Origin of the sequence: Sphingopyxis sp. Root154 (genome assembly GCF_001427105.1) — a bacterium.
Lineage (GTDB): Bacteria > Pseudomonadota > Alphaproteobacteria > Sphingomonadales > Sphingomonadaceae > Sphingopyxis.
The window spans coordinates 685312-741354 of sequence record NZ_LMGI01000001.1 but is presented as its reverse complement, the minus strand read 5'-3'; the positions used below and the strand labels follow the sequence as shown (position 1 = coordinate 741354).

The window sequence follows — 56043 nt, the reverse complement described above, 5'->3', positions numbered from 1 at the left end:
GCCGCGGCGCGCTGGGGCGACCGTGATGCGCTCGTTTCGATCGGGCAGGGGATAAGCTGGAATTTCGCCGAACTGCTCGAACGCTCCGACGCCTTCGCCGCCGGGCTGCTCGCGCTCGGGCTCAATCCCGGCGACCGGATCGGCATATGGGCGCCCAATTGCGTCGAATGGACGCTGACTCAGTTCGCCGCCGCGCGCGCCGGGCTGATCCTCGTCACGATCAACCCCGCCTATCGGCTGTCCGAGGTGGAATATACGATCAACAAGGTCGGGCTGTCGGCACTGGTCGCGGCTACCAGCTTCAAAACGAGCGACTATCCGGGGATGATCGAAGAACTCGCGCCCGAAGTTGCCGCGAGCACGCCGGGCGAGCTTCGCGCCGCGCGCCTGCCGACGCTGCGCTCGCTGATCCTGATCGGTGCGGACGCGCGTGCGGGCTGGCTGCGCTTCGACGATGCGGCGGGGCTGGCGACCGAAGCCGACCGCCAGCGCCTCGCCGCGATCGGGCCGACGCTCGACCCCAACGACGCGATCAACATCCAGTTCACCAGCGGCACCACCGGCCTGCCCAAGGGCGCGACGCTCAGCCATCGCAACATCCTCAACAACGGCTATTTCGTCGGCCGCACGCAGGGGCTGGGGGAGGGCGACCGCATCTGTATTCCCGTGCCGCTCTATCATTGCTTCGGCATGGTGATGGGTAATCTGGCCAGCATCACCCACGGCGCGGCGATGATCTATCCGTCCGAAGGTTTCGATCCCGAAGCCGTGCTGCGCGCGGTAGAGGCCGAACGCTGCACGTCGCTCTATGGCGTGCCGACGATGTTCATCGCGGCGCTCGCGCATCCCGATTTCGACAAATTCGACGTCTCGTCGCTGCGCACCGGCTGCATGGCGGGCGCGATCTGTCCCGAACCGTTAATGCGGCAGGTGGTCGAGCGGCTGAACATGCGCGACGTGACGATCGCCTATGGGATGACCGAAACCAGCCCGGTGAGCTTCCAGACCGCGCCCGACGACCCCTTCGAACGCCGCGTCGGCTCGATCGGCCGGGTGCAGCCGCACCTCGAATGCAAGATCGTCGATGCGGGCGGCAACATCGTCCCCTCGGGCGAGCCCGGCGAGCTGTGTACGCGCGGCTATTCGGTGATGATCGGTTATTGGGACGAACCCGAGCGCACCGCGGATTCGATCGACGCCGACGGCTGGATGCATTCGGGCGACCTCGCGACGGTCGACGTCGAAGGCTATGGCAATATCGTCGGGCGCCTGAAGGACATGGTGATCCGCGGCGGCGAGAATATCTATCCGCGCGAGGTCGAGGATTATCTCTATCGCCACCCCGCGGTCGAGGATGTCGCGGTGGTCGGCATTCCGGACGAGCGCATGGGCGAAGAGCTGTGCGCGTGGGTGCGCTTGAAGCCCGGCGCGGAGGCGAGCGCCGACGATATACGCGAGTTCTGCCGCGGCCAGATCGCCCACTATAAAGTCCCGCGCTACGTGCGTATCGTCGGTGAATTCCCCACCACGGTGACGGGAAAAGTCCAGAAATATCTGATCAGAGAGGCGATGGTCGCCGATCTCGGAAAGGAAGACAGATCATGAAAACTGCCATGTTTGTTGCGGCGCTGATGGCCGCCGCCCCCGCCTTTGCCCAGGGCACCGACGCGCCGGCACCTGCTCCCGCCGCGCCCGCACCGGCGCCGGCCGCACCCGCGGCCGACACCAAGTTCAACCTCGACACGCCGCTGCAGGACATCGTCGCCGACGAAAAGGGCAAGGCGGTGATCGAAAAGCATTTCCCCGGCATGATCGCGCTGCCCGAATATGAAATGTTCAAGGCGATCAGCCTGACGCAGCTCCAGCCCTATTCGAACGGCAAGATCACCGACGAGATGCTGGCCGCGACCGCCAAGGATCTGGCGGAGATCAAGTGATGAAGAGCCGGACAGCCTATCTGGCGGCAACATTGCTGTCTTCCACGGTGGCGCTGTCCGGCGCACAGGCGCAGGATATGATCTACAAGGACAAATCGGCACCTCTCGAGGCGCGCGTCGACGACCTGATGGGACGGCTGACGCTCGACGAGAAGATCCTGCTGCTCGCGGGTGAATCGTCGATGACGCTGAACCCGATCGAACGGCTCGGCATCCCCCCGATCCGCATGACCGACGGGCCGACCGGCGTGCGCTCACCCGAGGGCAAGCCCGCGACGGTCTTCCCCGTCGGCGTCGCGATGGCGGCGACGTGGAATCCCGACCTGACCGCAAAGGTCGGCGCGGCGATCGGCAAGGAGACGCTCGCGCACGGCGCCGACGTGCTGCTCGCGCCGACGGTCAACATCGTGCGCACCCCGCGCTGGGGGCGCAATTTCGAAACCTATTCGGAAGACCCGTATCTCGCGGGCCAGATCGGGCTCGGCTATGTGAAGGGCGCGCAGAGCGCGGGCATCGGCGTATCACTCAAGCATTTCGCCGCGAACAATCAGGAAACGAACCGGTTCATCGTCGACTCGGTGGTCGATCCGCGGACGCTGCGCGAAATCTACCTCCCGGCGTTCGAGACGGTGATCAAAGAGGCCGATCCCTGGTCGGTGATGGCGTCGTACAACAAGATCAACGGCACGCATGCGGCAGAGAACCGCTGGCTGCTAACCGACCTGCTCAAGACCGAGTGGGGCTATAAAGGCTTTGTCGTGTCCGACTGGGGCGCGGTCCATTCGACCGCGACGACGGTCAACGCCGGCATGGACCTCGAAATGCCGGGGCCGCCGAACCATTTCGGGCCGAAGCTCAAGAAGGCGGTCGAGGAAGGCAAGGTCACGGCCGCGCAGATCGACGACAATGCGCGCCGCATGGTGCGGCTGATCGTCCGCAGCGGCGCGATCGAACGCGGCGTCGCGCGCCCGGTCGCGGAACAGATGCCCCGCAACGCTGCCCTCGCGCAGAGCGCCGCCGAAGAAGCGATAGTCCTGCTCAAGAACAGCGGCGTCCTGCCGCTCCCGTCGTCGATCAAGTCGCTCGCGGTTATTGGCCCGAACGCCGACGTCGTGCGCATCCAGGGCGGCGGCAGCTCGGCCGTCGTGCCTTTCGAGACAAGCACCCCGCTTGCTGCGCTCAAGGCCGCGCTGCCTGGCGTGAAGATCGACTACGCCCGCGGCGTCGACAATGAAGAGACGCCGCCGGGCGCCAATTCCAAGCTGTTCAGCCCTGGCGCCGACCGCAGCGTCACCGGTCTCGCGGCGACCTATTACGCCAATGCCGACATGAGCGGCGAACCGGTGAAGCGCGAAACCGCGAGGAGCTTCCTCAAGCGGATCAGCGGCAATATCGCCGGGCCGCAAGTGACGGGCTATGCGGCGTTTCGCTGGGAAGGGCTGTTCTGGCCCGACAAGAGCGGCACCTATGAATTCAGCACGCGCGGCACCGGCAACGCGACGATCACGCTCGACGGCAAGACCGTGCTGTCGAAGGCCAGTGCGTCGAAGCCCGACATTCGCGACGTGCTCGGCTTCCCGATCCCGCGGCGGACGGTTTCGGTCCAACTCGAAGCCGGCCGCAGCTACCCGATCCGCATCGACTATGTGAACGGGCAGACGCCATATGAGTATCTGAGCTTCGGCATCCGCGAACCGCTGCCGTCGTTCGACGAGGCGGTAGCCGCCGCGCGCGGCGCCGATGCCGCGCTGGTTTTCGTCGGCTCCTCCTCGACCACCGAGGGCGAGGGTTACGACCGCACGTCGCTCGACCTGCCGGGCGAGCAGAACAAGCTCGTCGAAGCGATTATCGCCGCCAATCCGAAAACCACGGTCGTCGTCAACGCGGGCGCCGCGATGACGATGCCCTGGTCTGACAAGGCGCCGGCGATCGTCGACATGTGGTTGCCGGGCGAGGGCGGCGCGACGGCGCTCGCCAATGTCCTGACCGGCAAGGTCAATCCGTCGGGCAAGCTGCCCGTCACCTTCCCGGCGCGCACCGAGGACGACACGATCAATCTCAAGGGTGCCAAGACGCCCTATTCCGAAGGATTGCTCGTCGGTTACCGCGGTTATGTCGCGAAGGGCGTGAAGCCGCTCTTCGCCTTCGGTCACGGGCTCAGCTACACCAGTTTCGCCTATTCAGCGCTGTCGGCGCCCGCGCGCGTCAAGGGCGGCGAAGCGGTGTCGGCGAAACTCACGCTGCGCAACATCGGCAAGCGCGCGGGCAAGGAAGTGGTGCAGATTTATGTCGCGCCGCTCGCACCCGCGGCGGGTGATCCGCCAATCGCGCTGCGTGGTTTTGCCAAGGTCGACCTCGCGCCGGGCGCGCGCCAGACGGTCAGCGTGACGCTCGACCCCCGCGCCTTTTCGCAATTCGACGCCGCACGCGGTCAGTGGCGCGTTGTCCCGGGCCGCTACCGGATCATGGCCGGATCGTCCTCGGCCGATATCCGCCAGCAACGCGAGATCGACGTGACGGCCGATTGAGGAGATTTCCGCAGCCGGGTCATGCGGAGATCTCCCTGATTGTCAGTCCTCGACGTACAGATATTGGGTCTGCTGGCCGTCGTTGATGTTTAGTGTGCGCTTGCCATCCTTCGTGCCGACCAGCGCATCGACGCCGATATTGCCCGGGCCGACCGAGATGATCGACATGCTGCCGTCGGCATTCTTGCGGGTGGCGATCGGCCCCTCGACGAAACCGGCCTTGATCCATTTCTGGCCGTTCTTCTCGCTGACCGTGATCTGACCGACCGACGGGTCACGATAATGGCCGGCAAGGTTGCCGAGCACCGCGGGGTCACCCGGATAGGTCAGCCGCTCGCGCTTCGCCGTTGCCTGCGCCTTGATCCGCGCGGCCGCAGCGGTGATGTCGCGCGCGGCTTCAGGCTGGCCGTCGTAAAGTATTTCGAGCAGGCGGCGGAGCGTCGGCGCCAGCATCGATGCGCCCGGATCGCTGTTGACCAGGATCACGAGGCCAACGCCGGACTCGGGAAGCGCAAACCAGGTGCTGTGATAGCCGACCAGCGTACCGCCATGCGTGACGACCTGCACGCCCGAGGCGTCGCGCTGGAACAGGCCCATGCCGTACCAGCTGTCGGGTCCGACCTGCACGCCCTTTTCGCGGCGCGCGAGGAGGTTGGTTTCGCTCACCACGCGCTTGCCGTCGAGCATGCCCTTGCCGAGCTCGAGCTGGACGTAGCGGACCATGTCGGCGGTGGTGGAAAAGGCCGCGCCCGCGGGACGATAGGGATAGGGCGACCAGTTGAAGTCGTTCGACATCAACGTCACCTTGCCGTCGATGTCGAGGCCGTGCGGCGCCGCCCAGTTCCCCGCCATGCCCTCGGCATAATCGAAGGTGCTGTCCTTCATGCCGAGCGGCTTGAAGACTTTCTCTTCCATCGCGCGGTCGTAGGCAGCGCCGAACTCCATCTTCGGATAGAGGATATGCCCGCCGACATAGCCGGCCGCCGAGGCCAGCTGGTTGTTATACTGGAACAGGTCGCCGAACTTGCTGGTCGGCATCGTCGCGGCAAGCTGCTTGAAGGTGTCGGCGGCGGGCTGCCCCTTGTCGGCGAGGATGAAGCCGAAATCCTTGCGCGGCAGGCCGGTGCAGGCGCAGATCAGATGCTTGACGAGCACCGACTTGGTGACCTCGTCATTGCCAAGGCGGAATTCGGGATAGAGGTCGACGACCTTCTCGTCCCAGCGCAGCTTGCCCTCGTCGGCGATCGTCGAGAGGAGCAGCGTGGTCATCCCCTTGGTGTTCGATGCGATCATGAACTTGGTGTGCTCGTCGACCTTTTCGGGCGAGCCGAGCGCGCGGACGCCGAAACCGCCCTGCCACAGCACCTTGCCATCGTCGATCAGCGCAAAGCCGACGCCGGGAACCTCAAGTTCCTGACGGCTTTGCTCGATGAAGTCGGTGAGCAACTTGATGCGTTCGGGCGTGAGTTCGTGCGCGGTCTTGCCGGCGAAGCTTTCCTTCTGGAAGCCCGCCGGGCGGAGGCCCTGTGCAACCACCGACATCGCGGCGGAGCGTTTCGCGGCGGTGCCCGCCGCACCATCGACGATCAGCACGGTCCAGGCGGTGCCCTTGCGCAGCGCAGACGCGGAGCGCGCGGCGCGCTCGGTCGGCAGCGTTTCATAGGCGAAGCTTACCCGCTCGTCCCAGCCGTCGGCCGGGGGCGCGGCGGTGCTGTTGCGCTGCGTCGGCACGGCGCCCGGGCGGACGACCGCCCACGCCTTGGCGGCGGCGTCGGCGGCATCGGCGGCGGCGCCGATTTCGGCGACGACGATACGCAGATCACCCTCGGGCGAGGTGAAGACGAGCGCGGGGCCTTGCGTCGATGCGGTCCAGTCCTTGGGCTGGACATATTGCACGCCGCTGGCGAGCTTGCCGGGCGTATCGGCCGCGACGGTCTGTGCAAGGGCGGCGACGGGCGCGCAGGAGAGCGCGAGTGCGATCAACAGCTTCATGATGGCTTCTCCTCAGGGCTGGACGAAATGATAGAGAACATGCGGTTGCGACGTGAAGGACAGGCGCCAGCGCCCCTCGGCGCCGTGGAACAGCAATTGCTCATAGGGGCCGCCGGCGCGGGCGCCGGTGGCCTGTTCGAAGCGCATCGGACCGACGCGTTCCCAATAGGTGGTTTTGCCTTCGTTGGTGACGGTGACGGCGTTCGGGCCGGCCGCGGCGATCTTCAGGTCGCGTTCGGGATTGGGGGTGCGCGCATAGTCGCGGCGGTTGCCGCGATAGGCGCCGAGCGGCAGCACTTCGCCCGCCGGTGCGGCGACGCGCGGGGCGGGGGCGACTGGGAACAGCCGGCCGATCAGAGCCTCGGTGAGTTCGGTGCGGCCGCTATAGCTGCCCTCGCCGCCGGTCTCGGAGACGAAGAAGCCCAGCCCGGCCTCGGGCGCGAGGATCATATTCGAGTGGAAATCGCCGGTGTTGCCGCCATGCCCCACCATGCGCGGGCCTTTCTCGCGGACGACGAAAAAGCCGTGCGCCATGCCGGGCAGGCCGGGGGCGTTTGCGACCGAGTTGGTCATCAGCAATTTGACCGACGCGGGTTTCAGGATGCGCGCCTTGCCGAGCGCGCCGCCGTTCATCATCGCCGTCATGAAGCGCGCCATGTCGGGTCCGCTGCTCGTGCCCGATCCGGCGGGCATTACCGGGCTGAACAGCTCGAACGGGTCGGCGACGAGCCGCCCGTCCTTGACCTGATAGCCCGACGCCATGCGCGGCGCGAGCGCAGCGGGCAAAGGTTCACGAAAGGTCGTGGCGCTCATTCCCAGCGGCGCGAAGATATGTTTCTCGACATAGTCGGGAAACGCCTCGCCCGACACGCGCTCGACGATATAGCCCGCGAGGACCGAGCCATAGTTGGAATAGGAGGTCTCGGTTCCCGACGACCAATGGCGAACCGGAATATGCGTCTTCATCCATTCGACATAGGGCGTGATCTTGTCGGGCGTCGGCGCGGTCAGCCCGCCGACGTCGCTCATCCCCGGCGTGTGTGACAAAAGATCGCGCACGCGGATCGGCTTGCCCTCGAACTCGGGGATTTTGAAATCGAGATATGTGTTCACATCGGCGTCGAGGTCCACGCGGCCCGCTTCGACCTGTTGCAGCAGCGCGCTCCAGGTGAACATCTTCGACACCGATCCCGGCCGGAACAAGGTCTGCTGTCCGTCGACCGCGATGCCCTTGTCGATATCGGCAAAGCCGTAGCCGCGCGAGAACAGTATCTTGTCGCGATAGACGACGGTGACGATGGCCCCCGCGACCTCGCGCGTCGCGATCTGCTGCGCCATCACGCCGTCGACGAAATCGGCAAGTCCATCGATCCGGTCCTGCGGGATGCTATAGCTGGTTTCGGCCTGCGCTATGGCGTTGGAGGGCAGGGCGATCGAGCCGAGCAGCGCGGCGGCGAATGCGGTGCGGCGCAGGGCTGGAAAACGGGTCATGCAAGATCTCCGAAGGTCAGTGGGTTCATGCGAGGCAGCTGTCGACGAGCGCGTCGAATGCGGGCCCGCCGCGGATCGGATCGGCGACCGGCAAACCGAGCCGCACGCTCTCACGCGCCATCAGCGCGGTCGCGGCCGCCTCATCGAGCGCCGAGGTGTTGAAGGCAAAGCCGCCGCAGCGGATCGCGGGATTGGTCCGGCGGCCGAGCAGCGTCGTGAGTTCGACGATCTCCTCGATGCTGGTCAGCATGTAGCCGGCGGTGCCGAGCATCTCGGTGCGGCCGGGTTCGTGGCACACGACGAACACATCGGGCTGGCTGCCGTGGAGCAGCCCCAACGACACCGCGGCATAGGAGGGATGGGTCAACGCGCCCTGACCCTCGATCACGTCCCAATGGCCTGCGGGGGCGGCGGGCGAGAGCAGTTCGGCGGCGCCGGCCTCGAAGTCGGAGACAACAGCGTCCATCGCGATGCCGCCGCCCGCGATCATGATGCCGGTCTGGCCGCTCGCGCGGAAATCGCTGTCGATGCCGCGCCGTTCGAAGGCGCGAGCCAGCGCCAGCGCGGTATATTTCTTGCCGAGCGCGCAGTCGGTGCCGACCGTCAGCAGCCGCTTGCCGCTGCGCTTGCGCCCGGTGCCGACCGGAATCTGCGGCGGCGGCACGCGCACGTCGATCAGCTGGCGGCCGAGCCGGTGCGCGGCTTCGGCGAGTTCAGGGATGTCGACGAGGCGCATGTGCATGCCGGCGATCAGGTCGAGCCCCGCCTCCAGCGCCTCGATCAGCGACGCGCGCCAGTTTGCGGGGATCACGCCGCCGAGGTTCGCGACGCCGATCACCAGCGCCCGCGCACCGCGCGCATGCGCTTCGGCGGCGGTGAGCGCGTCCAGCCCCGTGGTGACCGTGGCGCCGGGCAGCCGCAACTCGCCGACGCATTTTTCGGGCGCCCAGTCCTTCAGCCCGAACGCGGTCTTTGCGAAACCCGGGATCTTCGTGTCGCCGAGGAACAGCACATAGGGCTGCGGCAGCACCAGTGCTCCGGCGAGGCGATCGGTCAGCGCGTTCATCAACCGCCCCAGGTCGCGGTCAGCAGCCGCTGGAAATTGCCGCCGAGCACCGCCAGGATGTTCGCATCGGAATATTTGCGGCGCAGCAATTCTTCGGTCAGGTCGAACATCTTGAGCGGATGATCAAAACCGTCGACGTCGATCTTCTCGCGAAAGGCGTAGCTGTCCTTATAGGCGCCGCGCAGCATCTTGTTCATCTCGAGCGAAGTGTCGTCATAGCCATAGAGGTCGGAATCGGTGCCGACGCCGACATGGTCGATCCCGACGAGCTTCACGACATGGTCGATATGGTCGACATAGTTCGCGATCGTCGTCGGATCGGTCTTGCTCACGAAATTGCGCACCCCGGTGATGCCCATCACGCCGCCCTTGGCGGCGAGCGCCTTGATCGCCTCGTCGGTCTTGACGCGCGGATGGTCGATCAGCGCGCGGCAATTGCTGTGCGTGATCGCGATCGGCTTCGGCGAAATCTCGATTGCATCCAGTGTGGTGCGGTCGCCGCTGTGCGAGACGTCGACGAGCATGCCAACCTCGTTCATCGCCTTGATGATCTCGACCCCGAAATCGCTAACGCCGCCGTCGACGCGCTCGGTCGACCCCGATCCGATGCGGTTCTGCGAATTATAGGTCAGCTGCGCGCAGCGCTGGCCGATTTCGTAGAAGGTTTTGACGTCGGCCGGGCGGTTGAAATGGTCGGCGTTCTGCAGGCCCATGATCACCGCCACCTTGCCGTCCTTCTTGGCGCGCAGGATGTCGGCGAACTTGTCGACCCCGGTGAAGACATGGCTGTTGCGCGCGACGAAATTGCCCCAGATCGCGAAGAAGCTGAGCGCCTGCTCCTTCGCCGTCGGTCCGCCGATGCCGACCGCATGATGAATGGCGTTGATGCCGCTGGCGCGGAAGTCCGCGGTTTCCTTTTCGCTCAGCGCCTTGGTGTAATAGCTGGGGTCGAAGTCGATCTTGATCGGGGCGAGCATGTCGACGACGACCGCGTGCTGGACCAGCTCGATCGCGCGATTCGAATAGGCGCGGTTCGTGAAGGGGCTGATCTGGATATTGGCGCGCGCAATATAAGGCGCGGCGAGGGGAGCCGCGAGCGCCGCGCCTGCGGCGCAAATCGCCTGCCGTCGAGAAAATAGCATCATCGTCCCCGTTCATTTTGATTTTCTAATCAGGACGATATTATCCTGATAGGGCTTCGTCAATCCATCACTTTCGAATTCGGAAAAACGCCTTCACGTGCATCGCGCCGGCGGCAGTTCGTTGCGCTGCGAGCCTACGCGCGACATCGGCGACATCCCGGCTTCGGAGTCGATTCGGCCTCGAGTTCCTACGGACCTCAACCTGAATGTCTTGTCAATTATGGGTCTAATTTCTCATGAAAGAAATATATTGTCCTAAATAGGACATTATGGCAGCTTCCATGTGGGGAACCAAAAAAAGCCGCCGTCGAGCGGCCCATCAAAAAGGGCGGATGAGATGCATAAAGATAATGACAAGCTCGGTTATCGGCTCGCGCGCGGCAGCAGCATTGCGGCCTTGGTGGCCGGATTATGGCTCGCGGTGCCGGCCGCGGCGCAGACCGTCGCCGAGACCGAGGCCACGGCCGTTGAGGAAATCCTCGTCACGGGATCGCGCATCGCGCGCGCCGGTTTCGATCAGCCCACGCCCACGACGGTGATCGGCGAGGATGAACTGCGCCTCGGCGCGCGTCCGAACATCCAGCAGGTGCTGAACGACCTTCCGCAAATCCGCCCCACGACGACGCCGAGCGTGTCGAACGGCAACACCTCGACCGGCACCGCGCCCGTCGACATGCGCGGCCTGGGTGTCAACCGCACGCTGGTGCTGCTCGACGGCCGCCGCTTCGTTGGCGAGAACAACCTGAACTTCATCCCGGCGAATCTGGTCGAGCGCGTCGAGGTCGTGACCGGCGGCGCCTCCGCGGCCTGGGGCTCGGGCGCGGTCGCGGGCGTCGTCAACATCCTGCTCGACAAGGATTATGACGGCCTGTCGGTCGGCGGCAATGTTGGCGTTTCGTCGCGTGGTGACGGCTTCCGCTATGGCTTCGATGCGAAATTCGGCACCGGCTTCGCCGACGGGCGCGGCCATTTCATCATCGGCGGCGAATATGTCAAAGACGCCGGCGTGATCCAGCGGAGCACGCGCCCGCAGCTCAACAGTCCCGATTTCATCCCCTCGGGCACGGGGTCGGAACTGGTTCGCGACGTGAACTTCGGCAATGTCACGCTGGGCGGCCTCATCACCAGCGGCGTACTCGCGGGACAGACGTTCAACGCCGATGGCACGCTGCGCGCTTTCGGCCGCGGCACGAGCGTCGGCGCGGGTGCGTTCCCGCTCCGGATGGTCGGCGGCGAGGACGGCATCAATCTGTATGACACGATTCCCGTTTCATCGCCCTTCGAGCGGCTGAGCACCTATGCCCGGCTGAGCTACGAGGTCGGTGACGCGACCTTCTGGGTCGACGGCAGCTATGCGCGTTCGCTATCGAACGCGCCCTTCTTTGGCGACTATACGATCGGCGGCGCGCTCGGCCTGCCGTACCTTACGATCCAGGCGAACAACCCCTATCTGTCGACTGCGGTCCGCGATCGGCTTGCCGCCGCTGGCGAGACAAGCTTCACCTTCGGCCGCTATTTCAACGACATCCTGCAACTGCAGTTCCGCGGCGAGCGAGTCAGCAAGGAAGGCGCGATCGGCGTCGACGGCACGTTCGGCAACGGTTTCCGCTACAAAGCCTGGTACAGTCATGGCGAAGTCGACAGCGAACAGTCGATGGGCAACTCGCGGCTGGTCAGGCAGTTCAACAATGCGATCAATGCGGTGTCGAGTGGCGGGCAAATCGTTTGCGGCATCAATGCCGACGCAGACCCGACCAATAACGATCCCGCGTGCCGGCCGCTCAATCCTTTTGGCGCATTGAATGCGTCGCCCGAGGCGCGCGCCTACGTCACGGGCGCGCAGCAATCGTTCGAAACCAGAAAGCTCGATTCCGCGGGCGCCGAAATTCAGGGCGATCTCTTCTCCTTGTGGGCCGGCCCGGTGACCCTCGCGATCGGTGCCGAGGCGCGCTGGGAGGAACAGGTTTCCTCGCGAGATGACTTCACGATCGCGAACGCCAGCAACTATGGCATCCTTGTCTTTTCGACCCCCACCTCGGGCGGGTTCAACGTCAAGGAAGCGTTCGGCGAAGTCCTGTTCCCGCTGCTCAAACTCGAAAATGCCGTGGAGATCGACCTGAGCGGCGCCGCGCGCTATTCGGATTACAGCACCAGCGGCGGCATCTGGACGTGGAAGGCCGGCGGCACCGCGCGGCTGTTTGGCGACCTGCTGCTGCGTGCAACGCGATCGCGCGACATCCGCTCGCCGGGCATCGGCGAATTGTTCGCGCTCCGCGCGATCAACATCGGATCGCTCAACGATCAGGACAGGGCCGGGCGAGCTGCGGCCAACCCCGCATATAACCCGCAACCGTCGACCGTGACGACATTCACCGGCGGCAACCCCAATCTGGTGCCGGAAGTGAGCTACACGACGGCAATCGGCGCAACATATTCGCCATCCTTCCTGCGCGGCTTCAGCGCCTCGGTCGATTATTACAAGATCAAGATCGACGGTGCGATCACGGCGCTGAACGGATCGAACCTGACGCTCTTATGTTCCCGCGGGGTCACCTCCGCCTGCGATAGCATCACGCGCGATGCGACGGGGACGGTTACCCAGGTGGCCGCAACCCAGCAGAATATCGCAAGCTTCGAGACGAGCGGACTCGACATGGAGGCGTCCTATGTCGTCAACCTGTCGAACGTCAGTGCGGGCCTGCCGGGCAGCCTGCGCATCCGCGCGCTGGCGACCTATGTCGACAAGCTGGTGTTCGATACCGGCGTTACCCGCGTCGAGACAGCCGGCGACGTCGGCGATTCGGTGCAGCGCGCGACGCCCAAATGGCGCGGGACGCTCAGCGCGACCTATGAGGATGACAATGTCGGGTTCGACATCCGCGCGCGGTATATCGATGGCGGCAATTTCGACCGGACGCGCACGACGCTGATCAACAACAGGATCGCCTCGCGGACCTACGTCGACCTCGGCGCGCGGTTCAAGATCGACGATCGCTTCATGCTGTTCGGCAACGTTAACAATGTGTTCGACCGCGATCCCCCGCTCATCACCGTCAACAGCACGCTGTACGACGTCGTCGGCCGCTACTTCACCGTCGGCGCGAAGGTCGATTTCTAGTCGGATCCTTTCTCAAGGCAGTGCGAAGCAAGGTCAAACAGTCCCGGCCTTGCTTCGACTGCCTTGAGGACGGGCCGAAGCGTTCGTTTCTGCGTCAGGGGCGAGCGGCGCTGACGATGATTTCCACGCGATAGTCGGGCGTTGCCAGGCGAACTTCGCCAGTCGCCCGCGTCGGCGCATTGGTGCCGCCAATCCATTCTTCCCAAACGACGTTCATGGCAGCGAAATCGGCCATATCGGCCAACCAGATCATTGCCGTGAGCAGGTGCGACCGGTCGGTGCCGGCCTCGGCGAGCAATTCGTCGATCGATGCAAGAATGGCACGCGTCTGTGCGGTCGCGTCCTCGCCCGGTGCGCCCACCTGGCCGGCAAGATAAACGATGCCGCCGTGGATCACGGCCTGGCTCATGCGCGGGCCCGAATGCAGGCGTTCTATGCTCATAAATATATCTCCTTCGGTTGGGGGTCAGGTAAAATGAAATCATGGCTGTGAGGCGGCCGTCGGACCGGCGGCGCCCTAAGGCGCTCCTGGAACCACTGAATATGTTGATGGTGCCGGCTACAGGATTCGAACCCGTGGCCCCCTGATTACAAATCAGGTGCTCTACCAACTGAGCTAAGCCGGCACGGCTGACCGCCCCTTAGCATTTTTCGGCCAGATGGAAACATCCCACGTCGGGAAAATGCGGCGAGCGAGAAATTTTCAGATGATGCCAAAGGTCCAGCCCTCGGTTCGCGCGAGGCGGCGCGTCAGCGGCGACGGCGACCAGGGGGCGGCGTCGCCGGCGATCGCGCGCAGCCAGGCTGCGGTCAGCAGCGCATCGCTCGCATGATCGCTGACGGCACCCATCAAACGGCACGGCGGCGAACCCAGCGCGGCGAGCGCCGCGTCGAGTGCCGCGCCGTCGCGGATCTTGCTGCGCCCCGGGGGCAACCCGGCCGCGCGCGCGGCGAGGCTGGTGTAGATTTCGACCAGCATCGGCCCCGCCGCGGGCACCGGATCGCCGGGCCACAATGGGATGCGTTTCGAGAGCCGATGGAGCAGGCGCATGCCCGACAGGCTGGCCTTGCCGACCTGCGCCGCACCGACGAGATTGAAATTGCTGACGCTCGCCGCCTGTTTTGTCGCCCGCTGGTGCCGCTCGACGACGCGCAGCCGTCCCGCACCGGCTTCGAACAGGTCGCCGGCCTCGCCGCGGTGCCGGAAATGCCGCCGCGCTTCGGGATGCGCCAGGAAACCGCCCGCTTCATAATGCGGATCGCCGCCCGCCAGATGTTCGACGAGCGCCCACAGCGCACGCATGTCGGCCGGGCTCTCCGCCCAGCCGGGGAAATAGGCGCTATGGTCGGCAAAGGCGAAGGCGGCCGAAAAGTCGAAACCGATCAGCATATTCTCGCCCGCCGCGGCGACGCCCTCCAGCCAATCGAGGATTTCGGCCCGCGACCAGATATGGCCCGGCCGCACCAGCGCGGGCGCCGCGCTGCCGCATGCGACCGCCAGGGCGATCCCGCGCTGGCGCGGTCCGCGGGCGCCCGACCAGTCGAGCGCGGCAAAATGGGTGAAAGGACGCATCGCCGCGCCTTAGCGCATCCATGTCATCTTGCACAAAGCCTCGCTGCGCCCCACATGCACGTCATGCTGATCGAAACCGAATCGACGCCCAATCCCGCGACGCTCAAATTCCTGCCCGGCCGGGCGGTGATGGAGGCGGGAACCCGCGACTTTGCCGGCCCCGAAGAGGCCGAGGCGTCGCCGCTCGCGAGCGCGCTCTTCTCGCTCGGCGACGTGACGGGGGTCTTCTTTGGCCGCGATTTCGTGTCGGTGACGATCGCGCCGGGCGCCGAATGGGCCGACGCGAAGCCCGACGTGCTTGGTATCGTCATGGACCATTTCCTCGCCGACGTGCCGCTGTTCAACGCCGCGAGCGCGGGTTTTTCGGTTCCGGCCGAGGATGAGGGCTTCGCCGACGATCCCGCCGACGCTGACATCATCGAGCAGATCAAGGAACTCATCGAAACGCGCGTCCGCCCGGCGGTCGCCAACGACGGCGGCGACATCGTCTATCGCGGTTTCGACAAGGGCAACGTCTATCTCAAGATGCAGGGCGCGTGCGCGGGATGCCCATCCTCGACCGCGACGCTGAAGAATGGCATCGAGTCCCTCTTGAAACATTATGTGCCTGAGGTAACGGCAGTCCACGCCGTCTGACCAAAAATCATTTCAGGAGATAACCCATGAGCGAGCCGCTTTCCGACAGCGCTCTCGACCAGCTGTTTCGTACCGCGCGCACCTATAACGGCTATCTCGACAAGCCCGTTTCGGAAGCGCAGCTGCACGCGATCTGGGATCTGGTTAAATTCGGCCCGACCAGCGCCAACAGCCTGCCGGCGCGGATCGTCTGGTGCGTGACCGACGAGGCGAAGGCGAAGCTCGCCGCGCACGCTATACCGGGGAACGAGGAAAAGATTCTGAAGGCGCCGGTCACCGCGATCATCGCGAGCGACAATGAATTTTACGAAAATCTGCCTGAATTCTTCCCGCATACCGACGCGCGCAGCTGGTTCGCGGGTAACGAGGCGCTGGCGCAGACGACCGCTTTCCGTAATGCCACCCTCCAGGGCGCCTATTTCATCCTCGCCGCGCGTGCGCTGGGGCTTGATACCGGACCGATGTCGGGGTTCAACAACGCGGCTGTCGACGAAGCCTTCTTCGCCGACCAGCCGAATGTGAAGAGCAATTTCATCTCGACGCTCGGCTATGGCGATGCGGCAACGATCTTCGATCGCAGCCCGCGCCCCGATTTCGCCCGCTTCAACCGCATCGCCTGACCGGGCGCTCGATCCCCCATGCGGTATCTGGTCATCGATTCGGCGAGCGAAGCCTGTTCGGTGGCGCTGCTGGAGGCCGGGGCGGTCGTCGACCATCGTCATGAGGTGATCGGCCGCGGCCATGCCGAACGGCTGGTTCCGCTGATCGCCGAACTCGCGGACGGCGGCCGCGCCGACGTCGTCGTCGCGGGATGCGGCCCGGGCAGCTTTGCCGGAGTCCGGATCGGCGTTGCGGCGGCGCGCGCGCTGGCGCTTGGCTGGCAGGTGCCCGTGCATGGCTTTTCGACGCTCGCGCTGGTTGCGGCCGGCTGCGCCGATGACATCGCGGCGGCCGGCGGCGCGCTGGTGGTGATGGAGGGCGGCCACGGCCAATGGTTCGTCCAGCCGTTCGCGGCGGACCTGTCGCCGCGCGGCGAAATTCGCTCGCTCGTGCCCGATGACGCCGTCCTGATCGGCGACGAACTGGTCGTCGGCAATCGCGCCGAGCCCTTTGTCGCGCGCCGCGGTACCGGGCGCGCGCTGGCGGCGCTGCCCGATGCGCGCGCCTTCCTGCGGCTGCCGCCCGCCTTGCTGATCGATCGACCCAGCCCGATTTACGGCCGCGCACCCGATGCCAAGCCGATGGCGCCGGCATGACGGGCGCCATCCGCCTCGCCGCCGCCCGCGTCGGCGATCTCGCCGCTGTGATGCGTGTGATGGAGGCCGCGTTCGAGCCCGCCTATGGTGAAGCGTGGAGCGGCGCGCAGCTTTTGACCTTGTTCGCGCTGCCCTCGGCGCGCGTGTGCCTCGCGTGGGACGGCGATCACGCTTGCGGTTTCTCGGCGGCGCGCATCGCCGGGCCCGAAAGCGAATTATTATTGCTCGCGGTCGACCCGCAGTTTCGCGGCCGCGGTATCGGCGCATTACTGATCGACGACTGGCGGGCATGGGCCGCCGAACAGGGTGCCGAAGATTATTTTCTTGAAATGCGCGCCGATAATGACGCGGTTCATCTCTATGAGAGCGCAGGTTTTGCAGAGTGCGGCCGACGGCCGGCCTATTATCGAGGCAATGACGGGGTGGTGCGCGACGCAATTACGATGCGCCGATCGGCGCGAGGACAGAAGCCGGACTGATCGGTCATTGCGGAATTCCATCCAAAGTGGCAGTATTCTGACTGGCGGAAGAACAAATCCAATATTCGCCGACCTTTCTTCTGGGTAATAAGAATCAAGGAATAGTCTCATGTCCGACCAAGCCGATACCAACGAGATGCTCGTTACGCTTACCGCTGACATCGTCGCCGCGCACGTCAGCAACAACAGCGTCGCCATTTCGGATCTCTCCATTTTGATAAATAATGTACACGCCGCGCTGTCGGGTCTTGGGACCGAGCCGGTCGTCGAGGAAAAGCTGGTGCCGGCGGTGTCGATCCGCACATCGGTCAAGCCCGACTACATCACCTGTCTCGAAGACGGCAAAAAGCTCAAGATGCTGCGCCGCCACCTGATGACGCATTATGGCATGACCCCCGACGACTATCGCGCCAAATGGGGCCTGCCCGCCGACTATCCGATGGTCGCGCCGAACTATGCCGAAAAGCGCCGCGCGCTGGCCAAGGAAATCGGCCTCGGCACCAAGGGCCGCGGCGGCGGGCGCAAGCGCAAACCGAAAGCCTGACACTTTGCGATAAATCGCTCCAGCCGGAGCAGGGAAGGGCGGCGTCACAGGGGGCCGCCCTTGTCCTATCCGCAGGGCGTGCCTATACAGTTTGTAACAAAGACAAACACGGCTGCATCCGCAGGAAAGGCAAGCATGTCCGGCAATATCGATCTCGAGGCCCTGTGCCACGAAAAGGGGCTCCGCATCACCGAGCAGCGCCGCATCATCGCGCGCGTCATTTCGGATTCGGAGGATCATCCCGACGTCGAGACGCTGTATGAGCGCGCGTCAAAGGTCGACAGCGGCATTTCGATCGCTACCGTCTACCGCACCGTCCGTCTGTTCGAAGAGGCGGGCATCCTCGACCGCCATGATTTCGGCGACGGCCGCTCGCGCTACGAAGCCGCGCCCGAGGCGCATCACGATCATCTGATCGACGTCGAAACGGGCAAGGTGATCGAATTCGTCGATCCCGAGCTCGAGGCGTTGCAAAAGGTGATCGCCGAACGACTGGGCTTCCGCCTCGTCGACCATCGCATGGAGCTTTATGGTGTCGCCATCGATCGCAAGCGCGACTGATCGCGCCTCGATCACCTGGCGGACGATCTCCCGTCTCGCCTTGATGGTGCTGGCGCTGCTTTTCCTGATCGTCCCGCACCTCCTCTACCGCGCCGCCCGTCGTCCATCGCCGATGGTGATGGCTTTTCTCAACGCCGTCGGCTGGATCGCCGGGCTGCGCATCCGCACGACTGGCACGCGGCTCAGGCGCAACGTCCTCTTCGTGTCGAACCATGTCAGCTGGCTCGACATTCTCGCGCTCGGCGGCGCCGCGCGCTCGGCGTTCGTGTCGAAGGCGGAAATCGGGTCCGCACCGCTCGTCGGCTGGCTCGCCGACCAGAACCACACGATTTATGTCCAGCGCGAGGCGCGGCGCGAAATCCACAACCAGGCGAACGAGCTGCGGGGCGCGCTCGCCCGCGGCCGCCCGGTGACACTTTTCCCCGAAGGCACGACCGGGCCGGGCGATGGCCTGCTGCCGTTCCGTGCCTCACTGTTCCAGGCGGTGATCCCGACGCCGCCGAACCTGCGCGTGCAGCCGGTGTTTCTCGATTATGGGTCCGAGGCGAACGATATCGCCTGGCTCGATCCCGAATCAGGGTTGGACAATTTCAAGCGGCTGCTCGCGCGCAAGCGCCCGGTCCATCTGACGATCCACTATCTCGACCCGCTTCCCGACATCGTCGAGGCCGACCGCAAGCTGCTCGCAGAGGCGGCGCGCGCGACGATTGCGGCGGAAATCGCACGGTCTTCCGCCAGCGCGCCGCATCGCCTATAGGGCGCCGATGAAATCCGACTCTCCCCCAAGTCCTCAAAAGACATTCCACGTCAAATCCTTCGGCTGCCAGATGAACGTCTATGACGGCGAGCGCATGGCCGAGATGCTGGGCGCAGAAGGCTATGTCGCCGCCGCCGACGGCGCCGACGCCGACCTCGTCGTGCTCAACACCTGTCACATCCGCGAAAAGGCGGCCGAAAAAGTCTATTCGGACATCGGCCGGCTGAAGCGCGCCGACGGCAGCCGCCCGACGATCGCGGTCGCCGGCTGCGTCGCACAGGCCGAGGGCGCCGAGATCGCGCGCCGCGCTCCGACCGTCGATGTCGTCGTCGGCCCGCAGGCCTATCACCGCCTGCCCGACCTGATCGCGCGCGCCGCGCGCGGCGAGAAGGCGGTGGATCTCGACATGCCGCTCGAAAGCAAATTCGGTGCGTTGCCCAAGCGTGCGGGCGGCCAGCGCCCGACCGCCTTCCTGACCGTGCAGGAAGGCTGCGACAAATTCTGCACTTACTGCGTCGTGCCCTATACCCGCGGCGCCGAGATCAGCCGGCCGTTCGCCGACCTGATCGCCGAAGCGCGCGCGCTCGTCGCGGGCGGGGTGCGCGAAATCACCTTGCTCGGCCAGAACGTCAACGCATGGGACGGCGAGGACGACAAGGGGCGGACGATCGGCCTCGACGGCCTGATCCGCGAGCTCGCGCGCGAGGACGGGCTGGAGCGCATCCGTTATACGACCAGCCATCCCAACGACATGACCGACGGGCTGATCGCCGCGCATGGCGAGATCGACAAGCTGATGCCCTTTCTGCATTTGCCGGTGCAGGCGGGCAGCGACCGCATCCTCGCCGCGATGAACCGCAGCCACTCGGTCGAAAGCTATCTGAAAATCATCGAACGCGTGCGCGCCGTGCGTCCCGATATCGCGATCTCGGGCGACTTCATCGTCGGCTTCCCCGGCGAGACCGACGCCGATTTCGAGGCGACGCTCGATATCGTCCGTGCGACTAATTATGCGATGGCGTACAGCTTCAAATATTCGCGCCGCCCCGGCACCCCCGCCGCGACGATGGACGACCAGATCGATGAAGCCGTCCTCAACGACCGTCTCCAGCGGCTGCAAGCGCTGCTCAACGAACAGCAGCAGGGGTTCAACGAGGCTACCGTCGGCCGCACAACGCGCCTGCTCCTCGAACGCAAGGGCAAGCTCGACGGCCAGCTGATCGGCAAGTCGCCCTGGCTCCAGTCGGTGCATGTTATCGCGCCGGGGCTGAAGATCGGCGATATGATCGATGTTCGCATCACCTCGGCCGGTGCCAACAGCGTTGGCGCCGAGGCATTGCTGGAAGAGGTCGCTTAGTGCGACGGACGGAAGCTGTCTCCCCGAAGACACACTCCGTCGCCTTCCGTCCTATTCGCAGTCCGCAAGTCATGGACTCCCGTCTTGGCGGGGCTACAGTCATGTCGTCGATCGAAGGAGCCTTGCCCATATGTCCAAACGCCCGCTGACCGCCTCCACCCCCGCCGAACCCGGCGACCGCGTCCGACTGACGGCGGAATTTGAGCGAACGCAGCTTTTGGGCATTCTCTTCGGTGAGTTCGATCGCAACCTTGTTGCGATCGAAAACCGCCTTGGTGTCTATATCTCGGCGCGCGGCAACCGTGTGCAGATCGAGGGCGAGGCCGAGGCCGCGGCGCGCGCGCGCGATGTGCTCACCGAACTCTATAACCGCATCGAACAGGGGCAGGAGGTCGATACCGGCCTCGTCGACGGCGTGATCGCGATGTCGGCGCAGCCCACGCTCGCGGGCATCATCCGCCACGACAAGGACGAAGCGCCGCCGATCATGATCCGCACGCGCAAAAAAACGATCGTCCCGCGCGCGCCGTCGCAGGTCCCTTATATGCAGGCGCTCGCGCGCGACGACGTGATTTTCGCGCTCGGCCCGGCGGGCACGGGCAAGACCTATCTCGCGGTCGCCCAGGCTGTGGCGCAGCTCATCACCGGCAGCGTCCAGCGCCTGATCCTGTCGCGCCCCGCGGTCGAGGCGGGTGAAAAGCTTGGCTTCCTTCCCGGCGACATGAAGGAAAAGGTCGATCCCTATCTCCGCCCGCTCTACGACGCGCTCCACGACTGTCTGCCCGCCGAGCAGGTCGAGCGCCGGATCGCGAGCGGTGAGATCGAGATCGCGCCGCTCGCCTTCATGCGCGGGCGGACGCTCGCCGACGCCTTCATCATCCTCGACGAGGCGCAGAACACGACGATCCCACAGATGAAGATGTTCCTCACCCGCTTCGGCATGAACAGCCGCATGGTGGTCTGCGGCGACCCCAAGCAGGTCGACTTGCCGATCCCCGCAACCTCGGGCCTCGCCGACGCGGTCGGCCGGCTCGAAGGGCTGGAAGGCATCAACGTCAGCTACTTCACCAGCGCCGACGTCGTCCGCCACCCGATCGTCGGGCGCATCGTCGATGCCTATGAAGGGCCGGGGGCTTAAGTCCCAAAGATCCTCCCTGTGGCGAAGTCATGGGGAGGGGGACCGCTCATCGTAGTTGAGTGGTGGAGGTGCAGCGACGTCGCGTCATCGCTCCTTCGTCAGCGCTTCGCGCTGCCACCTTCCCATCGCTGGGCGACAGGAAGGATCATGTCCCTACTCTTTGTCGTCATCCGGCCTTCGCCGGGATGACGACATATATTGGCGGTTTTTCCTATTCGCTTCGCCGAGTGATTTTTTCGAGAACGATTCTCAATAGCATATTGACCCCCTGAATTTCCCCGCCTAGATGACCGCTATTGCGAGTCAATCGCAATCATTTAGGGGAAGAAAATTGAACATCCGAAATTTGCCGTCCGTATCCCGCCTTGCCGCTGGCAGCGCGCTGGGCCTCGCGCTCGCCGCGACGGCTTCGCCGGCCTTTGCGCAGGACAATGACGGCGAATATTGGGTGTCGCTCAAGAACCGCATCGTCGTCACCGCGACGCGCACCGCGGTGAAGGCCGAGGATATTCCGGTCACCGTCACCGTGAAGAGCGACGAGCAGATCGCCGACGAACTCGTCACCGACATCCGCGACCTGGTTCGCTTCGAACCCGGCGTCAGCGTCCAGCGCCAGCCCGCGCGCTTCGGCGCCGCGCTCGGCGCCACCGGCCGTGCGGGTAACGACAGCTTCAACATCCGCGGCATCGGCGGCAACCGCGTGCTGATCCAGGTCGACGGCGTCCGCGTTCCCGACGGCTTCAGCTTCGGCGCGCAGGCGTCGGGGCGCGGTAATTATGTCGACCTTGGCCTCGTCAAATCGGTCGAGATCCTGCGCGGCCCGTCGTCGGCGCTCTATGGCAGCGACGGTCTGGCGGGCGCGGTCAGCTTCATCACTTCCGACCCCGTCGATTTCCTCGAGGCGGGCAAGAATGTCGGCGGCCTGCTTCGCGCCGGTTACAGCAGCGCCGACGAGGAATTCAGCGAAACCGCGATCCTCGCGGGGCGCAGCGGCGACTGGTCGGTGATGGCGGCCTATACGCGCCGCGATTACAAGGAACTCGAAAATCAGGGCAGCCTTGGCACCGCGAACGGCATCGGCCCGACGCGCACGCTCGCCAACCCGCAGGATGGCCGTTCGGACGCCGCGCTCGCGCGCATCGTCTATGACCCGGCCAATGGCCATAAGCTTCGGCTGACCGGCGAATATCTCGACACGCGCCTCTATACCAACGGGCTCAGCGGCCTCGGCCCGAACGGCCTTGGCGCGACCGTCGACCGCCTCGAAGGCTTCGACACGGGGGAACGCAAGCGCGTCTCGCTCGACTGGAGCTGGGAAGGCGAGGGGGCGATCGATTTCGCGCGCGTCGCGCTCTACTGGCAGGACGGCGAGGATCGGCAATATACCGAGGAAGACCGCACCCCGTCGGCCGACCGCACGCGCCTCAACACCTTCGAGAACCGCGTCTTTGGTGCCTCGGCCGACGCACGCGCCGATTTCGCGACGGGCGCGATCACCCACCGTCTCGTCTTTGGCGGCGACATCAGCCAGACGCGCCAGCAGGGCCTGCGCGGCGGCACCGTCCCGCCCGTGGGCGAGACCTATCCGACGCGGGCTTTCCCGAGCACTGATTTTACTCGTGCCGGGCTGTTCGTCGGCGACGAGATCGCGGTCGCCGAGGGGCGCCTGCTCCTCTACCCGGCGCTGCGCTTCGACTGGTACGACCTGTCGCCCGACAACGACCCGCTGCTGCCGGCCTTCCAGGGCGCGAAGCAGGACGGCTCGCGCGTCTCGCCCAAATTCGGCGCGGTGTGGAAGATCACCGATGAGGTCCGGCTGTTCGCCAATTATGCGACCGGCTTCAAGGCGCCGGAGCCGGGGCAGGTCAACCAGTTCTTCGAAAACCTCACCTCGCCCTTCTTCTCGTACCGCACGCTTCCGAACCCCGATCTCGGGCCAGAGCGGAGCGAAAGCTTCGAAGGCGGCGTGCGCTTTTCCAGCGACGCAATCAGCCTCGACGTCACCGGCTTTTCGGCGCGGTACAAGGATTTCATCAGCCAGGAACAGGTGGGCGGCGTCGGGACGATCGCCAATCCCATCCTCTATCAATTCGTGAATCTCGATCGCGTCCGGGTCAAAGGGGCCGAGGCGCGGTTCGAGGGGCGAGCGTCGTCCGGCCTGTATACGACGCTCGCCCTATCCTATGCGAAGGGTGACATCATCGACCCCGACGGCATGCGCTCGCCGCTGTCGTCGATCGATCCGCTAAAGCTCGTCGCCGGCGTCGGCTATCGCGAACGCGAAGGGCGCTTCGGCGGCCAGATCATCGTGACGCACGCCGGTCGCAAGGAAGCGTCGCGCACGACGGGACTCTGCACCCCTACATGCTTCCGCCCCGACGCCTTCACGATCCTCGACGCGACGGCGTTCGTGCGGGTGATGGACAAGCTCACGCTGCGCGCGGGCGTCTTCAACATCCTCGACAAGAAATATAGCTGGTGGAGCGATGTGCGCGGCCTCGCGATGGGCGGGACGGCAACGAGCCCGACCAATCCGGCGAGCGCCGATGCCTATACCCAGCCCGGCCGCAACGCGAGCGTGTCGCTCAGCTTCCGCTTTTAAAACAGAATGAAGGACTGCATCGATGAAAACATATCGCAAAATCGCCGCCGGCCTGTTGCTGCTCTCCGCCGCGCTGCCGGTCGTCGCCTCGGCGCACCCGCCGATCGCCGCCGAGGCGGCCGCCGCCAATTTCGAGCAGGACCGCGCCGACATTCTCGCGATGGCGGGCAATTACCGCGTCAGCTTCAACATGCAGGAATCGACGCGCTGGGATCCGGCGTATGAAGTGCTCGAGCCCAAGCGCTCGGGCGGCAACGAGGTCGTTCGCGTGATCGAGGACACCGGCCGCAAGATCAGCCTGCAGCATATGCTCGTCATCACCGACGACGACGACAAGAGCATGATCATCAAGCATTGGCGTCAGGACTGGGAATATGAGCCCGCAAAGGTGCTCGTCTACTCCGATCGCAACGCATGGACGTGGGAGGATGTCCCGGAAAAGATGCGCACCGGCCGCTGGTCGCAGACGGTCTATCAGGTAGACGATTCCCCTAGATATGGCGGCTGGGGCCAGTTCGAAACGCAGGGCGGCGTCCGCCGCTGGCGCTCGAACTGGACGTGGCGCCCGCTCGCGCGCCGCGACGCCGTGCGCAATCCGGTCTACGATCGCTACCTCTCGATCAACCGCCACCAGCCTTCGCCCGATGGCTGGGTGCACTGGCAGGACAACACCAAGATGGGGACGAAGGACGGCAAGCTGGTGCCGATCGTCCAGGAATATGTCCTCAACACCTATATCAAATATGATCAGTATGACGTGAAGGCTGCCGACGATTATTGGGCCGCGACCAAGGATTATTGGGCCGCCGTCCGCGCTGAATGGAACCGCGTCGCCGCCGCCAAGGGCGGCATCGCGATCAACGAGGAGGCGCAGACCGGCACCGTGATCAGCGGCCGCCTGCTCGAAATGGCCGATGAGGTTCAGGAAAAGAAACTGACGACGGCCAAGGCGATCGCCGAGGCGAAGAAGCTGATCGAGACCAACACCCGCAAGCTTTGACGACCTTCACCATGTGAAGCCCGAAACTGGGGGCGGTCCGAAAGGGCCGCCCCCTATTTTGCCGGCGTCTATTTCCTCGTCGCGCCGTCGACGCTCCAGATGCCCGCGCCGCGCGTCGCGACGAACAGGAAGATGAAGCAGTAGAGGATGATCGTCTCGCCCCCATTGACGATTGGATAAAGCCCCTGCGTCGCGTGCGCCGTCCAGTAACCGACCGCCGCCATCCCGCTCGCGACGAACGCCGCGGGGCGGGTGAACAGGCCGATGATGATCAGGCCGCCCGCGACCAGCTCGATCGTCCCCGCCGCATACATCATCGGATTGAGCGGCATCGGGAAGGCTACGGGAAAATTGAAGAACTTCTGCACGCCATGCGCAAGGAACAGCAGGCCCGAAACAATACGCAGCAACCCATAGGCCTGTTCGCCGAAACCATCGAGAAACTTCATGATTTTCCCCCTCATTCCGATTGTCGAGGCGGGGAGGCTAACCGATTTTTCGGCCGACGCGAATTTTTTTCGCATATCATGTCACACGCGCCGATCCTGCCTCGTCATGTCCGTACAACCGCTTAAAGGAGACACGACATGACCAAGGTAACCGACCCCTTCGCCGCCTCGCCGCAACTGATGAAACAGTGGATGGCGGTCAGCCTCGCGGCCGAAAAGAGCCTCGAGACGAGCCTGATCGAACTGGTGAAGATCCGTTCGTCGATCCTCAACGGCTGCGCGAACTGCATCAATATGCACACCGCCGACGCCCGCGCGAAGGGCGAGACCGAACAGCGCATCTATCTGCTGTCGGCGTGGCGCGAAGCCCCGGTCTTCTCCGACCGTGAACGCGCCGCACTGGCATGGACCGACGCCTTGACCATGTTGTCGGGAGGGCACACACAAAAGGCCGCAAAGGACGCGCTCGAAGCGCATTTCACGCCCGAGGAACAGATGAACCTGACGGTGATGATCAACGTCATCAATGGCTGGAACCGTATCGCGGTCGGCTTCGACCTCTGGTACGAAGGCGGCGCGCCGGCGAAGGCCGCCTGATGACCTCCGAAGGCATCCGCGGCGGCATCGATGCGGCGGCGGACGCGGCGGTCAGTTTCGACCCGCTGCGTCCGCTCCTCACCCGCGTCGCCTACCGCATGCTCGGCTCGGTCGCCGATGCCGAGGATGTGGTGCAGGATGCCTTTATCCGCTGGCTTGCCACCGACCGCGACGCGGTGCGCGAGCCCGCGGCCTTCCTCCGCCGCACGGTGACGCGGCTCTGCCTCGACCAGATCAAGTCGGCGCGAAACCAGCGCGAGACCTATGTCGGCCCCTGGCTCCCCGACCCTTTGGTCGAGGAGGAGGAAGAGGACGATGTCACGCTGCCGCTGATGCTCGCGCTCGAACGCCTCTCGCCGCTTGAACGCGCCGCTTTCCTGCTCCACGATGTCTTTGGCGTCGAGTTCGAAGAGGTGGCGAAGACGATCGACCGCGATCCCGCCGCGACGCGCCAGCTCGCCGCCCGCGCGCGCACCCACGTCCGCGACGCCCGCCCGCGCTACAAGCTCGAGAAAGAGCAGGGACTCCAGATCGCCAACGCCTTTTTCGCGGCATCGCGCAGCGGCGACATGGGCGCGCTCGGCAAGCTATTGGCCGCGGACGTTGGCATGTGGTCCGACGGCGGCGGCAAGCGCCCTGCCGCGATGGAGCCGGTTCTCGGCTATGACATCGTACTGAAATTGCACCGCAGCCTTGCGGTGCTGTTCGGCAAATATGGCTCGACGCTCGTCCACGCCGGCACGATCAACGGCCTGCCGGGTTTCGTCACGCGCGAGGCCGACGGCGAGCTCCAGACCACCGCGCTCGAGATTGCGGACGGCAAGGTCTCCGCCATCTATGTCATGCGCAACCCCGACAAGCTGAAGCACATGCACTGACGGTCAGGCGGCGCGGCATACCCCTGCGGCAACGAACAGCATCGCGGCGGCAAAGCTCGCCGCGGTCCGGACCGAGTTCCAGAAGGTCCAGTCCTTGAGATAGCGCGTCCACAGCGCCGCGCCCTCGGGGGTGCCCACCGGTGTGGCGGTGAGCGCATTGTTGAGCGGCACGTTCAGCGCCATCGTGACCCCGTCGCAGCCGATGACATAGAGCAGCGCGGCGGAGAGGATCAGCTTGCCGTCGAGCGTGCCGAGCGACCCCAGCGCCATTGCCGCCGCGATCAGGCACAGCAGCCCGGTGCCGAACAGCGCGGTCATGAAGGCGGGATTGATCACCGTGACGTTGATCGAATTCATCGCGCTCGCGCCCTGTTCGGGTGCGAGCCGTCCAAGCCCGGCCATGATGAAGTTCGAAAAACCGAAGAAGACCCCACCGACCAGCGCCGCACCCGCGGCGGCGGCGAAGCTGAGGCCGGTCAAAAGACTATCGGCCATGCTTTCCTCCCGAAATCCTGCTCGATACAAGGCGATAGGTGATGCGGTACAACTCCATCGATTGCGCTCTTCCCCTTTGGCTCGAAAAGGTCAGCCGGTCCGGCGCCGACCAGTCGAGCATCGGACCATAGCTGTCCTTGACCGGATCGTTCACCGCGAGGGGTAATATCATTCCGGCGTCGTAGCGGCCACCATCCGATGTGGCGGCGAACAGGTCGACACGGTCGTCCTTCATGCTCGGCGCGCGGGCGAAGACCAAAGTCCGGCTGTCGGCCAGAAAGCTCGCGTCGAATTCGTCCGCAGGGGTGTTGATCGCCCCGCGCAGCGGTGCGGCGGGCGCAAAGCCGCGCCCTTTCGGCCGCGCGGTATAAAGGTCGTGTCCTCCGGCCCCGCCCGGCCGGTCGCTCGAAAACAGCAGCTGCCGGCCGTCGGGCGACAGCATCGGCGCATATTCGTTTGACGCGCTATTGACCTTTGGCCCCAGATTTTCGGGCGTGCCGAACCCCGTCGCGGTCACGGCGACGCGATAAAGATCGTCCTTGCCGATCCCGCCCGGCCGGTCCGAACAGAAATAGACGAAGCGCCCGTCGCGCGAGAAAGCGGGGTCGAAATCGCGCCCCGGCGAATTGAACGAAACCGGCGTCGCGGGCGACCATCCCGTCCCGATGCGCCGCGCGATCCAGATGTCATAGCCGCCGGGTCCGCCCGGCCGGTCGCGGCTGAACCATAAAGCGGTTCGGCCGTCGGGGCTGATCGTCAGGCGAATGTCCGAATGACCGGTCGAGGCGACGCCGGGCGCAAACAGCTCGGCCTTGCCGACGATCTCGACCGCGGGCGCTGCGACAAGCAGCGAAAGGGCGAGGGCAAACGCCGTCATTTCACGTCGTCCGTTCGAAATCGCTGATCCAGTTGGTCTCCCAGCTTTGGCCGCCGTCGGCAGATGATGCCTGCTCCCAGCGCGCCGAGGTGCCGGTGATGCGCGACCACAGGACGCGCGTCTTGATCGGCCGGCCCTCGAAACTGTCGCCGCCGATAAAGGTGCCGACCCCGCCCGCGAAGCCGCCACGCACCGGCGGCGCGATGCTCGTCGGACTGCGCCCGTCGAGCCACCAGCTCAGCCATTCGCCCGTCGCCGGATCGAGCGCACGAATGCCGACCCCGCGGAACGGCGCGCCGGGAAAATTCATCACATTGTCGCCGACGTTACCGCGCCCGCCGAGCACGGGCCAGTTCACCAGCGTCCCGTCGAAATCGATCCAGTCGCGGTTTCCCGCGAGCCGCTTTTTTAGCCGGCGGTGCCGCACCTTCCAGCTGCCGACCAGAAAGGCGAAGTCGCGGGCGTTCGGCGCCTCTTCGGCCAGCAATGGCAGCGGCGTCGGCGCAGCGGCAGTGCGCGTGAAATAGTTTCGCCAGTTGATCTCCCACGTCGCGCCGCCATCGGTCGAAAACCCCTGGTCCCAGTGCGGCCGCGGGCCGTGGATTTCGTGCCAGCGAAACCGGACCGCGATATCCTGCCCCTTATATGTATCGCGTCCGGCAAAGACGCCCTCGTCGCCGTCGAAACGTCCGATCACCGGCGGCTCGATGTGCGTCGGGTTGCGCCCGTCGACCCACCAGATCGCCCATCGCTGTGTGGCCGGGTCGAATGCGCGGATACCGAAGCCGCGATATTCGCCGCCGGGCAGGTCGAGGATATTGTCGTCGATCGTCCCGAGCCCGCCCAGCGTCAGCCAGCACGCGCTCCTGCCGCTGAATTCGGCCCAGTCGTCGCTGCCCGCGAGGCGCTCCTTCAGCCGCCGGTGCCAGACGTTCCAGTTGCCGACCAGCCATTGCCAGTCGGCGCGATGCGCGTCGCTGCTTCCGGATGGCAAGGCTTGGCCCCAAGCGGGCACACCGAACGCGGCGGCGCCGCCGGCAAATAGCATCGTTTCGAGCAGGCGGCGGCGGTCGAGCGAAGCGGGAAGATGGGTCATCGGGCCTCCAGCGAATGGATGGCTTGGTCTGCCCCGCGCGCGATGCTTTGAGGATGCGAAGAATGGCTGTAGAGGCTAAGTCATATTTATGGTCCGCACCGACAAGCTTCCGCCCTTGCCTTCGATCCGTGCCTTTGAAGCAGCGGCGCGGCTGGAGAGTTTCGCCCGCGCCGCGCAGGAGCTCGGCACCACGGCGGCGTCGGTCAGCTACCATGTCCGCCAGCTCGAACAGCAGACCGGGCTGCATCTGTTCGTCCGTCATCCGCACAAGGTCGTGCTGACCGCCGCCGGCGCCGCGATCGCGCGCGAGGCAACGGCCGCCTTCGCGGCGCTGCACGCCAGCTTTGTGAAGGCGCAGGACCGGGACGAGGCGCGGCTGTCGCTGACGACGCTCCCGACCTTCGGGACGAGCTGGCTGACCCCGCGGCTTGGGCTGTTCCGCGCGCGGCACCCCGACATTGCGATCGAACTCGAATTATCGGCCGAACCACAGGCGCTGGGCGATGGCCGGTTCGACGCCGCGATCCGCCACGGGCTCGGCGACTGGCGCGGTCTGCGCAGCGTCCGGCTGTTCCCGATCCTGTTTATGCCGCTTTGCGCCCCCGCGCTGAAGGCCGCGGCGGCTGGCTTGCCGGATCCCGGCAAGGCGCTCGACGTCCCGTTGCTCGGCCGGCCCGACTGGTGGGCGCTATGGTATCGCGCGCTCGGCGTCGGCTCGGCCCCGCCGCCCGACCTCTTCGGCACCAGTCTCGCCGCCGAACATATGGATATCGCCGCCGCGATCGCGGGCCACGGGATCGCGATCGGCTCGCCCATCCTGTTCCGTGACGAAATCGCCGCCGGCCGCCTCGTCCCCGCGCACGACCTCGTCGCGGGCGACGGCCGTGCCTTCTGGTTCGTCTATCCCGTCGCGCGGCTGCAGAGCGCGAAGATCGCGCGCTTCCGCGACTGGCTGAGCGAGGCGGCCGCCGACGAACTGTCGCGCGCGCGGAACCTTGCCGGGCGGGCGATCATTCTCGAACCATGATGCGGCCAAATATCGCTGTCCTACATAATCGCGCCGCGATAACGGGGTAATAATGACTGTCGCTTCGGCCCTCTCGCTACGCCGCCCTTCCGATCCGCTCAAACATGCGGGTATCATTATACCGGAGGGGAGTATGACCTCTGAGGCCTTCCGCGGTGCGCGATGCTGAGCGTCGAAACCCACGCCGCGACGCCCTGGCCCGATCCGCTCGACTGGGAGGTGCGGGCAGGGGAGGCGGTCGCCGCGGCGCTCGCGCTGACGCCCTATGCCGCGCTTGCCGACGCCGCGCCGCTCGTCGAGGTCTCGGTGCGGCTGACTGACGATGCGGAGGTGCAGGCGCTCAACCGCGATTTTCGCGGCAAGGACAAGCCGACGAACGTCCTTTCCTTTCCGCAGGTACAGGATGACCTGCTCGAAAGCCTCGCGAACAGCGACGATGGCGAAATCCTGCTCGGCGACATCGTGCTCGCGCGCGAAACCTGCACTCGCGAGGCGGCAGAGAAGGGGATTTCGGTTCCCGAACACGCGACGCACCTGATCGTCCACGGCACGCTGCATCTCGTCGGTTACGACCATATGGACGATCACTCGGCCGCCGCGATGGAGGCGCTCGAGGTGAAAGCGCTTGCATCGCTGGGCATCGCCAATCCATATGCGGAGCTCGACTAGCAGGGAAACGACACGCACATGCCCGACGACCAGGGATCTTCGAACCGATCGGAAGAGGACAGTAGTAGACCCGGACTTCTGTCCGGGCTGAAGAACCTGTTGTTCGGCGGCGACAAGGAACCGTCGCTGCGCGAGCAGATCGAAGAGGTCATCGACGAGGCCGAGGAAGAGGGACCGGAACGGCGCGGCAGCAGTGTCGTGGGCGACCTGTCGCAGATCGAGCGCAAGATGCTGCGCAACCTCCTTCACTTCGGCGAGCAGACCGTTGACGATGTCGCGGTGCCGCGCGCCGACATCATCGCGATTCCTGAAAGCGCGAGCTTTGCCGAGATCGTCGCGCTGTTCGCCGAAGCCGGGCATAGCCGCCTGCCAGTCTATCGCGAGAATCTCGACGAGGTCGTCGGCATGATCCACGTCAAGGACGTGTTCGCGGTGCTTGCCGAAGGGCGCACCCCGCCGCCGCTGCTCGATCTGATCCGCCAGCCGCTTTACGTCCCGCAATCGATGGGCGTGCTCGACCTGCTCGCCGAGATGCGCGCGAAGCGTACGCACCTGGCGATCGTCATCGACGAATATTCGGGCACCGAGGGGCTGCTGACGATCGAGGATCTGGTCGAGGAAATCGTCGGCGAGATCGAGGATGAGCATGACGATGAGCCGACCGCGCTGTTCACGCCGGGCGAGGGCGGCTGCTGGGAAGCCGACGCGCGCGCCGAACTCGACGATGTCGGCGAGGCGATCGACCCGCGGCTCGCCGAGATCGACGAAGATGTCGACACGCTGGGCGGCCTCGCCGCCGTGCTCGCGGGCCATGTCCCCGAGGTAGGCGAGATCTTGCTGCACCCGAGCGGCTGGCGCATCGAGGTGACCGAGGCCGACGAGCGCCGCGTCCACCGCCTGCGGCTCCATCCGCCGGTGGTGGTCGATCTGGAAGCGCCGTCGGAAACCGGGGACTAGGTTCTTTCGCTAGTCCGGGTCGATGTTGACCACATTATATTTCAACGCCTCTTTCCTCGTCAGGCATCGGCGTGTCGACCGGTCTTCCCCGGTCGCGATCGATTTCTGCCGGTACATGATGTCGGACAGCAGGTCGCGCGAGACGTCGAGGCGGATCAGCAGGTCATTGTCCTCGGTCGCCATCAGCGCCGCCTCGCGCTCGACGTCGCTGATCAATTCGGTGGTGGACTCGGCGCCCAGCGCGACGCTCGACTGAATGGCATTCTTGTCGCCGGTCATGGTGAACATATGGACCATGAAATATCCGCCCGGGTCGATCGTACGGGCGCGGCCCCCCATGAAGACGAAATTGCAGGCGCTGAAACAGGTCCATCCCGACGGAATTCGGGTCACCATCTGGCGCTCCTTGCTGAACTTGCGGATCAGCAATCCCGCCGCATTTCCGGCGCGCGCGTCGCCGCCCGGCGACCGGATCCAGATTTCGCTGATCGACGGATTGTCGGTCAGCACCTTTTCGAGGCGGGCCGGAAGCTCGCTGTCGACCCGGCCCTCGGCCAGCAACACGGTTTCGCCGCTGCGCTGGAACGGGGTCAGGACCATGGTCTTGTAGTCGGACCAGCTGGGATTGGCGGGGCAGGTCGGATTGTCGGGGTCCATGCCGGGCGGCGTCGCGGCGGTGCATGCGAGCGTCGCGACAAGCGCAGTGACCGATTTGATCCAATGGTTCATACGATCATCCCCACATAAGGCGGATCCCTAACCGCAGATGCGATCATGCTAAGTCATCGCCACGGCCAAAACAATATCACGGCATGGGCTTTTGGTGGTGTGATCCGCGTCATTGACCCCGCTTGTGAGGCCGTCCATTCGGGCTTAGCCTTGGAGAAGGGATGGGAGTCAGCCATGCGGGCAAAGCTGCGATATCGGTCAGGGGTCGGCGCCATCTTTTTGGTGCTGCTGTCGAGCAGCGCCGTGGCCGCAGCCTGGCAAAGCGCGCCGAGCGAAGGCGACAAGGCCTTTGTCCCGGCGTCGGTCGCCGAACCGGCACTACCCGCTCTTCCCGAGCGCCCCGCGCTCGACACCCGTAGCTATCCCAAATGCCGCGAGGATTATAAGAAGATCGAGGCGCCGTTTGATAAGGCGGCGGCGATCAACCGCTGCACGGTGGCGATCGACACATATTATACGCAGAAGATGCTTCCGTATCGCGAGGCGATGATCGTCTATCAAAACGCGCTGTCCTCGCTTTATACGGCCAGGGTCGGCGGAAATATGCGCTATTCCCCGGCGACCCAGGACCGTTTCTACAAGAGCGTCATGGCGGAACACGCCGCCTCCGATCCCGAAGGCGCGAACCTCGCCGCATATCGCGGGCTTGAGGCGCAGTATCAGACCGATCGCGCCTATCTGGCCGATCGCTTCTGCTTCAACACCGGCTGCAACGGCTATCCGGTTCCCTCCTCGGGTGTCAAAGTCGCCTCACCCGAAGCCACAGAGAAGGCGGCCAAAAAGAAAGGCGATGAGGCGAAGCGCGCCAGCAGCGACGGCCCCGATCCGAAATGCAAGCGCGCGCGCAAGCGTGGCGGAGCGCTCGGCGGGCTGCTCGGCGGTGTTGCGGGCAGTGCCGTGGGCCTCAAGGGCGTGGGCACGCTCGTGTCGGGACTGGTCGGCGCGGTGCTCGTCGCCGAAATCGCGTGCCAGCTCGACGAAAAGGAACAGAAAGTCGCCGCTGAGGCGACCGTGGCGGTCACGAAAAAGGAAGAAGTTGGTGCGACCGCCAACTGGACGAGCCCGACGCGCGAAGGTGTGGCGGGGTCGTCGACGATCACCGCGCTCAACACCGAGCCCAACGGCAGCAAATGTCTGTCGATCACCGACATTGCTATTGTCGAGGGCGAGGAAACGCGCGTGTCGAAGCGGATGTGCCGTGCGAAACCGGGCGAACCATATAGTATCATGGCCTGACGGCGGCGTTGCGTTTGCGCCGCGAGGGGACTAGCGCAGGCGCGATGGACGTCTCCGACCTTCGCATCGCTCTGTTCAGCGGCAACTATAACATGACCACCGACGGCGCGAACAAGGCACTGAACCGTCTCGTCGGCTATCTCCTGGCCCACGGCGCCGCGGTTCGCGTCTATTCGCCGACCGTCGCCCACCCCGCTTTCGAGCCGACGGGCGATCTGGTCAGCGTGCCGTCCATCGCGATTCCGGGGCGCAGCGAATATCGCGTTCCTGTGTCCTTCTCATCGCGCGTCCGCGAGGACATCGTCAATTTCGCGCCCAATATCGTCCATATCTCCAGCCCCGATCGCGTGGCGCGGCAGGCGGCGGCGTGGGCGCGGCGCCGGCGGCTCCCGGTCGCCTGTTCGGTGCACACGCGCTTCGAAACCTATGTCCGCTATTATAATCTGTCGTTCCTCGAACCCGTCATGGTCGCCTGGCTGCGCAAGCTTTACCGCAAGTGCGACGCGCTGATCGCGCCGTCCGAAAGCTTTGCGCAGGTGCTGCGCGAACAGCGGATGAACTACGACATCGGCATCTGGACCCGCGGCGTCGAGCAGGGCGTTTTCAATCCCGGCCGCCGCGACATGGCATGGCGCCGCTCGCTCGGGATCAAAGACGATGTGCCCGCCATTGCCTTCCTCGGCCGGCTGGTGATGGAGAAGGGGCTCGACGTGTTCGCCGATGCGATCGACGTGCTCCAGCGGCGCGGAGTCCCGCACAAGGTTGTCGTGATCGGTGAGGGGCCGGCGGGCGAATGGTTCGAATCGCGCTTGCCCGACGCGAACTTCGTCGGCTTCCAGGGTGGCGAGGATCTCGCGCACGCGCTTGCATCGTGCGACATTTTCTTCAACCCGTCGGTGACCGAGACTTTCGGCAATGTGACACTGGAAGCGATGGCGTGCGGGCTGCCCGTCGTCGCGGCGCGCGCCACGGGCAGCGCCAGCATCGTCAAGCATGGCCAGACGGGCTATCTTGTCCCGCCCGGCTCGATCACCGGCTTCGCCGACCATCTGCAGCGTTATTGCCGCGACATCCAGTTGCGCGCCGAACATGGCGCGGCGGCGGTGCTCGAAAGCGGCGCCTATCAATGGGACGCGATCAATCAGGCGGTCGCCGACACCTATATCCGCCTGATCCGCCAGAAACAGCGGCGCCGGGGCTGAGCGGCCGATGGCCGGGGACCTGTTCGGCGAGGATGTGCCCGCGGCGAAGCCGGGCGGCGCGACCGGTCCCGTCCCGCTCGCCGAACGCTTGCGGCCGCGAACGTTGGCCGATGTCGTCGGACAGGAGCATCTGACCGGACCCGAAGGCGCGATCGGCCGGATGGTCGCGGCGGGGCAATTGTCGTCGATCATCCTTTGGGGGCCGCCGGGGACGGGCAAGACGACGATCGCGCGGCTGCTCGCCGAGGCGGTGGGCATGCGCTTTGCGCCGCTGTCGGCGGTCTTTTCGGGCGTAGCCGACCTCAGGCAAGCCTTCGCCGATGCCGAGAAGATGGCGGCGGCGGGCAAGCGCACATTACTTTTCGTCGACGAAATTCATCGCTTCAATCGCGCCCAGCAGGACGGGTTTTTGCCTTATGTCGAGCGCGGCACCGTGGTGCTCGTCGGTGCGACGACCGAAAATCCGAGCTTCGCGCTGAACGCCGCTCTATTGTCGCGCGCGCAGGTGCTCGTGCTGAGCAGGTTGGGCGAAGAAGCGCTGGCGACGCTGGTAGAGCGCGCCGAGGCCGAGGTCGGGCGAAACCTTCCCGTCACCGACGATGCCAAGGCGGCGCTGGTGTCGAGCGCCGACGGCGACGGCCGCTTTCTGCTCAACCAGGTCGAAACCTTGTTCGCGACGGCGATCGATACGCCGCTCGACCCCGCCGATCTCGCGCAATTCCTCCATCGCCGCATGCCCGTCTACGACAAGGATCGCGATGGCCATTATAATCTGATCTCGGCGCTGCATAAGGCGCTGCGCGGGTCGGACCCGCAGGCATCGCTCTATTGGCTCGCGCGCATGCTCGTCGCGGGCGAGGAGCCGCTCTACGTCCTGCGCCGAATCGTCCGCTTCGCGAGCGAGGATATCGGCCTCGCCGACCCGCAGGCGCTGGTGCAATGTCTCGCCGCGAAGGACGCCTATCAGTTCCTTGGATCGCCCGAAGGCGAACTCGCGATCGTGCAGGCGTGCCTCTATTGCGCGACCGCGCCCAAGTCGAACGCCGCCTATGCGGCGCAGAAGGCGGCATGGGCCGCGGCACGCGACACCGGCAGCCTCGCCCCCCCCGCCAATATCCTCAACGCCCCGACCAAGCTGATGAAAGACTTGGGTTATGGCGAGGGCTACAGCTACGACCATGACGCACCCGACGGCTTTTCGGGCGACAATTACTGGCCCGACGACATGGCGCCGGTCGACTTCTATCGCCCCGTCGACCGCGGTTTTGAAAAGCGGATCGCCGAACGCCTCGCCTGGTGGGACGAACGGCGACGCGCGAAGGACTGACGCCGGCCTTGCTCCGCACCGCGCATGGGTATAGTTTTCGCCCCGTCGGGTCGCGCCGGAACTGGGGTAGTCATCATGGCATTGGCGCTTGTCCTTGCCGCCGCAGCGACACCGATCCTGTCCTGTCCAGGCGGCACTATCGAAACCAAATGCACCGCCGCGGAGGTGACGGCGAAGATCGCGCTGACGCGCGCGCGCGTTACCAATATCGCGCAGCGATGCCTCTATGACTTCGGCGGAAAATGCAGCGTCGAGGCGAGCGGACGGATCAACGGCCGCGATCCCGGCGCCAGCTTGCTCTGGCAGAAAATGCTCCTCGCGCCGCGCGCCGGGCCGCCGGCGCGCATGCTTGTACTGCTGTCGCAGGACAAGGCGGGTAAATCGGCGCTCGCGGGGTTCGCCGAAAGCTCGGGATCGATCGGGACGCCCGATCTGGTGGTCGACGATGACAAGCGCCGGCTGATCCATGTCGGCGGGACGCTGGCCGGGAGCGGCGGCGGCAATGCCGATGCACTGTTCGTCAGCGATACCGCCGCGCCCAAATGGCGCCGCGTCGATCTCTCCGACTGGTCGGAGCAGGGCGGCAAGATGCTGCCGACGGGTTATTGGCTGCGCGGACCGGCGCAATTCGCCTTTGACGAGATGTTTGCCTCGGCCCCGGTCGCGCGCGAAGGGGACGGCGAGTGCTGCCCGCGCGGCGGCAACGCCTTCTATGATCTCGACATTCAGGGCGACCGGCTGGTGTTGACGCGCCTTCGCTTCCAGCCCATGCAGCCGTTGGGGCGCGACATAGAGGTCACCGCCGGGACATTGGAAGACTGATCTGCACCGGCATTATGGCGCTGACATTCGACAGCTGGGACGATGTGGTCGCGTTCGCGTGCGCGCTTCCCGATGTCGAGATGCTTTCCTTTTATGGCACCCCCTGTCCGAAGCTCAACGACAAAGCGCTCGCCTCGCCGGGCCGCGAGCCCGGCAGTTTTGCCGTGATGTGCAAGCCTGACGAAAAGGAAATCCTGCTTGAAACCGATCCCGACACCTTCTGGCAAACGCCCCATTATGAAGGCTGGCACGCGCTACTCGTCCGCTTCGGATCGGACGATCCCGAACGCGTCGCCGATGTCCTTCGCCGGGCCTGGTGGGATCGCGCGAAAAAGGCGCAGCGCGAGGCTTTCGGCGATCGCCCCTGATTTTCTGCGCATCCTCGGCGCCGTGCTGCTTGCCGGTGCCGTGCCCGCAGCGGCGCAGGCGCCGAAACCCAATGCCGAACTGAACCGCGCATGGGCGGCGGGCTATCGTGCGGCCGTCGTCTGCTCGTCCTTGTGGAACGGCGCGGGCAAGCCGATCGAGGCGATCGAGCGCGACGAACTCACGGGCATCTATCCCGAGATCGAGGCCGACGTCCGAGCGCTGAAGGCCGATGTCGACGCCGGGGCGAAGCGGGTCAGCGTTCGCTATCGCGACGACATGCCGCCCCGAATCGCCGAATGGAGCGGGCGCGAAGGCTGCGTCACGCTGCCGATCGGCGCGCAGCCGGCGGTGATGCCCGCCACCGACCGCCGCGCTGACCTCGACGCCCGGCCGTGGCCGATCGGCGACAAGGATGCGCGCCGGTCGGTGCCAAAGGGCATGAGCCGGTTCGAGCAGACGGCAGTGAACATGGAGGGTTTCGGCGGCCGCACAAGTTCGCTGCTGATCCTCAAGAACGGCCGGATTGCGTTCGAACGCTATTGGGGCGGGCACGATGTCCACACCGCACAGCGCACTTTCTCGGTCGCCAAGTCGATGGCCGCGACCTTGATCGGCCATGCGGTGCAGCAAGGCTCGATCGACGTGGCGAAGCCGGCGTCGATTGCCGAATGGCAGTCGCCCGGCGACCCGCGCGCCGCGATCACCACCGAGCAGCTGATGCGCATGGCGAGCGGCCTCACCAGCGATACCGCGGGCAACCGCAGCGACGCCATCTATATGGGCGGCGGCTCGGTGCGCCAGTGGACGACGCAATGGCCGCTGCCCAATCCGCCGAACACTCGCTATCGCTACGCCAACAACGACACGTTGCTTGCGACATTGTCGCTGAAGGCCGCGCTGGCAAAGGCGGGGACGCCGCTCGACCCCGCCGCCTTCTTCGACCGGCTCGGCATGACGCGCACATTCGTCGAACATGACAAGGACGGCGACTATATATTGTCGAGCCAGGTCTGGACCACGGCGCGCGACCTCGCGCGGCTGGGCCTTCTCTATCAGAACGACGGGATGTGGCAGGGCAAGCGACTGCTGCCCGCCAACTGGCGCCGGTTCGTCACGACGCCGAGCGGGCCGCAGCCCGATGGCGCGTTCGGCTATGGTGCGGGCTTCTGGCTGCTCAACAAGTCGGAGGGCATCCCCGCCGACGCTTTCGGCGCGTTTGGCAACCGCGGCCAATATGTCGTGGTCATCCCGTCGCGCGCGCTGGTGGTCGTCCGGCAGGGGTATGACGACGATAAGAACCGGCTCGACACCGCCGCGCTCGTGAAAGCGATCATCGCCGCCGACAGCTGATTATTCGAAGGGCGGGTAACGCTCGAACGCGGGCAGGTCGTTGAGCTTTTCCATCCAGCCGATGCGCTCGGCGGTCTGGATCTGCGCCTGCGCGGGGATCGCGTCGGGATCGTCGAGCGTTGCCGTCTGCACGTCGATCTGGCCGGGAAAGATCGCGTCGTTCGAATAGAACAGTCCGGTTCCGCAATCGGCGCAGAAATGGCGGCGGCCATGCTCGGACGAAGCGTAGATCTTCGCCGTGCCCTTGATCTCGATTTCATCGTTTCCGACGAGCGCCCAGCCGACGAGCGGCGCGCCCGAATGGCGACGGCAGTCGCTGCAATGGCACAGCGCATGATGCTGGACTGCGGTGGTCATCGAATAGTGGATCGCGCCGCAATGGCATTGGCCGCTGGCACGGGGGGCTTGCTCGCTCATCACTCTCTCCTCGTGGAATCGAATGGAGAACATAACATAAACATATGCGCCGTGACAATGGCGGTGCGGGCGAAAATCGGCTTAATCGCCCAGATCGACCTGATGTTGCTGCGCCCATGCCTGATACTGGCCACGCGGGTCGGATGACGGCTGGGCCAGGATCGCCGCCATGTCGGCGCGCAGTGCACCGAGGTCGAGCGAACGGACCATCGCCTTCACCGGGCCGACTCCGGCGGGGGTGATCGACAGGCGTTCGATGCCGACGCCGAGCAGCGCCATCGCCTCGAGCGGGCGGCCGCCCATTTCGCCGCAGACGCCGAGCGCGACCTTGGACCCCGACACCGTACGCACGACGCGCGCGAGATAGCGCATGACGGTCGGCGATAACCAGTCATAGCGTTCGGCGAGACGCGGGTGCGCGCGGTCGGCGGCGAACAGAAACTGGGTCAGGTCGTTGGTGCCGATCGACAGGAAGTCGAGATGCGGCAGCATCAGGTCGAGCGTTTCGAGAAGTCCCGGAACCTCGAGCATCGCGCCGTAGCGGATCGCGACCGGCAATTTCTTGTTGTGGCTCGCAAGCCAGGCCCGCTGGCCGACGAACAGGTCGCGCGCGGCTTCATATTCCCAAGGTTCGGACACCATCGGGAACATGACGTTAAGCGTCCGCCCGGCGGCCGCCTCCATCAGCGCGCGCGCCTGAACCTTGAGCAGCCCCTCGCGCTCGAGCGCCAGGCGCAGCGCGCGCCAGCCCATCGCCGGATTTTCCTCATGCGCGATGTCACCGGCATTCATATAGGGCAGCGCCTTGTCGCCGCCGATGTCGACGGTGCGGAAGATCACCGGCCGGTCGCCCGCGGCGTCGAGCACGTCGCGATACAGGCGCTGCTGGCGGTCGCGCGAGGGCAGCGTTGCCGATACAAGAAACTGGAATTCAGTACGGAACAGCCCGATCCCGCGTGCGCCGGTCAGGTCGAGCGCCGCAATATCCTCGCGCAGTCCGGCGTTGATCATCAATTCGATCGGGACGCCGTCCTTGGTGACCGCGGGCAGGTCGCGCAACGAGGCGAGGTTGGCCCGGCGCTTTTGCGAAATTTCAAGCTTGGCGTCGAACGCATCCTGCACCGCCTGTGTCGGCCGGACATGCACGGAGCCTGCTGCCGCATCGAGCAGCAGCAAATCGCCTTCACGGATAGAGGCGCGCACATCACTGACGCGACCCATCACCGGCACACCCATCGCTCGCGCAACGATGATGACGTGAGCCGTCAATGACCCTTCCTCGAGCACGACGCCCTTCAGGCGGCGGCGGTCATATTCGAGCAGCTCGGCGGGGCCGAGGTTGCGTGCGATCAGTATCGAATCCTGCCGCAGCCCCCCCATCTGTGCCGCGGTGCCCATCTGCCCCGACACGATGCGGATCAGCCGGTTCGACAGATCCTCCAGGTCGTGCATGCGGTCGCGCAGCAGGGGGTCGTCGATCTGACGCATCCGCATGCGGGTGCGCTGCTGGACGCGCTCGATCGCCGCCTCGGCGGTCAGGCCGCTGTCGATCGCCTCGTTGATCCGACGCGACCAGCCCTCGTCATAGGCGAACATCTTGTAGGTTTCTATGACCTCTTCATGCTCGCCGCCGACGCCGAAGTCGGCCGAGCTCGCCATGCGGTCGATCTGCTCGCGCATCTTGTCGAACGCGGCGTAGACGCGGTGGCGTTCGGCCTCGGTGTCATCGGCGACGGTGTGCTCGATCGTGATGCGCGGCTGGTGGAACACCGCAACCCCGGCGCCCATGCCGTCAACGAGTTTCTGGCCATTGAGCCGCTGCGCCGACTGGTCGGCGGCTGCGGCATCGGTGCGCGCGGCGGTATCGACCAGGTCGGCGTTGGCGATCAGTTCGGACAGCACCATCGCGACGGTCTGCAGCGTCTCGATCTCGATATCGTCATAACGGCGCGGATCGCTGTGCTGGACGCACAGCACGCCGACTGCACGCTCGCGCCGGATGATCGGCACCCCGGCGAAGCTGTGGAACAGTTCTTCGCCCGTTTCGGGGCGATAGGAAAAGTCCGGGTGCGCGGCGGCTTCGTCGAGGTTCAGCGTCTCGATCTGGTCGGCGATCATGCCGACCAGCCCTTCGCCGAGGCCGAGGCGCGTGACGTGCACCGCCTCCTGCTTCAGCCCGCGGGTCGCATAAAGTTCGAGTGCGCCGTCGCGCAGCAGGTAGATCGAGCAGACCTCGCTATCGAGGCATTCGCCGATGATGCCGACGACCTGGTTCAGCTTGCCCTGCGCATTGGAACGCGACGCCATGACCTCGTGCAGGCGAGTCAGGATGGTGCGAGCCGACTGGGCGGCCGACGAGGGCGGTGGCGGGGCGTTGGTCATTGCAATCCTGCTAACAGAAGGATGCGCTGCGCGCCAATACCCCGCGCGCGATTGTCGAATTGATTCCTGTGCAGTGGGGATCCCGAGTCAGTTGTTACCCGGCGGAACAGTCACGGAAGCGGTCGGGCCGACCGGGGTCGCCGGCGCCGGGGTGCTCATGATCGCCGGTCTCGGCGCATATTTCGCATCCCACGCGACGGCATCGACCTGATACTGCGCATAGGCCTGATAAAATTCGTTGAACGGCTCGTCGAGCCGCGCAAGATGTGCGGGTGCCTGTTCGACGAGCTGCGCGGTCGGGGTCGACGACACGAGCTGCGCGATCTCGTTGGCACGGGCGCAGAAGCCGCGCTGGGCCGGCGGCTGCGCGAAATAGTTGAACAGCTGCGTCGAAAGGCGGTCGCGCGGCGCGATGCCGTTGTTTTTGTTTTCCTTGCCGAGCTGGGTGATGACGCTCTTCTCGGTCGACTTGATCACCTTGCCGTGCGTCTTGATGATGTTGTTGTACGCCGAAATAAGCGTCGTTTCCTCAAGCCCGCGGCAGCCGATGGCCGCGACATTGAGGCCGATTTTCAGCTGCCAGAAGGCCCGGTCGCCGGTCACGCCGCTGTTCGCGGTGACAAAGCGTCCGTCGATCCCGCGGCCGGGCAGGATTTGCGTTACGGCAGCATTGCCCGGCGGCAGCGGCCGCGGCGGGATGACGATCACGACCGGCGGGGGCGGGGGCGGAGGAGGGGGCGGCGGGGGCTTGGGCGCACAGGCGGCAACGCTCGCCAGCAGGCCGGCAACGATAATCTTACGCGACAAATTCATGACCCACTCCCCATCCGCATATTATGCGGGATCAACCCCGAGCTTGCAACGCGGCTTCGGCCTGTTGCACCAGAGATGCGACAATTGCTGCCGCGCTCTCCTCTTCGGATACCATACCAACAGATTGCCCTGCCATTAACGAACCATTTTCGACGTCGCCATCGATCACCGCGCGGCGCAGCGCGCCCGCCCAATAATGCTCGATTTCCAGCTGTGCTTCCATCATGTCGACCTGGCCGCTGTCGAGTTTGTTCGCGACCTCGCGCTGCTTGGCGGTGAAGGCTTCGGTCCCCGCATTCTTGAGCGCGCGCACCGGGATCACGGGCAGGCGCGGGTCGATCTGGACACTCGCGATGGCTTCGCGCGCCGAGGCGCGCATGAATGCCTTTTTGAAATTGGGATGCGCGATGCTCTCGGTCGCGCAGACGAACCGCGTGCCGAGCTGGACCCCCGAGGCGCCCATTTCCAGATAGGCGGCAATGGCCTCGCCGCGGCCGATGCCGCCTGCGACAAAGACCGGAACTTCATCGGCCAATGTCGGCAGGATTTCCTGCGCCAGCACGCTCGTCGACACCGGGCCGATATGGCCGCCGGCCTCCATTCCTTCGATCACCAGCGCGTCGACGCCCGAGCGGACGAGCTTTTTCGCCAGTGCCAGCGTCGGTGCAAAGCAGATGACCTTCGCGCCCGATGCCTTGATCGCTTCGAGGCTGCCCTTGGGCGGCAGGCCGCCTGCAAGCACGACATGCCCGACCTTGTGCTTCGTGCACACGTCGATCAGTTCGAAGAGCTGCGGGTGCATGGTGATCAGATTGACGCCAAAGTTGCGCTTTGCCAGCGCCTTGGTCGCCGCGATTTCGGCATCGAGAAGCTCGGGTGTCATCGCGCCGCACGCGATCACGCCGAACCCGCCGGCATTGCTGATCGCGCTGACCAGATGGCGTTCGGAAACCCAGCTCATCGCACCGCAGAGAATGGCGTAGTCGCTGCCGAGAAGCTCGGTTCCGCGGGCCATCAGATCGTTAATTTTGCTCATTGAGCCAGCCTTTGCCAGCACTGGGACTCGCGCGCAATCCCTAGCGTCGTTGCGTCTGTCGCCCCGTCGCACATCTGAATCCGTTCGGCGCGGTCCGTTTGGCGCGACAACCCAACCTTTCGGCGCAGAAAGCAAATCAATCATTGTCTACTAAATCACTTGGAATATGCTTGCCGGGCGAATCCAAGAGGGAAAGGAATTATCATGAGCGCTATCAACGAAGTCGCCAAAGGCGGCTCCGAAGAGGTGCCGCGGGCCATTCAGACCGTGCTCGAAGCACTCGACAAGCTGAAGTTCGGTGCAATCCAGCTGACCGTGCACGAGGGGCGTCTTGTGCAGGTCGATGTGACCGAGCGACACCGCTACCCCAACTGAATTTTGAGCTCCCAAAGGGGACATGCGTCCCCCCTTGCCGCAGACCGGACCGCCGGATGTGGTGATTTCTATTGCAACAGGAAATGACCCATGACTGCGAAATATCCTTCGGTCCGCCGCCGCGTGCAGGCCACCTCGCTTACCTTGTCCTTCTTGCTCGCGTGCGCCGCGCCGTCCGCCGCCGCCGCTGAAACCGCTGCCGACGAAGTCGATGCCGCCGCCGCGACCACCGCCGATGCTGCCGACCAGGCCAGTCGCGGCGACATCATTATCGTCACCGCCCGCCGCCGTCAGGAAACCGCACAGGAAGTTCCCGTCGCGATCTCGGTGATCCGCGGCGATTCGATCGAGGCCACCGGTAACTTCAACGTCGTGAAGCTGCAGCAGCTTGCGCCGACGCTGCAGGTCTACACCTCGAACCCGCGTAACACCTCGGTCAACATCCGCGGCCTCGGCGTGCCCTTCGGCCTCACCAGCGACGGGTTCGAGCAGGGCGTCGGCATCTATGTCGACGACGTCTATAATTCGCGCGTCGCCGCCGCGACCTTCGATTTCCTCGACGTCGATCAGGTCGAGGTTCTGCGCGGTCCGCAGGGCACGCTTTATGGCAAGAATACCACTGCAGGCGCGATCAACATCACGACCAACCAGCCGACCTTCGATTTCGAGGGCCGGGCAGAGGTAAGCGTCGGCAATCTCAATTACCGGCAAGCCAAGGCGGCGATCTCGGGCCCGCTGACCGACAAGATTGCGGCGCGCATCGCCATCGCCGCGACCAGCCGGCGCGGCACGCTTTTCAATGTCACGAGCGATCGCTGGATCAACGAGCAGGATAATCTGGGTCTGCGCGGCCAGCTGCTGTTCCAGCCCAATGAAGATCTCAGCATCACGCTGGCGGGCGACTACAGCAAGCAGGATCCCGAAGGCTATGGCACGACCTATGTCCGCGTCGGCCGGACGCAGCGCGTGCTCACCCGTCAGTATGACGCGCTGGTCGCGGCGGTGAACCTCGCCAATCCCGGCCGCAATTACGCGGTGCCGAGCACCAATCCCTATGACCGCCTGACCGACCTCGACGCCAGCCTGAACGCTGGCAACAAGATCGGCGGCGCGTCGGTGCGCGTGAAATGGGACGTCGGTCCCGGCACCTTCACGTCGATCAGTGCATGGCGCTTCTGGGACTGGAAGCCCGAGAATGACCGCGACTTCACCGGCCTCTCGATCGTCTCGAAGTCGCAAAACCCCTCGCAGCAGGACCAGTATAGCCAGGAATTCCGCTACAATTACGAAGGCGACAAGATCGACTTCGTTGTCGGCCTGTTCGGCTTCAAGCAGCGGATCGATACGCAGGGGACCGAGCAGCAGGGCGCCGACGCCAGCAAGTGGAGCCTCACCGGCGTCCTCGCGAACGATCCGAGCGTCCTCAACGGTCTGACCGCCACCAATACGCAATATCTCAAGAGCACCAGCGCGGCGCTGTTCGGCCAGCTCAGCTGGAAGGTGACCGACGCCCTGACCATTCAGCCGGGCGTGCGCGTCAATTATGACAAGAAGTCGGGCTTTTATCAGCGGATCGTGACCAATGGCGGGGGGCAGGTCATCAACTGTACCCCGGCACCGGGCACCAGCCTTCCCGCCGTACTGGCGGCACAGTGCGGCGTCTATCAGCCGCAGGAGAGCGCGCCTTCGGACAGCGCGTGGAACTTCACCTATGATTTCAACGTGAACTACAAGGTCGCGCCCGACATCCTGGCCTATGCGACCTATGCGAAGAGCTTCAAGACGCTTGGTATCAACCAGAACGGTCTGCCGCTCAATTCCGACAACACGGTCAATTATGACGCCAGCACGGTGAAGCCCGAATCGATCGACCATTTCGAAGTGGGCCTCAAGACGCAGTTCTTCGACCGCCGGGCGACGTTCAATCTGTCGGCGTTCCGCACCGACATCAAGGATTTCCAGGCGACCGTGAACGGCGGGCAGTTCGGTACGGTGCGCGGCTATCTCGCCAACGCCGACAAGGTTCGAACTCAGGGCATCGAGGCAGACCTCAAGATCGTCGCGAGCGAGCGCTTCACCGCTTATGGCAACGGCGCCTATACCGACGCCAAATACAAGAAGTTCACCAACGCGCCGTGCCCGCCCGAACTGTCGGGGGGTACGCTCCAGCCGCCGGGCGCGGCGCCGGATTATTCCAATGCGGGCGTTCCCAATACCGCCAGTCCGCGCCAGTGCGACATTTCCGGTCAGCGCTTGCCCGGCGTGTCGAAATGGGCCTTCTCCTACGGTGCCGAGGCAAACGCACCGGTCACGCTGCTGGCGAAGGACGGGCAGGTCTATCTGGGCGTCGATGGCAATTATCGCTCGCACTGGAATTCGAACGCATCGCCGTCGGCTTATACCGACGTCAAGGGCTATGCCTTGACGAATTTCCGCGTCGGCTTCCGCGGCGAAGGACTCGACGTTTTCGGCTGGGTCCGCAATGCCTTCGATGTGAATTACATCGAACTGCTGCAGGTGGCGCCCGGTAACACCGGCCTGATCGCCGGGCAGGTCGGCGATGCCCGGACATGGGGCGGAACGGTCAAGTTTAGCTTCTGATCCTGCATCTCCCGACCAAACGAAAAGGGCCGCCCCGTGGGGCGGCCCTTTCTCGTGCAGGCTGACGGCGTCAGCGCTGCTGGGGGTTCTGGCGGCCCTGATCGGGACGCTTTTCGCTGCCGGGCTGGCGGTCTTGGCCGCCCTGCTGCTGTTGCTGGCGGCGCTGCTCTTCGTTGCGGTCCGCCTGCGGTTTCTTTTCATTCGGCTGGTTGGGGGTGTTAGCCACTTTCCATCTCCTTTTGCCGCGTAAAACATAATCATGCGGCGTTCGACCAACCCGCCTGGCCGGGCCGATGTTCCGCCACTCGTCGCGCTTTCGTCGGGCCGTGGCGGTTCCGCGACAAGGCCCGCGAACATCTTCGCGGCGGCGGGGTTGTAATCGGACCACTCAATCACTGAATTCACCTTATTCGTTTAGGTCGATTGGCAAGTGCGGCCTATCCTCCCTTGGTCAGAGCGAAAGGATGGTGACCGACTCGACGCTTGCCTGCGCCGAAACCACCCGGCGACCCCGAAGTCGTCCGCTCGTCATGCGCCGGTCATCCGGCCGCGTCAGCATTCCCAGACCAAAAAGGCCCAAACCATAAAAGGAGAGACTGCATGAACGACCCCACCCCCATCGATCCGGCGGGCGGCTGCCCGGTTCACCAGCCCGGCGGCGCGCGCGCGCTGCTCGGCCGCACCAACAAGGACTGGTGGCCCGAGATGCTGGCGACCGAGATCCTCAACCCCAATGGTTCGTCGAACCCGCTGGGCGACGATTTCGATTATGCCGCGGCGTTCAAGTCGCTCGACTATCAGGCGCTGAAGGCCGACCTGACCGCGCTGATGACCGACAGCCAGCCTTGGTGGCCCGCCGACTATGGCCATTATGGGCCCTTCTTCATCCGCATGGCGTGGCACGCCGCGGGCACCTATCGCACCGCCGACGGCCGCGGCGGCGCCAACAGCGGGCAGCAGCGTTTCGCGCCGCTCGACAGCTGGCCCGACAACGGCAATCTCGACAAGGCGCGCCGCCTGCTTTGGCCGATCAAGCAGAAATACGGCAACAAGATCAGCTGGGCCGACCTGTTCATCCTCGCCGGCAATGTCGCGATCGAAAGCATGGGCGGCCCGGTGTTCGGCTTCGGCGGCGGCCGCGCCGATGTGTTTGAGCCCGAGCGTGACATCTATTGGGGTTCGGAAGATAAGTGGGTGAACCAGGGCGTGCAGACGCGCATCTCCCCAGAACATGGCATGCACGAGATCGAAGGGCCGCTCGCCGCGATCCAGATGGGCCTGATCTACGTCAATCCCGAAGGGCCGCAGGGCAATTCGCACGACAATGAAGGGATGGCGCGCGACATGAAGGAAACCTTCGCGCGGATGGCGATGAACGACGAGGAAACCGTCGCGCTGACCGCGGGCGGCCATACTTTCGGCAAGGCGCACGGCAATGGCGACGCGTCGCTGCTCGGTAACGCGCCATCCGGCGGCGACCTTGCCGCGCAGGGCTTCGGCTGGGTCAGCGGCCACGAGAGCGGCGGCATCGGCGAACATACCGTCACCAGCGGTCTCGAAGGGGCGTGGACGAACACGCCCGACAAATGGACCGACAATTTCTTCCGCCTGCTGTTCGATTATGATTACGAACTGGTGCAGTCTCCCGCAGGCGCCAACCAGTGGCAGCCGATCGACCAGAAGGAAGAGGATATGGCTCCCGCGGCCTGGGATCCGAACCTGAAGGTCCCGACGATGATGACCACGGCCGACATGGCGCTCAAGCGCGATCCGGCCTATCGCAAGATCAGCGAGAAATTCCGCGACGACCATGACGCGTTCCGGGACGCTTTTGCGCGCGCCTGGTTCAAGCTGACCCACCGCGACATGGGACCCAAGATCCGTTACCTCGGCCCCGAAGTGCCCGCCGAGGACCTGATCTGGCAGGACCCGATCCCCGCGGGCACCAAGCCGTCGGACGCTGATGTTGCGGCGGTGAAGGACAAGATCGCCAATAGCGGCCTGACCGTCAGCCAGCTGATCAAGACCGCCTGGGCGTCGGCGAGCACCTATCGCAAATCCGACTTCCGCGGCGGTGCCAACGGCGCGCGCGTCCGCTTGGCACCCCAGAAGGACTGGGAGGTCAACGAGCCGGACATGCTCGCCAAGGTACTCGGCACGCTCGACGGGCTGCGTGGCAATCTGTCTATCGCCGACGCGATCGTGCTCGGCGGCGTGGTCGGTCTGGAAAAGGCGATCAGGGATGCGGGCTTCAATGTCGCGGTGCCCTTCACCGGCGGCCGCGGCGACGCGACCGCGGAACAGACCGACGCCGACAGCTTCGCGGTGATGGAGCCCGAGGCTGACGCTTTCCGCAACTATGTCGGCAAGAAGAAGCTGGCGGTGAAGACCGAGGAGATGATGCTCGACCGCGCATCGCTGCTTGGCCTGTCGGTGCCCGAAATGATCGTGCTGATCGGCGGCCTGCGCGTCCTCGGCGCCAACCATGGCGAGCGCGGACACGGCCATTTCACCAAGCGGTCGGGGCAGCTGACGAACGACTTCTTCGTCAATCTGCTCGACATGACCAATGTGTGGAAGGCCGTCGACGGTTCGGACGACCAGGAATATGTCGCGACCGACCGCAAGAGCGGCGGCGAGACCTGGCGCGCGACCCGTGCTGACCTGATCTTCGGCTCCAACGCCGAACTGCGCGCGGTCGCCGAAGTCTACGCCGAGAACGGCCATGAGGAAAAGTTCGTGAAGGACTTCGTCAAGGCCTGGACCAAGGTGATGAACGCCGACCGTTTCGACCTCGCCTGATCTTCTGGCGCCGCTGCCCGCGCATCATGCCGCGGGGGCAGCGGCGGCCGTACAAGACGACGGGTCGCGACCCGCCCCCGGGGACATGGGCCTGGGGGCGGGTCTTCTTTTGGGGCTAGTGCGCATCTTTCGGTGCCGGGCCACCGATCGGCGGAGGCTTGCAGAAGGGCACCATCACCAGCGCGGCGAGGAAGAGATAGGCCATCAGGCGGAAGACATCGTCGAAGGCGAGGGTGAGCGCCTCGCGCCCGACGATGCGGCCGAGCGTGCCTTCGGCCATCTGCTGCGCGAGTGCGGGGTCGGAGACAGTGCGGCCGATATGCTGGGCTAGCGCCGCTGCCGCTTCGTTTGCGGCGTCGGCCGAGCGGCCGAGCGCTTCGGAGAGGCGCAGCATGTGGATGTGCAAATTGTCGCCGAGCCAGGTGTTGACGAGCGCGATGCCGATCGCGCCGCCGAGGTTGCGCATCAGGTTGAATAGCCCTGAGGCATAGCGCAATTCGGGCCCCTCGAAATTGCCGAGCGCGAGCCCGACCGAGGGCACGATGCACAGCATGATCGCGAAACTGCGCACGACCTGCGGCCAGAACAGCGCGGCAAAGCCCCATTCGGGGGTCATGAAGCTGAACATCCAGAGGCCCACCGCGAACAGGCTGAGTCCGAAGGTGATGACGATGCGCTGGTCGACTTTCTGCGACAGCGCGGCGGCGATCGGCACGCCGAGGAGTTGCGCGAGGCCCGAGACGAAGACGGTCGTGCCGATCTCCGACGCGTTATAGCCCTGCACACGGCCGAGGAAGATCGGGACCAGATAGGTGCTCGCGTAAAGGCCGAAGCCGATCACGAGGTTGAAGACGCAGGCGAAGACGAAGGTCGGTTTGCGAAAGGGGGTGAGCTTCACGATCGGGCCGTCCGACCGGAACGAGCGTTCGAGAAAGAGGCCGAAGGCGACGAACGACACCCACGCGCTGATCGCGATTTCGGGTTCACTGAACCAGTCGTGCTTCGGACCCTCCTCGAGCACGAACTCGAGCCCCGCGAGGAACACCGCCATCGACGCGAGATGGACCCAGTCGATACGGCGCAGCATCGGCAGGTTCGGCTTGTCGATCCGCACAAGCGCGAGGATCGCTAGCGTCACCATCGCACCGGGCAAGACGTTGATGAAAAAGACCCAGCGCCAGCCCATAGTGTCGGTGATCCAGCCGCCGACCGTCGGGCCAAGCGTCGGCGCGAGCACCGATACCATGCCGAGGATCGCGGGGATCATCGCGCGCTGCTTGCCCTCGAACAGCATATAGCCCGTCGCGAACACCGTCGGGATCATCGCGCCGCCGACGAAGCCCTGCACGGCGCGGAACAGAATCATCGATTCGATGCTCCACGCGAGCCCGCACAGCACGCTCGCGATCGTGAACAGCCCGGCCGACGCCGCGAACAGCCAGCGCGTCGAGAGCGCCTGCGCGAGGAAAGCGGAGAAGGGGATCATCACCAGCTCGGCCATCAGATAGGCGGTCTGCACCCAGCTGATCTCGTCGGGTCCGGCGCTGAGGCCCGCCTGCACCTCGTTCAAGGAGGCGGCGACGATCTGGATATCGATCAGCGCCATGAACTGGCCGAACGCCATCACCGCAAAGATCAGATACTTCTGCGCGTCGGGCATCGCCGCCGGGTTGAACGGCGCGTCGGCCGGGGCGGCGCTGGCGCCGGGGGTAAGCGGGATGGAGGCCATGGGTCTTGTGTCCTGTCGTCATTATATTATATGCGTCATATAAAAGGAGACGCAAGTGCGCTATTCAACCGAGCACAAGGCCGCGACGCGCGAGCGCGTGCTGAAAGAGGCAGCGAAGGAGATCCGGGCCAAGGGGCCCGAGAATGTCGCGGTGGCTGGTGTCATGGCGCGCGCCGGGCTGACCCACGGCGGTTTCTACGCCCATTTTCCGTCGAAGGACGCGTTGGTGAAAGAGGCGATCGGGACGATGTTCGCCGATGCCCGGGCGCGGACCGAGCGGATCGACGCGAAGGGCGATCCGCGCACGGTGCTGCGCGCCTATGTCGATTTCTATCTGTCGGCGAAGCACCGTGACAGCCGCGACCGGGGGTGCCCGTTGCCGACGTTGTCGGGCGATTTCGCGCGCTCGCAGCCCGCGACGCGTGCGCGTTTCGGTGCGGGGGTCGAGGGGATCGCGAGCCGGCTTGCGGCGCCGCTGGCGGCGCTTGGCTATGCTGATCCTGAAGCGGAATCGCATGCGCTGCTGGCACAGCTCGTCGGTGGTGTCGCGCTAGCGCGTGCAGTTGGTGATGCCGAACTCTCCGATGCGCTGCTGGCCGATACCCACGCGAGCATTGTTGCCCGCTATGAGCTGGAGACCGCGCAATGACGCTCGCGAAGGTGCAGGGGCTGATTGCTACGGGCGGACGCCCGCCGATCGGCGAGACGCTGGGCTTTCAGCTCGTCGACGCGGGCGAGGGCTGGGCGGCGTTCGAGGGCGTACCCGGACCCGAGCATTTCAACCCGATGGGCTTCGTCCACGGCGGCTATGCCGCGACTTTGCTCGATTCTGCCTGCGGTATCGCGGTGGTCACCAAGCTTGCCGACGATCAGGCGATGACGACGCTCGAACTCAAGACCAGCTATCTGAAGGCGATAACGGGGACGACCGGCAAGGTCCGCGCCGAGGGTCATGTCATCTCGATCGGCCGCCGCGTCGCCTATGTCGAGGCGAAGCTGACCGATGCGGAGGGGCGCATCCTCGCGATCGCGACCTCGACGTTGCTGGTGATCCAGCAATGAACGTTCAGGCCGCCATCGAGGCCGAAGCGCCGGTTCGCCGCCGCGTTGCGCTGCCGAAAAAGGCATGGAAGGTCGGACTGATCGCGCTGGTGATCGCAGCCGCCGGTATCTGGTGGCTGCTCGCGCCGCGCACCGCGGAATCGACCGACAACGCCTATCTGCAGGCCGATGCGAGCGAGGTCGCGCCGCGCGTCGGCGGGCTCGTCACCGCGGTGCTGGTGAAGGACAATCAGGCGGTGAGGGCGGGTGATCCGCTCGTCCGCATCGACGTGCGCGACTATGACTCGCGGCTGATGGCGGCCGAGGCTGCGGTCGCCGATGCCGACGCGCAGGTCGCCACCGCGCGCGCGACGCTCGCTTCCCTGGGGGCCGAGCAGAAGCTGGCGGCGGCGCAAATCCGTTCGGTGAACACACAGATCGCCGCGGCCGATGCCGAATATGCGCGCGCGGCGGAGGACCGGCGGCGGTATAATGCATTGCTCGTCGACGGCTTCGTTACCCGCCGCGATACCGAACAGGTCGATGCGACGGCAGTGGGCGCTGCCTCGGCGGCGCAGCGTTCGCGCGCCGACCTCGGCGCGAGCGTCGAGGCGGCGGCGGTAACGCGGGCGAAGGGGCCGATCCTGTCGGCGCAGGTCAAGGCGGCTGAGGCCGAGGCGGCGAAGGCGCGCGCGGCGCTCGCACTCGCGAAGCTCGACCGCGGGCATACGCTCGTCGCCGCGCCGATCGACGGCGTCGTCGGAAACCGGCGCATCCAGGTCGGCGATTATGTCCAGCCGGGATCGCGGCTGCTGTCGGTGGTGCCCGTCAGATCGATCTACGTCGTCGCCAATTTCAAGGAAACGCAGACGCGCGAGATGCGCCCGGGGCAGAAAGCCGACGTCTATGTCGACGCGCTGGGCGAGACGCTGCACGGCACGGTCGAAAGCCTCGCGCCGGGTTCGGGAAGCGCGTTCACTTTGCTGCCATTCGAGCCCGGATCGGGCAATTTCACCAAGATCGTCCAGCGCGTCGGGGTGCGTATTAGGCTCGACCCGGGACAGGCAGCGCTTGCGGCGCTGCGCCCCGGGCTATCGGTGACGGCGAAGGTCCGGCTGCGCTAACTCAGCCCATGGTCAGCATGTCGTCGAGTAGCGCCAGCGCGTCGGTGCGTGGCGCGCCCGCGTCGAGCAGCGGATTGAGGCGGTCGTCGAGGAGCAGGATCGCGAAGCCGTGGACCATGCTCCACGCGCGCGCAGCATGGGCGCGGGTGGCGCGCGCCGCATCGGGATCGCCTTCGTGGGTGGCGGCGACCGAGCCGGTAAGGGTGCCGAACGCGCGCAGCATCGCCTCGTGCAGCGCCGGGCGCGTCTTGTCGAGCCGCTCGCCGCGGAACATCAGCTGGAACAGCCCGGGATCGGCGAGCGCGAATTCGACGTAGGCGCGGCCGATGGCGTTGAGCTTGTCCTGCGGGTTGGCCTGCTGGGCCGCTGCGGCTTGCATGCGGTTGGCGAAGCGGGTGAATCCGACCGCGGCGAGTTCGCTGACCAAACCGGTCAAATCGTCGAAATGATTTTTCGGTGCTGCGTGCGATGCGCCGACCTCGCGCGCCACGCCGCGCAGCGTCAGGCCGGCAATGCCATCGCGGTTGACGATTTCCTCGGCCGCCGCGAGCAGCGCCGCGCGCAGGTCGCCATGATGATAGGGTTTGGTCATGTCGCCCGCATAACGCCGCAATGTTGACGCTGTCAATTTAATGCTTGACTTGCGGTCCAGCGCTCTTCAATATTGACAGTGGAAACATTGAGTCAGAAAGGACGCGCCGATGAAAACCCTGCTCTACGCTCTCGGGCCGATGCTGTTCGACTCGCTTGGCGTGCTCGTTTTTGCGGTGCTGCTCGTTGCCGGCGCGGGGATCGTGCCCGCAACGATTGCGGGCACCGTCGTCGCGCTTGCGGTGGTCGGTTATGAACTGGCGCGCGGCAAGAAGGTCGCGGCGCTGCAATGGATCAGCCTGGCGTCGGTGCTTTTCACCGCCGCGGCGACGCTGTTTACCGGCGATCCGCGGTTCGTGATGGCGAAGCCGACGATCGTCTATCTGATCGTCGGGTCGGTGATGCTGCGTCGCGGCTGGCTCAATCGCTATATCTTGCCCGAGCAGCTGGAACTCGTCGGCGATGTCATGGACCGGTTCGGCATGATCTGGGCGGCGCTGATGTTCGCGAGCGCGGGGCTGAACCTCGTCATCGCGCTCTTCTTCACCGACTGGTGGCCGCTGTTCATCGGGATATTCCCGCTGGCGTCGAAGTTCGGGCTGTTCGCGATCCACATCGCGGTGGTGCATTTTATCGGGCAGGCGCGGCCGCGCCGCCGCGAGGGCGGCGAGCTGCAGCCGCTCGCGGCCGAATAGCTTACTCGGCGTCGAGCCCGTAGGCGGTGTGGAGGACGCGCACCGCGAGTTCGGTTTCATCCTCGTCGATCAGCACGCTGACCTTGATCTCGCTGGTCGAGATCGCTTGGATGTTGATGCCGCGGTCGGCCAATGCGCGGAACATCGTGCTGGCGACCCCCGCGTGGCTCTTCATGCCGACGCCGACGACGCTGATCTTCGCGACCTTGTCGTCGCTGATGATGCGGTTGAAGCCGATCTTTTCCTTCGCGGCTTCGAGCAGGTCGATCGAGCGCAGCAGGTCGGTGGCGGGAACGGTGAAGGTCACGTCGGTCTCGCCCTTTTCGCGGCCGACGTTCTGGATGATCATGTCGACGTTGATCCCGGCCGCAGCGAGCGGGCCGAAGATGTTCGCGACTGCGCCGGGCTTGTCGGGCACGCGTGTGACGATGATCTTCGCTTCATTCTTGTCGTGGGCGATGCCGGTGATCAGCTGCCGTTCCATCTGATGTTCCTCTATTTCCTCGTCGCTGACGATCATCGTGCCTTTTTTTGGTGCCTCGTCGCCCTCGACGAAGCTCGAGAGCACCTGCACGCGCACGCCCTCTTTCATCGCGAGCCCGACCGAACGCGTCTGGAGCACCTTGGCGCCGACGCTCGCGAGTTCGAGCATTTCCTCATAGGTCACATAGTCGAGCTTGCGCGCGCGCGCGACGATGCGCGGGTCGGTCGTATAGACGCCGTCGACGTCGGTGTAGATGTCGCAGCGGTCAGCCTTGAGCGCGGCGGCCACCGCGACGGCACTGGTGTCGGAGCCGCCGCGGCCGAGCGTCGAGACGCGGCCATCGTCCATCAGGCCCTGGAAACCCGGGATGACCGCGACCTCGCCCTTCGCCATCGCGGCGCCGAGCGCGCCGGTGTCGATGTCGGTGATGCGCGCGCGGGCGTGCGCCTCTTCGGTGCGGATCGGAAGCTGCCAGCCGAGCCAGCTGCGCGCGGGGGTGCCCATCGCCTGCAAGGTAAGCGCGAGCAGGCCCGAGGTGATCTGTTCGCCCGCGGCGACCACGACGTCATATTCGGCGGGGTCGTAGCGCGGGTTCGCCTCGCGGCAGAAATTGACGAGCCGGTCGGTTTCGCCCGCCATCGCCGAGACGACGACCGCGACCTCGTTACCGTTCGCGACTTCGCGCGCGACGAGTTT

General features: G+C 65.2%; 52 protein-coding genes and 1 tRNA gene (2 of these 53 cut by a window edge). 33 read left to right on the top strand and 20 right to left on the bottom strand.

Annotated elements, in window-relative coordinates; all coding sequences use genetic code 11:
- The 3 genes in view from ASD73_RS03310 to ASD73_RS03300 are tightly spaced (each overlapping or abutting the next) and all read left to right on the top strand, a layout consistent with a single transcriptional unit that may run on beyond the window.
- Window positions 1-1605, top strand: the 3' portion of a protein-coding gene (locus ASD73_RS03310) for an AMP-binding protein (protein ID WP_056369160.1). 72 nt of this gene lie to the left of the window's left edge; only the last 1605 of its 1677 coding nucleotides appear in the window; its start codon lies beyond the left edge, outside the window; its stop codon occupies window positions 1603-1605.
- On the top strand, window positions 1602-1937 hold the full coding sequence (locus ASD73_RS03305; protein ID WP_082521329.1) for a hypothetical protein: 336 nt from the start codon (window positions 1602-1604) through the stop codon (window positions 1935-1937). The genes ASD73_RS03310 and ASD73_RS03305 overlap by 4 nt, the downstream gene beginning before the upstream one ends.
- Window positions 1937-4465, top strand: coding sequence for a beta-glucosidase (locus ASD73_RS03300; protein WP_056369162.1), 2529 nt, complete (start codon window positions 1937-1939; stop codon window positions 4463-4465). The genes ASD73_RS03305 and ASD73_RS03300 overlap by 1 nt, the downstream gene beginning before the upstream one ends.
- A gap of 42 nt (window positions 4466-4507) precedes the next feature.
- Here ASD73_RS03300 and ASD73_RS03295 read toward each other — a convergent pair whose 3' ends face one another.
- The 4 genes from ASD73_RS03295 to ASD73_RS03280 are packed head-to-tail and all read right to left on the bottom strand — an operon-like array spanning window position 4508 to window position 10159.
- Window positions 4508-6457, bottom strand: coding sequence for a serine hydrolase domain-containing protein (locus ASD73_RS03295; protein WP_056369164.1), 1950 nt, complete (start codon window positions 6455-6457; stop codon window positions 4508-4510).
- Window positions 6458-6469: 12 nt separating this feature from the next.
- A complete protein-coding gene (locus ASD73_RS03290; RefSeq protein ID WP_056369166.1) occupies window positions 6470-7948 on the bottom strand; it encodes a serine hydrolase domain-containing protein in 1479 nt (492 codons plus the stop codon).
- A 25-nt stretch (window positions 7949-7973) separates the two neighbouring features.
- Entirely contained in the window at window positions 7974-9014 is a 1041-nt protein-coding gene (locus tag ASD73_RS03285) for a DUF1611 domain-containing protein (protein WP_056369169.1), read from the bottom strand.
- Window positions 9014-10159 (bottom strand): dipeptidase, encoded by a 1146-nt coding sequence (locus tag ASD73_RS03280; RefSeq protein WP_200934866.1) that lies wholly within the window; start codon window positions 10157-10159, stop codon window positions 9014-9016. The genes ASD73_RS03285 and ASD73_RS03280 overlap by 1 nt, the downstream gene beginning before the upstream one ends.
- Before the next feature lie 334 nt (window positions 10160-10493).
- Here ASD73_RS03280 and ASD73_RS03275 point away from each other — a divergent pair, with 334 nt between their 5' ends.
- The gene (locus ASD73_RS03275; protein ID WP_056369171.1) at window positions 10494-13274 is read left to right on the top strand and encodes a TonB-dependent receptor plug domain-containing protein; all 2781 of its coding nucleotides are present in this window, start codon (window positions 10494-10496) and stop codon (window positions 13272-13274) included.
- A 94-nt stretch (window positions 13275-13368) separates the two neighbouring features.
- Here ASD73_RS03275 and ASD73_RS03270 read toward each other — a convergent pair whose 3' ends face one another.
- From ASD73_RS03270 to ASD73_RS03260, 3 genes are all read right to left on the bottom strand, one after another.
- Window positions 13369-13716, bottom strand: coding sequence for a RidA family protein (locus ASD73_RS03270; protein WP_056369173.1), 348 nt, complete (start codon window positions 13714-13716; stop codon window positions 13369-13371).
- 108 nt (window positions 13717-13824) lie between these two features.
- Window positions 13825-13900, bottom strand: a tRNA-Thr gene (locus ASD73_RS03265).
- A 77-nt stretch (window positions 13901-13977) separates the two neighbouring features.
- Window positions 13978-14847, bottom strand: coding sequence for a hypothetical protein (locus ASD73_RS03260; protein WP_056369174.1), 870 nt, complete (start codon window positions 14845-14847; stop codon window positions 13978-13980).
- A gap of 63 nt (window positions 14848-14910) precedes the next feature.
- On the opposite strand from ASD73_RS03260, the gene ASD73_RS03255 reads away from it, so the two are divergent.
- The 11 genes from ASD73_RS03255 (at window position 14911) to ASD73_RS03205 (ending at window position 25177) form a co-directional block, all read left to right on the top strand.
- Window positions 14911-15483, top strand: a complete 573-nt coding sequence (locus ASD73_RS03255) for a NifU family protein (RefSeq protein WP_056370346.1) — start codon at window positions 14911-14913, stop codon at window positions 15481-15483.
- Window positions 15484-15509: 26 nt separating this feature from the next.
- On the top strand, window positions 15510-16103 hold the full coding sequence (locus ASD73_RS03250; protein ID WP_056369176.1) for a malonic semialdehyde reductase: 594 nt from the start codon (window positions 15510-15512) through the stop codon (window positions 16101-16103).
- Window positions 16104-16121: 18 nt separating this feature from the next.
- Window positions 16122-16739 carry a tRNA (adenosine(37)-N6)-threonylcarbamoyltransferase complex dimerization subunit type 1 TsaB gene (tsaB, locus tag ASD73_RS03245; RefSeq protein ID WP_056369178.1) on the top strand — a complete coding sequence of 206 codons (618 nt, stop codon included), beginning with the start codon at window positions 16122-16124 and terminating at the stop codon, window positions 16737-16739.
- Window positions 16736-17218: a GNAT family N-acetyltransferase gene (locus tag ASD73_RS03240; RefSeq protein ID WP_235534114.1), complete on the top strand. Its 483-nt coding sequence runs from the start codon at window positions 16736-16738 to the stop codon at window positions 17216-17218. The genes tsaB and ASD73_RS03240 overlap by 4 nt, the downstream gene beginning before the upstream one ends.
- Before the next feature lie 109 nt (window positions 17219-17327).
- Window positions 17328-17762, top strand: a complete 435-nt coding sequence (locus ASD73_RS03235) for a MucR family transcriptional regulator (protein WP_056369180.1) — start codon at window positions 17328-17330, stop codon at window positions 17760-17762.
- A gap of 135 nt (window positions 17763-17897) precedes the next feature.
- Entirely contained in the window at window positions 17898-18323 is a 426-nt protein-coding gene (locus ASD73_RS03230; RefSeq protein WP_056369183.1) for a Fur family transcriptional regulator, read from the top strand.
- Window positions 18295-19080 carry a lysophospholipid acyltransferase family protein gene (locus tag ASD73_RS03225; protein WP_056370350.1) on the top strand — a complete coding sequence of 262 codons (786 nt, stop codon included), beginning with the start codon at window positions 18295-18297 and terminating at the stop codon, window positions 19078-19080. Before ASD73_RS03230 ends, ASD73_RS03225 begins: the two co-directional genes overlap by 29 nt.
- Window positions 19081-19087: 7 nt before the next feature.
- A complete protein-coding gene (miaB, locus tag ASD73_RS03220) occupies window positions 19088-20437 on the top strand; it encodes a tRNA (N6-isopentenyl adenosine(37)-C2)-methylthiotransferase MiaB (protein ID WP_056369185.1) in 1350 nt (449 codons plus the stop codon).
- Window positions 20438-20567: 130 nt separating this feature from the next.
- Complete coding sequence (locus ASD73_RS03215) at window positions 20568-21575, top strand: PhoH family protein (RefSeq protein WP_056369187.1); 1008 nt, start codon at window positions 20568-20570, stop codon at window positions 21573-21575.
- Window positions 21576-21921: 346 nt separating this feature from the next.
- Window positions 21922-24177 (top strand): TonB-dependent hemoglobin/transferrin/lactoferrin family receptor, encoded by a 2256-nt coding sequence (locus tag ASD73_RS03210; protein ID WP_056370351.1) that lies wholly within the window; start codon window positions 21922-21924, stop codon window positions 24175-24177.
- 22 nt (window positions 24178-24199) lie between these two features.
- On the top strand, window positions 24200-25177 hold the full coding sequence (locus ASD73_RS03205) for a DUF6607 family protein (RefSeq protein WP_056369189.1): 978 nt from the start codon (window positions 24200-24202) through the stop codon (window positions 25175-25177).
- A 68-nt stretch (window positions 25178-25245) separates the two neighbouring features.
- Here the strand turns inward: ASD73_RS03205 and ASD73_RS03200 are convergent, their stop codons facing one another.
- Window positions 25246-25626, bottom strand: a complete 381-nt coding sequence (locus tag ASD73_RS03200; protein ID WP_056370354.1) for a DoxX family protein — start codon at window positions 25624-25626, stop codon at window positions 25246-25248.
- 138 nt (window positions 25627-25764) lie between these two features.
- Between ASD73_RS03200 and ASD73_RS03195 the strand changes: the two genes are divergently transcribed.
- Window positions 25765-26223: a carboxymuconolactone decarboxylase family protein gene (locus ASD73_RS03195; protein ID WP_056369191.1), complete on the top strand. Its 459-nt coding sequence runs from the start codon at window positions 25765-25767 to the stop codon at window positions 26221-26223.
- Window positions 26223-27101, top strand: a complete 879-nt coding sequence (locus ASD73_RS03190) for a sigma-70 family RNA polymerase sigma factor (protein ID WP_056369192.1) — start codon at window positions 26223-26225, stop codon at window positions 27099-27101. Before ASD73_RS03195 ends, ASD73_RS03190 begins: the two co-directional genes overlap by 1 nt.
- A 3-nt stretch (window positions 27102-27104) precedes the next feature.
- Here the strand turns inward: ASD73_RS03190 and ASD73_RS03185 are convergent, their stop codons facing one another.
- Genes ASD73_RS03185 through ASD73_RS03175 form a run of 3 tightly spaced genes read right to left on the bottom strand, consistent with a single transcriptional unit; the run spans window position 27105 to window position 29569 of the window.
- Window positions 27105-27596: an anthrone oxygenase family protein gene (locus ASD73_RS03185; RefSeq protein ID WP_056369194.1), complete on the bottom strand. Its 492-nt coding sequence runs from the start codon at window positions 27594-27596 to the stop codon at window positions 27105-27107.
- On the bottom strand, window positions 27586-28473 hold the full coding sequence (locus tag ASD73_RS03180; RefSeq protein WP_056369196.1) for a TolB family protein: 888 nt from the start codon (window positions 28471-28473) through the stop codon (window positions 27586-27588). Before ASD73_RS03180 ends, ASD73_RS03185 begins: the two co-directional genes overlap by 11 nt.
- Window position 28474: 1 nt before the next feature.
- Window positions 28475-29569, bottom strand: coding sequence for a hypothetical protein (locus tag ASD73_RS03175; protein ID WP_056369197.1), 1095 nt, complete (start codon window positions 29567-29569; stop codon window positions 28475-28477).
- Window positions 29570-29657: 88 nt separating this feature from the next.
- Here ASD73_RS03175 and ASD73_RS03170 point away from each other — a divergent pair, with 88 nt between their 5' ends.
- The 3 genes from ASD73_RS03170 to ASD73_RS03160 all read left to right on the top strand — a co-directional run bounded on the left by ASD73_RS03170 (window position 29658) and on the right by ASD73_RS03160 (window position 32222).
- Window positions 29658-30596 carry a LysR substrate-binding domain-containing protein gene (locus ASD73_RS03170; RefSeq protein WP_056369199.1) on the top strand — a complete coding sequence of 313 codons (939 nt, stop codon included), beginning with the start codon at window positions 29658-29660 and terminating at the stop codon, window positions 30594-30596.
- Window positions 30597-30758: 162 nt separating this feature from the next.
- Complete coding sequence (gene ybeY, locus ASD73_RS03165; protein ID WP_056369201.1) at window positions 30759-31265, top strand: rRNA maturation RNase YbeY; 507 nt, start codon at window positions 30759-30761, stop codon at window positions 31263-31265.
- An 18-nt stretch (window positions 31266-31283) separates the two neighbouring features.
- A complete protein-coding gene (locus ASD73_RS03160; protein ID WP_056369203.1) occupies window positions 31284-32222 on the top strand; it encodes a hemolysin family protein in 939 nt (312 codons plus the stop codon).
- A 9-nt stretch (window positions 32223-32231) separates the two neighbouring features.
- Here the strand turns inward: ASD73_RS03160 and ASD73_RS03155 are convergent, their stop codons facing one another.
- Window positions 32232-32951, bottom strand: coding sequence for a hypothetical protein (locus ASD73_RS03155; protein WP_056369205.1), 720 nt, complete (start codon window positions 32949-32951; stop codon window positions 32232-32234).
- Window positions 32952-33125: 174 nt separating this feature from the next.
- On the opposite strand from ASD73_RS03155, the gene ASD73_RS03150 reads away from it, so the two are divergent.
- From ASD73_RS03150 to ASD73_RS03125, 6 genes are all read left to right on the top strand, one after another.
- Window positions 33126-34187, top strand: coding sequence for a hypothetical protein (locus ASD73_RS03150; RefSeq protein WP_056369207.1), 1062 nt, complete (start codon window positions 33126-33128; stop codon window positions 34185-34187).
- Between the two features lie 44 nt (window positions 34188-34231).
- Window positions 34232-35389, top strand: coding sequence for a glycosyltransferase family 4 protein (locus ASD73_RS03145; protein ID WP_056369210.1), 1158 nt, complete (start codon window positions 34232-34234; stop codon window positions 35387-35389).
- 7 nt (window positions 35390-35396) lie between these two features.
- Window positions 35397-36716: a replication-associated recombination protein A gene (locus ASD73_RS03140; protein ID WP_056369212.1), complete on the top strand. Its 1320-nt coding sequence runs from the start codon at window positions 35397-35399 to the stop codon at window positions 36714-36716.
- A gap of 75 nt (window positions 36717-36791) precedes the next feature.
- Window positions 36792-37538, top strand: coding sequence for a hypothetical protein (locus ASD73_RS03135; protein ID WP_056369214.1), 747 nt, complete (start codon window positions 36792-36794; stop codon window positions 37536-37538).
- A gap of 14 nt (window positions 37539-37552) precedes the next feature.
- Window positions 37553-37906, top strand: coding sequence for an MmcQ/YjbR family DNA-binding protein (locus ASD73_RS03130; protein ID WP_235534112.1), 354 nt, complete (start codon window positions 37553-37555; stop codon window positions 37904-37906).
- Between the two features lie 22 nt (window positions 37907-37928).
- Window positions 37929-39257, top strand: coding sequence for a serine hydrolase domain-containing protein (locus ASD73_RS03125; RefSeq protein WP_235534111.1), 1329 nt, complete (start codon window positions 37929-37931; stop codon window positions 39255-39257).
- Here the strand turns inward: ASD73_RS03125 and ASD73_RS03120 are convergent, their stop codons facing one another.
- The 4 genes from ASD73_RS03120 to ASD73_RS03105 form a co-directional block, all read right to left on the bottom strand.
- Complete coding sequence (locus ASD73_RS03120; protein ID WP_056369216.1) at window positions 39258-39674, bottom strand: GFA family protein; 417 nt, start codon at window positions 39672-39674, stop codon at window positions 39258-39260.
- Between the two features lie 81 nt (window positions 39675-39755).
- Window positions 39756-42056, bottom strand: coding sequence for a phosphoenolpyruvate--protein phosphotransferase (gene ptsP / locus ASD73_RS03115; RefSeq protein WP_056369218.1), 2301 nt, complete (start codon window positions 42054-42056; stop codon window positions 39756-39758).
- 87 nt (window positions 42057-42143) lie between these two features.
- Entirely contained in the window at window positions 42144-42869 is a 726-nt protein-coding gene (locus ASD73_RS03110; protein WP_056369221.1) for a hypothetical protein, read from the bottom strand.
- Between the two features lie 31 nt (window positions 42870-42900).
- A complete protein-coding gene (locus tag ASD73_RS03105) occupies window positions 42901-43905 on the bottom strand; it encodes an NAD(P)H-dependent flavin oxidoreductase (protein WP_056369224.1) in 1005 nt (334 codons plus the stop codon).
- 204 nt (window positions 43906-44109) lie between these two features.
- On the opposite strand from ASD73_RS03105, the gene ASD73_RS22145 reads away from it, so the two are divergent.
- Window positions 44110-44280 (top strand): YezD family protein, encoded by a 171-nt coding sequence (locus ASD73_RS22145; RefSeq protein ID WP_082521326.1) that lies wholly within the window; start codon window positions 44110-44112, stop codon window positions 44278-44280.
- Window positions 44281-44370: 90 nt separating this feature from the next.
- Entirely contained in the window at window positions 44371-46881 is a 2511-nt protein-coding gene (locus ASD73_RS03100; RefSeq protein ID WP_056369226.1) for a TonB-dependent receptor, read from the top strand.
- Window positions 46882-46951: 70 nt separating this feature from the next.
- On the opposite strand, the gene ASD73_RS22685 is transcribed toward ASD73_RS03100, so the two are convergent.
- Entirely contained in the window at window positions 46952-47107 is a 156-nt protein-coding gene (locus tag ASD73_RS22685) for a hypothetical protein (protein WP_156377271.1), read from the bottom strand.
- Window positions 47108-47481: 374 nt separating this feature from the next.
- Between ASD73_RS22685 and katG the strand changes: the two genes are divergently transcribed.
- Window positions 47482-49683 (top strand): catalase/peroxidase HPI, encoded by a 2202-nt coding sequence (katG, locus tag ASD73_RS03095; RefSeq protein WP_056369228.1) that lies wholly within the window; start codon window positions 47482-47484, stop codon window positions 49681-49683.
- Between the two features lie 115 nt (window positions 49684-49798).
- Here the strand turns inward: katG and ASD73_RS03090 are convergent, their stop codons facing one another.
- Complete coding sequence (locus ASD73_RS03090; RefSeq protein WP_056369230.1) at window positions 49799-51412, bottom strand: DHA2 family efflux MFS transporter permease subunit; 1614 nt, start codon at window positions 51410-51412, stop codon at window positions 49799-49801.
- Window positions 51413-51467: 55 nt separating this feature from the next.
- Between ASD73_RS03090 and ASD73_RS03085 the strand changes: the two genes are divergently transcribed.
- From ASD73_RS03085 to ASD73_RS03075, 3 genes are read left to right on the top strand one after another with little or no spacing between them, the layout of a single operon-like run.
- Window positions 51468-52061, top strand: coding sequence for a TetR/AcrR family transcriptional regulator (locus ASD73_RS03085; RefSeq protein ID WP_056369233.1), 594 nt, complete (start codon window positions 51468-51470; stop codon window positions 52059-52061).
- Window positions 52058-52474, top strand: a complete 417-nt coding sequence (locus tag ASD73_RS03080) for a PaaI family thioesterase (protein WP_056369236.1) — start codon at window positions 52058-52060, stop codon at window positions 52472-52474. Before ASD73_RS03085 ends, ASD73_RS03080 begins: the two co-directional genes overlap by 4 nt.
- Window positions 52471-53577 (top strand): HlyD family secretion protein, encoded by a 1107-nt coding sequence (locus ASD73_RS03075; RefSeq protein WP_056369238.1) that lies wholly within the window; start codon window positions 52471-52473, stop codon window positions 53575-53577. The genes ASD73_RS03080 and ASD73_RS03075 overlap by 4 nt, the downstream gene beginning before the upstream one ends.
- Window position 53578: 1 nt before the next feature.
- Here ASD73_RS03075 and ASD73_RS03070 read toward each other — a convergent pair whose 3' ends face one another.
- Window positions 53579-54169, bottom strand: coding sequence for a TetR-like C-terminal domain-containing protein (locus ASD73_RS03070; protein WP_082521383.1), 591 nt, complete (start codon window positions 54167-54169; stop codon window positions 53579-53581).
- 109 nt (window positions 54170-54278) lie between these two features.
- Between ASD73_RS03070 and ASD73_RS03065 the strand changes: the two genes are divergently transcribed.
- The gene (locus tag ASD73_RS03065) at window positions 54279-54863 is read left to right on the top strand and encodes an inner membrane-spanning protein YciB (protein ID WP_056369243.1); all 585 of its coding nucleotides are present in this window, start codon (window positions 54279-54281) and stop codon (window positions 54861-54863) included.
- Window position 54864: 1 nt separating this feature from the next.
- Here ASD73_RS03065 and ASD73_RS03060 read toward each other — a convergent pair whose 3' ends face one another.
- Window positions 54865-56043, bottom strand: the 3' portion of a protein-coding gene (locus ASD73_RS03060) for an aspartate kinase (RefSeq protein WP_056370359.1). It continues 69 nt past the right edge of the window; the window shows 1179 of its 1248 coding nt (coding positions 70-1248); its start codon lies off the right edge, out of view; it ends in the stop codon at window positions 54865-54867.

Excerpts from the sequence above, each read along its gene's own strand:
- ASD73_RS03270 (WP_056369173.1), bottom strand. The coding sequence starts at position 13,716 with ATGAGCATAGAACGCCTGCATTCGGGCCCGCGCATGAGCCAGGCCGTG.
- ASD73_RS03180 (WP_056369196.1), bottom strand. The coding sequence starts at position 28,473 with ATGACGGCGTTTGCCCTCGCCCTTTCGCTGCTTGTCGCAGCGCCCGCG.
- ASD73_RS03185 (WP_056369194.1), bottom strand. The coding sequence starts at position 27,596 with ATGGCCGATAGTCTTTTGACCGGCCTCAGCTTCGCCGCCGCCGCGGGT.
- ASD73_RS03300 (WP_056369162.1), top strand. The coding sequence starts at position 1,937 with ATGAAGAGCCGGACAGCCTATCTGGCGGCAACATTGCTGTCTTCCACG.
- tsaB (WP_056369178.1), top strand. The coding sequence starts at position 16,122 with ATGCGGTATCTGGTCATCGATTCGGCGAGCGAAGCCTGTTCGGTGGCG.
- ASD73_RS03295 (WP_056369164.1), bottom strand. The coding sequence starts at position 6,457 with ATGAAGCTGTTGATCGCACTCGCGCTCTCCTGCGCGCCCGTCGCCGCC.
- ASD73_RS03105 (WP_056369224.1), bottom strand. The coding sequence starts at position 43,905 with ATGAGCAAAATTAACGATCTGATGGCCCGCGGAACCGAGCTTCTCGGC.
- ASD73_RS03120 (WP_056369216.1), bottom strand. The coding sequence starts at position 39,674 with ATGAGCGAGCAAGCCCCCCGTGCCAGCGGCCAATGCCATTGCGGCGCG.
- ASD73_RS03135 (WP_056369214.1), top strand. The coding sequence starts at position 36,792 with ATGGCATTGGCGCTTGTCCTTGCCGCCGCAGCGACACCGATCCTGTCC.
- ASD73_RS03305 (WP_082521329.1), top strand. The coding sequence starts at position 1,602 with ATGAAAACTGCCATGTTTGTTGCGGCGCTGATGGCCGCCGCCCCCGCC.
- ASD73_RS03195 (WP_056369191.1), top strand. The coding sequence starts at position 25,765 with ATGACCAAGGTAACCGACCCCTTCGCCGCCTCGCCGCAACTGATGAAA.
- ASD73_RS22145 (WP_082521326.1), top strand. The coding sequence starts at position 44,110 with ATGAGCGCTATCAACGAAGTCGCCAAAGGCGGCTCCGAAGAGGTGCCG.
- ASD73_RS03200 (WP_056370354.1), bottom strand. The coding sequence starts at position 25,626 with ATGAAGTTTCTCGATGGTTTCGGCGAACAGGCCTATGGGTTGCTGCGT.
- ASD73_RS03235 (WP_056369180.1), top strand. The coding sequence starts at position 17,328 with ATGTCCGACCAAGCCGATACCAACGAGATGCTCGTTACGCTTACCGCT.
- ASD73_RS03190 (WP_056369192.1), top strand. The coding sequence starts at position 26,223 with ATGACCTCCGAAGGCATCCGCGGCGGCATCGATGCGGCGGCGGACGCG.
- ASD73_RS03140 (WP_056369212.1), top strand. The coding sequence starts at position 35,397 with ATGGCCGGGGACCTGTTCGGCGAGGATGTGCCCGCGGCGAAGCCGGGC.
- ASD73_RS03075 (WP_056369238.1), top strand. The coding sequence starts at position 52,471 with ATGAACGTTCAGGCCGCCATCGAGGCCGAAGCGCCGGTTCGCCGCCGC.
- ASD73_RS03260 (WP_056369174.1), bottom strand. The coding sequence starts at position 14,847 with ATGCGTCCTTTCACCCATTTTGCCGCGCTCGACTGGTCGGGCGCCCGC.
- ASD73_RS03080 (WP_056369236.1), top strand. The coding sequence starts at position 52,058 with ATGACGCTCGCGAAGGTGCAGGGGCTGATTGCTACGGGCGGACGCCCG.
- ptsP (WP_056369218.1), bottom strand. The coding sequence starts at position 42,056 with ATGACCAACGCCCCGCCACCGCCCTCGTCGGCCGCCCAGTCGGCTCGC.
- ASD73_RS03100 (WP_056369226.1), top strand. The coding sequence starts at position 44,371 with ATGACTGCGAAATATCCTTCGGTCCGCCGCCGCGTGCAGGCCACCTCG.
- ASD73_RS03215 (WP_056369187.1), top strand. The coding sequence starts at position 20,568 with ATGTCCAAACGCCCGCTGACCGCCTCCACCCCCGCCGAACCCGGCGAC.
- ASD73_RS03070 (WP_082521383.1), bottom strand. The coding sequence starts at position 54,169 with ATGACCAAACCCTATCATCATGGCGACCTGCGCGCGGCGCTGCTCGCG.
- ASD73_RS03230 (WP_056369183.1), top strand. The coding sequence starts at position 17,898 with ATGTCCGGCAATATCGATCTCGAGGCCCTGTGCCACGAAAAGGGGCTC.
- ASD73_RS03110 (WP_056369221.1), bottom strand. The coding sequence starts at position 42,869 with ATGAATTTGTCGCGTAAGATTATCGTTGCCGGCCTGCTGGCGAGCGTT.
- ASD73_RS03255 (WP_056370346.1), top strand. The coding sequence starts at position 14,911 with ATGCTGATCGAAACCGAATCGACGCCCAATCCCGCGACGCTCAAATTC.
- ASD73_RS03175 (WP_056369197.1), bottom strand. The coding sequence starts at position 29,569 with ATGACCCATCTTCCCGCTTCGCTCGACCGCCGCCGCCTGCTCGAAACG.
- ASD73_RS03065 (WP_056369243.1), top strand. The coding sequence starts at position 54,279 with ATGAAAACCCTGCTCTACGCTCTCGGGCCGATGCTGTTCGACTCGCTT.
- katG (WP_056369228.1), top strand. The coding sequence starts at position 47,482 with ATGAACGACCCCACCCCCATCGATCCGGCGGGCGGCTGCCCGGTTCAC.
- ASD73_RS03240 (WP_235534114.1), top strand. The coding sequence starts at position 16,736 with ATGACGGGCGCCATCCGCCTCGCCGCCGCCCGCGTCGGCGATCTCGCC.
- ASD73_RS03275 (WP_056369171.1), top strand. The coding sequence starts at position 10,494 with ATGCATAAAGATAATGACAAGCTCGGTTATCGGCTCGCGCGCGGCAGC.
- ASD73_RS03205 (WP_056369189.1), top strand. The coding sequence starts at position 24,200 with ATGAAAACATATCGCAAAATCGCCGCCGGCCTGTTGCTGCTCTCCGCC.
- ybeY (WP_056369201.1), top strand. The coding sequence starts at position 30,759 with ATGCTGAGCGTCGAAACCCACGCCGCGACGCCCTGGCCCGATCCGCTC.
- ASD73_RS03090 (WP_056369230.1), bottom strand. The coding sequence starts at position 51,412 with ATGGCCTCCATCCCGCTTACCCCCGGCGCCAGCGCCGCCCCGGCCGAC.
- ASD73_RS03250 (WP_056369176.1), top strand. The coding sequence starts at position 15,510 with ATGAGCGAGCCGCTTTCCGACAGCGCTCTCGACCAGCTGTTTCGTACC.
- ASD73_RS03150 (WP_056369207.1), top strand. The coding sequence starts at position 33,126 with ATGCGGGCAAAGCTGCGATATCGGTCAGGGGTCGGCGCCATCTTTTTG.
- ASD73_RS03280 (WP_200934866.1), bottom strand. The coding sequence starts at position 10,159 with ATGATGCTATTTTCTCGACGGCAGGCGATTTGCGCCGCAGGCGCGGCG.
- ASD73_RS03290 (WP_056369166.1), bottom strand. The coding sequence starts at position 7,948 with ATGACCCGTTTTCCAGCCCTGCGCCGCACCGCATTCGCCGCCGCGCTG.
- ASD73_RS03130 (WP_235534112.1), top strand. The coding sequence starts at position 37,553 with ATGGCGCTGACATTCGACAGCTGGGACGATGTGGTCGCGTTCGCGTGC.
- ASD73_RS03155 (WP_056369205.1), bottom strand. The coding sequence starts at position 32,951 with ATGAACCATTGGATCAAATCGGTCACTGCGCTTGTCGCGACGCTCGCA.
- ASD73_RS03285 (WP_056369169.1), bottom strand. The coding sequence starts at position 9,014 with ATGAACGCGCTGACCGATCGCCTCGCCGGAGCACTGGTGCTGCCGCAG.
- ASD73_RS03160 (WP_056369203.1), top strand. The coding sequence starts at position 31,284 with ATGCCCGACGACCAGGGATCTTCGAACCGATCGGAAGAGGACAGTAGT.
- ASD73_RS03145 (WP_056369210.1), top strand. The coding sequence starts at position 34,232 with ATGGACGTCTCCGACCTTCGCATCGCTCTGTTCAGCGGCAACTATAAC.
- miaB (WP_056369185.1), top strand. The coding sequence starts at position 19,088 with ATGAAATCCGACTCTCCCCCAAGTCCTCAAAAGACATTCCACGTCAAA.
- ASD73_RS03170 (WP_056369199.1), top strand. The coding sequence starts at position 29,658 with ATGGTCCGCACCGACAAGCTTCCGCCCTTGCCTTCGATCCGTGCCTTT.